The sequence below is a fragment of the Rhizobium zaerense genome, from assembly GCF_051810725.1.
In the GTDB taxonomy this organism is placed as follows: domain Bacteria; phylum Pseudomonadota; class Alphaproteobacteria; order Rhizobiales; family Rhizobiaceae; genus Rhizobium; species Rhizobium leguminosarum_I.
This window is the reverse complement of sequence record NZ_CM132690.1, coordinates 2,444,935-2,498,525: the sequence shown is the minus strand read 5'-3', so window position 1 is coordinate 2,498,525 and position 53,591 is coordinate 2,444,935. Positions and strand designations below refer to the sequence as shown.

Genomic DNA, 53,591 nt, shown 5'->3' with positions numbered 1-53,591 from the left:
AGAGAACGTGAACCCTCATCAAAGGCTTACCGACAGGATCGTTTCGAAAACACCGAGCGAGCCGCCAAGGAAACCATCGAGGCGGAGCAGCGGGCCCGCCGCGAAAAAACGAAGCGGCTGAAAGAGCTGCGCCTGGCGCAACAAAGCGGCCAGGGCCCCGCAACCAAGTAGATCTCACGCTCGCACCATCCGTCCAGCCGACGCCTTGATCGGACTCATCTCGTGCCGCCGCCCGCGCCCGTATCTTCCCGCGCGGCCAAAATTGTTTTTGAATTTCGGACCTTCGCCCATCTTGCAGAGCAAAGATCGCGAAATTATCTTTTTTCCACGAAAGCGATTCACGGCATCCAAAAAAGGCAGATTGCGATGTCAGACAAGCTGTTTAGCACACGTGACGAACCGCTCGCCTCCGAAGATCTGCACGTGTGCAGGCGTGTCCACGAAGCCCTCTGTAGCGGGCTAAAGATCGACAGAACAGGCAAGGAGGCCGACCGTCTTGGTGCCCTCATCATCGAGCTTTACCGCCAGGGTGTGCATGACGAAAGCCAGCTTCGGTTGCTGGCCGGCGGAAGGTGAGCCTGATAGAGCGCCTTCAGGTTCAAAAGAACTTTCACCAATCCCGTTCGCTCGCCAGTGCCTTAGCCATGGACCTGTTGACATCCCGCACCAGCGCCGTCCGGTGAGGCCAGCAGGCTGTCGGCGTAGGCGGTGAGTTCGAGCGGGCCGACATACATACGCAACGGCCGGCAACGAAGCCGGGGTCTGAAGCCCGCGGGCAGTTGCACGGCTGCAGTGCTGACACAGTGCCATGTCGCCAACGACAAACAGCATTGCCCCGTCGTCGGAGGGGCAATGAATTCGGCAAATCCCGAAGGTTCCTCAAAGAGGATTACGGGTTCGTTGTCGTCTCGGTGCTTGTGGCAGAGGTCTCGGTTTCGTCAACACTCTGGGCGGCTTCAGTGGTGTCCGCTGTGCCTTCCATTCCAGTCTCAGAGGTTTCCTCAGTCGCGACCGGGTCTGTCGTCGCGCTCCCGTCGGCCGTCTCGCCGATCGCTGTCTCGGTCTCTGCTGCCGGTGTTTCCGGCGTCGGGGCGGCCGCCGCCAAGGCGTCTCTCATCTGGTCGATCGTCCCGACAGCTGTTCCGACACCGAGCGTCTCCTGTGCCCAGCCTAAAGCCTCCGGCGTGACCGTGCCTGTTTTGGTTGCGGCGGCCAGCGCCGCAGTCAGGGCGGCATCGCCCAATAGCGGATCGTCGGCCGGTGGCGCCACTCCGTTGGTGAGTTCATATTGAGCGTACGCCGTGCTGAACGCGGCAATCGCGGCCATCCGAGGATCGGCCGTTTTCATGAGAGCGTGGAAGTTGCGCTTCAGCGAATTGAGACCGGCGAGCTCTGCTGCTGGCTTCTTTGCAGGTTTTGTCGCAGGCGCTTTGGCGATGGTCGTCTTTTTGGACGTGCCCTTCGTACTGACAGTCTGCTTAGCCGATTTCGTCTTGGCGGCCTTGCCCGTGCTTCCGGTCCGGCCGCTTTCTGTCTTCCCCCTCGAACTGGTGCCGCCCTTTCCGCCGCCGCTATTGCTGCTGCCGCCTCCATGACCTCCGCCGCTGTTTCCGCCGCCGTGGCCACCCACCGCCACCACCACCGTTGCCACCACCATTGCCGCCGCCGTTGCCGCCCTTGGCGAAAGCAGGAGACAAATCGGTGAAGATGATGTTGAGAGGTGCAATCGCCAAGCTCATCGAGAGACAGAGAACACAGAGAATTCTGGAGAGCCGCATGCTAATCCTTACGACATGCACAGGAGTGATGTTACATCTCGGTCATTGATGCGGCCCATCCATAAAGATCTAATTGACTATCTACTTTCAATTTGAACTTGTTGCTGAATTTCTCAAAATGAACCATTCCCCTTCCCCTGCGTTATGCCCTTGATAGATCCGTTTACCCATGGTGAGTGAAATGAACAGAATCGCCATCATTGCCCTGTCGATAGCTACGGCCTTCTCCGGAATGCCGGCCTCGGCAGGCCCGGCGTTCGTGCCGAGCCCGGTGCAATCGGCGCAGCTGGCGCCTCAAAGCGCCGACGCTCGCATCATGACCGTTGGCTGCAATAACTTCACCAACTGCCCGGGTCAGTTCGGCCATAATCGCATTTGGTATCGCAACCGCCACCACTATCGCGACGGGGACTACTATCGCCGACCGGGACTACTACCGCGACGACCGCTATGGCTGGAATCGGCGCTATAACCACCGGTATCACGACCACGACAACACCGGCGCAATCATCGGCGGTTTGGCGGCCGGCGCGCTCATCGGCGGCATCATCGCTTCCCAGCCGCGCACGAATGCCTATAGTTCGCACGCCGACTATTGCTATAGCCGCTACCGGTCATACCGCGCCTATGACAATACCTACCAGCCGAATTACGGCCCGCGCCGCCAGTGCCAGTAATCCGGCCCATCCATCGGAACAAGCCTCGCATGAAGATGCGGGGCTTTTTGATGCCGATGTGTCCCAAAACAACCTCGCCTGCTTTCCAACGGCCCTCAGCCGTGCTTGTCTTCCGGCTCCAGCCGCGCGGATCGAACCTGCCGAGTCGCCCCGCCGCCTGACAGAGCGCGGGTGATCGATATCTGCAGAGACAGCAAAGCCCGGCACCCGCATCGTCCTGCTTCCCCCTGATCTGGAAAACCTGTCAGGCTTCGAAGCGGCGCTCGCCGCCGGCTGGTCTCCCGATCCGCGCCGCGCCGGCGATGAAGCCTATGTTCACGGTGAGCTTCAGCGGCTGCGCCAGGACAGATCGAGGTTTCTCGACGATCTCATTCCTGATGGCAAGTGGCGCGCCGGATCCGGATCGCCGCCTCTCACCACCCGTCTGTTCTGGATCTGGGACGGCGAATTCTGCGGCAGCATCAGCCTGCGCTTTCAAGCTAGCACCGAAGAGCTGCCGCCCGAGGTGCCGGGCCGTGTGGGCTATTCCCTGGTGCCGTGGAAACAACGCAATGGCCGCGCGACGGCCGCCCTGAGCCTTCTGCTAACCGTTGCGGCGAAGGAAGGCCTCGACCGACTGGTCATCCTCTGCAACGAGCACAATGACGCCTCGCGGCGCGTGATCGAGCGCAATGGCGGCGAATTGTTCATGCGCGGCCCGCATCCCTCCGACAGGCCCGATCAGATCAAACTGTATTTCTGGCTGAAGCCCAGAGCCGCCGGCTGACGTGAAATGCGCGGCGCATTTTCAGACGGACGGAGCACAAGCCTTGCCTGCCTTTGCTCCGTCCGTCCCGTCAGCCTGGAGCGGACTGAGTGCTGGTCGCGGCGGCTTGTCGGGCGCCGGCGCCGGATTCTCTCAATTGGTTACCGCTGGTTTCGGCTTCTTCTCGGTCCATTGCGGCGGCGCGCCGTATTTGGCGGCCACAGTCCCCATCAGTCCGGGCGGCCGGCCGAAGGCGTCGCAGGCGGCGTATTTCGGTTTTCCGCCGAGCCAGGATTTCATCCGCTGCCCTGAGGGCAGCGAGATATCCACTCCATTCGGCTCTTTGCCTTTGATCAGCATGCGCGAAAACTCGCTGCTGAATTTCGCAGCCAGGCTATAGGCGTCACCGACTTCGGAAACGCGGGGGCTGTTCTGCAGCGAGTTTGCCCCGCGCGACCAGACGATCGCCGCCCGCTGCACGCCACCGCTATCGACGGCTTCCGCCTCGACCGCCAGTCCGCCGAGGCCGGCCGGCAGCCGCGGCACGGCGACCGGCAGCATGAAACCGGTGCCGACGGTCACGACGGTCGAAACACCAGCCATCGCCTTGTTGGTCGGCACGATGTCGGTGACGACCGAGCGGATTGTCAGGTCCGCCGGCTGACCGGCAGAGACCAGTTGATATTTGTCGCTGAGCGAAATGCAGAGCGCCCGGTCCAGCGCGTTCGCCACCATCACCCGGTCCGCGTCCGATTTAACGCGGATCGCGGCGCTGAAAGCGAAAGTCGTCGGCACGATGCTCACCGTCTTTGCCGGGCCAAGGCGCGCGCCATCGACATAGACGCGCGATTTCGACAGCTTGCCCTTCGGCGCGCCGAGATTGCCGTAGGAAGAAAGCGTGCCGGCCTCTTTCAGCGGCACCGAGCTGCACCCGGCCGCGGCCATGGCGAGCGCCACCGGCAGAGCGAGGGACAAGCCTCTCGACGCCAATTGGAAGGAAAATGGAAATGGATTGCTGCGCACGCTGTCTGGCCTCCGTCGTCGATAGCGCATAACCCCGAAAATCGAGATCGATTTTCGCGGAGGATTATGCGCAGGTTTAAAGCTCTAGAGCGTCCTGGCGCGTCCTGTCGGACGCGCGGCGCTCTAGGGTCGGGCGAAAGTGGCGGTCGAGAATTGCCGCAACATTACAGATCACTTCCCTGAGCCTTTACCGATCAGAACCAAGGCGGATGCTGCTCAAGCAGGCCTGCCCTGTGCGAGTTCGATCGTCACCCGCGTCCCGACAGCACTGCTCTCGATGCTGACCTCGCCGCCATGATTTGCGACGATCTGCTTGACGAGGCTGAGGCCGAGACCGGCGCCCTTGCTCTTCGGAGTGACTCGATAGAAGGGCTCGAAAACCAGCTCCCGATGCTCGGCCGGAATGCCCGGCCCTTCGTCGGCGACACTGATCTGCCCCACCCCGGAAACCGAGCCCGACACCGAAACCGTGATCATGCCCCTGTTGACGCAGTGATCGATGGCGTTGCGTACCAGGTTGCTGACCGCCCGCGGCAGAGCCGAAGGGCTGCCGCGGCGTTCAAGGCTCTCCACCTCACTTTGAAAGCAGATCTGGTAGCCGCCGGCAATGGCCAGCGGCGCAAGATCGGCGACCACCATCCGACCGATCTCGACGAGATCGACCGTTTCGTCGAGATCGGCCGCCTGGTGGTTCCGCTCGAAATCGAGCAATTGTTCGGCTGCCTCGGCCAGCCGCGCCACGTCGTCAAGCAGCCGCTGCCGCTCGCGCCCATCGGGCATGCCGTCGATGCGCGTCTGCATGATAGCGATCGGCGTCCGCAGCTCATGCGCCGCATCGATCAGGAAACGCTGGCGTTTCTTAAACTCGATCTCAAGCCGCTCAAGCGTTCCGTTAAAAGCAATCACCAATGGTGCGATTTCCGTGGGGATACCATCCACCGGCAATCGGGCTCCTTGCCGGCGGGGTTCGATTTCCGATGCCTTGCTCGCTATATCCTTCACGCCGGCCAAAGCGCGCGCTACGACGCGGGGGATCGTTAGAAAAACCCCGGGCAAAGCGATGGCCAAAAGTGGTGTGTAAATGAGGTAGGTTTTGCCGAGTATTGCCAGAAATGCGGAGCTTCTGCTGGCGTTTCCGCCGTACATCACTCTGTATTCGCCTTCTGCCGTGTCGACACGGTCGATGGAGGCGACCTCGGTCGTACCGGACGCCCCTCGTATGTCGGCGTCTTTGATGAGGTAGACGTACCGGGCTAGGTCCGCATAGGGCGCCGGTATTACGCCGTAGGAGGCCGTTTCTCCACTGGGTGTGGCGACGAAAAACCAGAGCCTGTTGTTCTCAGCCTTGAACGACCTGAGACGCGGGCTATCCGCGATAGCGATCCTATCCTGCGAGTCACGCGTAAGAGCTTCCTCGAGGGCTGCAGTCAGCTGAACCTGCATTCCTTCATTGGGCGAGAGGATGCTGGTGGCGTAAATGCAAAGACCGATGATCACCGTCGCAACAACAGCCACGAAAACGATACTGAGCTGCCAGCTGAGCGTCCACCAGAGTGAAAGGTTCGACCTGGTAGCTTGGCGCATCACTCCTCCTTCATGAGATAACCGACACCGCGGATATTGTGGATCGCGACGCCGGCGCCGGCATCGATCAGCCGCTTGCGCAGCCGCGAAATATGCGCGTCGAGCGCATTCGACTGGATTTCCTCTTCGTAGTTATAAACCGCCGCCTCCAGTGTCGAGCGCAGTACGGTCTTGTCTTTGCGCCTTGCGAGTGCCGCCAGCACCAGAAGTTCGCGCCGGGGGAGATCGAGCGGCACGGCATCGACGGTGACGCTGAGATGCAGCGGGTCGATCACCATCCGCCCGGCGGTGATCTTGAGTTCGGCCAATTCAGGCGATCGCCGCAGCACGGCCCTGAGCCGCGCCATCAGCTCCTCGACCAGGAACGGCTTTCCGAGATAGTCGTCGGCCCCGAGGTCGAGGCCCTCGATCCGCTCCTTCGGTTCGTTCAGCGCCGTCAGCACGATGATCGGCGTATCCTTCCCCGTCCGCCTGAGCTCGGGAATGAAGCTCAGCCCCTCCCCATCGGGCAGGCGCCGGTCGAGCAGGATCGCATCGTAGAGGTTCTGCCGCGTCAGCTCGACGGCGTCGGCCAGATGCACCGTGTGGTCGGTGACGATCCCATGTTTGCCGAGTGCGGACGACAGCGCCTCGGCCAACTCCCTCTCATCCTCTATCAACAGTATCCGCATCGCCTGTCCATTGTCTCGTTCTCCCCTCTGTCCGCCACAAGGGTTGCGGCAGCATTGCGGAGCTCGCAAGGCAGCCGGTCATGCTGCCGCAATCGTCGAGGTCCAGCACAAGGAATATTCTCGGTAGCTGGAGATCAAGATGATCCGACCTATCCTCCGTTTCCTGACGAGACACGTCCTCTCCGCTTTTATCCTCGCCGTACTGCTCGCAGCCCCGCTCGTCATTCTGCACACGCTTCACGAAAAGACGGCGTTCGAGAACGGCCTGCTGATGGAGGTTCGATGATGCAGCGGCGGACCTCAGGCGATCTTGCTGTCTGCCATGCAATAGGCCGAGAATGCCTGAAGATAAGCCTGCACTCTGGAACGGTTCTCTGCTGCCCCGACGGCCTTGAACACCTCGGCCGGCTCCAGCTTCATGAGAGGAAGCCTGAGGAAAATATTGCACGCAAACCGGTCGGTGACTGTCGCAAGGATAGTGCGAAGGCCTGCCAGCATGTCATCACCGCGATGCGATGCGTGCAGCAGGGCGATCGGTTTATGGACGATCTCATCTCCGGATACGAGCCAGTCGATCGCATTCTTGAGGCCGCCGGGGATGGATCGGACATATTCCGGGCTGGCAATGATCACCCCGTCGCTCTGAGCGATCAAATCGATGAAATCCCGCACCGCCTCCGGTAGATTCTCCCCCTCGAGATCAGGCGAGAATACCGGCAACCGCCCCACGCCGTCGAAGATCGAAATCTCGATCTCGCTTGGCGCAACGGCGCGGACAGCCTGCAGCATGGCGGTATTGGTGGAATTGCGCCGGGCGCTGCCGGATATTGCGAGAATCTTCATGATCCTAACAGGAATCGATTGATCATGGCTGTCAACGCAAAAGGCTAGGTTCGATTGAGTAACGCCAAAAAAGCGACTTTTGCTTGAACTGGCCGAGCCCCGCGTTAGCCTGGGTATTGCTGCCGAATCGGCTGGAATCACCCTCGAGGAAATACATATGACGGCTTTGATCGAGGCGCGGGGCGTCAGCAAACGCTTTCGGCAGCACAAGAGATTTCCGGGCCTGCTGGGCGCGCTGAAGACACTGGTGACCAACCAATATACGGAAGTTCTGGCCGTTTCCGACATTGGTTTCGACATCGCGGCGGGCGAAGCCGTGGGCTATCTCGGCCCCAATGGCGCCGGCAAATCGACGATGATCAAGATGATGACCGGCATCCTGGTGCCGAGCGCCGGCATGCTCTCGGTGCTCGGCCGAACGCCGCATCTGAAGCGCATGGACAATGCCCGCGAGATCGGTGTCGTTTTCGGCCAGCGCAGCCAGCTATGGTGGGACCTGCCGCTGATCGACAGTTTTACCCTGCACCAGCGCATCTACGACATATCAGTCGCGCGTTATGCGGATAATCTCAGGCGCTTCAGCGAGTTGCTCGACTTGACGCCCTTTCTCGACCGCGCGGTGCGCCAGCTCAGCCTCGGCCAGCGCATGCGCGCCGAGATCGTGATGTCACTGCTGCACGATCCCAAGATCCTCTTTCTCGACGAGCCGACCATCGGGCTTGATGTCGTCGCCAAGGATGCCGTGCGGCGTTTTCTCGCCGAGATCAACCGCGAGCGCGGCGTCACCATCATCCTCACCACTCATGACCTGCAGGACATCGAGACCATTTGCCCGCGGCTGATCATGGTCGACCATAGCAGGCTCATCTTCGACGGCGAATTGAAGAGCCTGCGCGCGGCATTGGGCTCGGCCCGGCGGCTGACACTCGAATTTGCCAGTGACCCTGGACCGCTGCCATTGCGCACCGCGGCTCTCGTCAGCGACGAGGGCCTGCGCAAGAACTATCTCATCGAGCGTGAAGACATCTCGCTGGTCGCAGTCTTGTCGGAGGTCGGCAGCGGGCGCGACCTTAAGGACGTGGCGCTGCACGAGCCCGACATCGAAGAGGTCATCCGCACTTTCTACCAGCGCCGCAACGCCGACCGGCATAGCAATGCCAAGGCCCGGGCATCATGAGCGCCTATTTCGCCTTCGCGCGCAGTTCCTTCCATTCGCAGCTCGCCTACCGCAATGAAGTATGGGCCAATATCTTCGGCAAACTCGTACAGGTCTTCGCGCGTGTCGCCATCTGGCAGGCGGCCTATGCCGGCATCGGCGGCATCGTGGTCGAGGGCGTTTCCCTGCAGCAGATGGTCACCTATGCCCTGCTCGGCGGCGCGGTGATGGGCGCCACCCGCCCCGAAAGGATCATCGGCGAGATCGGCAGGTCACTCAAGACCGGCGATATCGCGGTCTGGCTGCTCAAGCCCTTGTCCTTTCCGCTCTATCTCTTCGCCAACGAATGCGGCAGCTTCGGTTATCGCCTGATGACCCAGGTCATTCCGACCGTCGCCTTCACCGCGTTGTTTTACGGCATGCTGCCGCCGGCGAGCCTGTTCGATGGCCTGATGTTCGTCGCCTTCTGGGCGCTGTCCTTTGCGCTGCTGTTCCTGATGTCGGCGCTCTTCGGCCTCATCGCCTTCTGGCTGATGACGAGCTTCTCGCTGGACTGGATCCTGGGCGCTCTGCTGCAATTGTTCTCCGGCCTGCTGGTGCCCTTCTGGTTCTTCCCCGAACGTCTTGCCAGGATTGCCCGCCACCTGCCCTTCGCCTGGGTGGTCTATTACCCCAATGCCGTCTATCTCGGCAGGCTTTCCACGGCCGAAGTCTTGCTCCATCTCGGCCTGGGCCTTGCCTGGGCCGCGTTGTTCCTGGCCGGAGTCCTCTGGCTGTGGCGCCGCGCCTCCACCCGCATCACCGTGCAGGGAGGTTGATCATGCTCATGCACCACCTGCGCGTCCTTCCACTGCTGGTCCGGATGCATGTCCGCTCCAAAATGGAATATCGCGGCGCTTTCTGGCTCGACCGTCTTGCGCAGATCCTTTCCTATGGCAGCGTCTTCGCCACCATCGGCATCCTGCTTGCCCGCTTCGACACCCTCGGCGGCTGGACCTGGCCGGAGCTTGCGCTGCTGTTCAGCTTTCAGCTGCTCGCTTATTCGCTGGGTGCCGCGATGAGCTTCGTGCAATTGCGCGAGCTCGAAGAACTGGTGCGGCTCGGCACTTACGACACGCTGTTGGTCAAGCCTTTCAGCCCTTGGGCCTATCTGGTCTTTTCCGGCCTCAATATCGGCTATGCCGGCCACGTCATCCTCGCAGTGGCGCTGATGGCTTGGGCCGTTCTGTCCGTCGACTTGACCTGGTCGGTCTGGTCCGCGTCATTCTTCATTGCTGCGCTTATCAGCGCGACGCTGCTGACGGGTGCCCTCATCACCATGATCGGCGCCACGGCATTGATTTGGGTGCGGTCCAACCATCTGTTCTCGATCTTCTTCGGCTTCTGGGAATTGACGCGCTACCCGCTCAATATTTTTCCCGGCGGCATCCAGACCATCCTGATCACCGCGGTCCCGTTGGCCCTCACCAGCTCGGTCCCCGTCGGTGCCCTTCTCGGCAAGCCCATCCCGATCCTCGGGGACTGGGCTGGGCCCGTGGCTCTCATGGCCGGCCCGATCTGGGTGTTGATCGCAATCGCTCACTGGCGGTATGCCACCGGCAAATACCAGGGTGCCGGCGGCTGATCGGACCGACTTCCCTCGATATCAGGATGCCTGCGACAACGCTCTCGCGCGGACCTCGAGGAACGCCGCCGTCAACTTGGCGAGTACCGGTGAGGTGCATGTACCATTGGCGCCGCCGATCGGATCGACGATGTGGATCTGCCGGAGATCCTCCATGAATGCGTCCCACAGCGGCGGCCCGCCTTCTTCGAGAAGCTGCGCGCGAATGCTCAGCTCCTCGCTCACAGGCATATGTCGCCGCCCCCACGCACCGATCATGGCGAAGACGGGCACCAGCTGGATCGCCGGCTCCGCCAGGCTGTAGATCGCTTTCTGACTGTGGCTCGGATCGTCCCGCTTGCTGATGAACCCGAGCGAGAGCAGGCGCTTCAGCCTGGCGGCCAGAATGTTGGAGGCGATCCCCTCCTCCGAATGGGTCAGAAGATCGCGGAAATGGCGGCGGTTGCCAAACATGATGTCCCGGATGATGATGAGGCTCCACCGGTCGCCCAACACTTCCATCGTCAGGTTGATCGGGCAACCCGACCGCAGTTCGATATCCACGATATTCTCCTTGAGAACTGGTTGCAATATAGGATCACTTATGCAACAAGGCAACTAGTTTCAATTTGCAATCAGATGGAGGAGAGCAGCATGTCCAAGGTGCGTGTCGCAGCATTTTCCCTTTCCGTGGATGGTTTCGGCGCCGGGCTGGAGCAAAGCATGAACGATCCGCTGGGCAAGCGGGGAACGGAGATGTTCGAATGGTTTTTCCGTACCCGCACCTTCCGCACGATGACCGGAAAGGACGGCGGTTCTGAGGGCGTTGACGAGGATTATGCGGCCCGCGGCATGGCCAATTTCGGCGCCTTCATTCTCGGGCGCAACATGTTCGGCCCCATCCGCGGCAATTGGCCGGATGACGCCTGGAAAGGCTGGTGGGGACCGAACCCGCCCTATCACGCGCCGACCTATATCCTGACGCATTATCCCCGCAAACCGATCGCCATGGAGGACGGCACGACGTTTCACTTCATCACCGGCGGCATCGAAGAAGCGCTTGACAAGGCGAGGGCCGCGGCCGGCGACAAGGATGTGAAAATCGGCGGCGGTGTCAGCACCGTCCGTCAGTATCTGCAGGCCGGTCTGATCGACGAACTGCATTTCGCCATCTCGCCGGTCGTGCTCGGCAAGGGCGAGGCGATGTTTGAAGGCATCGACCTCCCGGCCCTCGGCTTCCGCGTCGCCGAGCATGTCGCGACCGAACACGCCACGCATATCGTGCTGGCCAAATAAACGAGCCCTTCGGGATCTTTCACGCTAAGTGATGCCGCAGGGTGCCTCCGGCAACCATAGGCATACGAGATCGCCATTGTGGAACCAGACGGGCAGTTCCAAAATGTAGGACGAGGCGGGTGTGCCGCCGGGAACGTTATGCCCGGTCCCGGCCGAACCCAAGCCGTTCGAGGTAGGCGCAAAACATGTCGGCCATGCCGTTGGCATAGGCGTCGATCTCGGCAAGGCTCCGCGGAGCCTCCGAGAACTGCTTGCCGACCGTGCCGAGCGTCGTGGTGATCAGCTCGCCGGCAAGCGCCCGGGTCGCCTCCGGCGCAGAAGGCAGTACTTCCTGCATGAACAGTTCGACGATGCGGTCTCCCGATGCCCTCGCCGCCTGCGCCTCCGGTGCATCGCGATAAAGGGGTGCTGCGTCATGGAGCGCCACGCGCATCGCCGCCTCCTCGCACTCCGAGCGGAGGAAGGCATGGACGAGGCGGCGCAGCCGTTCAAGCGGCGGCCTCTGCGCATCGGCAAGGATGCCGCCGAGCATGTCCGTCGTCTGCCGCCATTCGTCGCTCTGCAGCCGGAAGAGAATCGCCGCCTTGTTGGGGAAATATTGGTAGAGCGATCCGATGCTGACGCCGGCCCTTTCGGCCACCCGCGCCGTGGTGAAGCGCTGGGCGCCTTCCCGCGCCAAAACCTGAGCAGCGGCATCCAGGATCGCCGCCACGAGCTCGCTCGATCGGGCCTGCTTGGGCTGTTTTCGTGAGGAAATCCGGGCTCTTGGACGATCGGTCATGGCAGCGCTCCGCAATGCGAATAGCAGATGCGACGAATTACTCGTATTTTTCGTCCTACACAAGAACCTGTCATCAAGGAGATTTTACATGACGACACTGACCACCGCCCCGCTGGCACCCCTGCTCGACGGCCTATTCGAGGAGGCAGCCGCGGCAACGAGCCCTGCAATGTCGGGCCTGTCAGGCGATGAGCGAATGCGCCTGATCGGCAGCAAGACCGAATATCTCGAGCTTTACGGGCGCCTTAGAGATCTTTGGCTTCCCGTCTCCAGGGAGGCCGGCGTGCTGCTCTACATGCTGGCGCGAAGCAGCCGCGCACGAACGATCGTCGAATTCGGCACATCCTTCGGCATATCGACCCTCCATCTCGCCGCCGCGCTGCGCGACAATGGCGGCGGCCGGCTGATCACCAGCGAGTTCGAGCCGTCGAAGCTGGCCCGCGCCCGCGCCAACCTGGCGGCCGGCGGCCTCATCGATCTCGTCGAGATCCGCGAAGGCGATGCCCTTGAGACCCTGAGCACGGATCTCCCGGAAACGATCGACCTGCTGTTCCTCGATGGCGCCAAGGCGCTCTATCGCGATATCCTGGAACTGGTGGAAGACCGCCTGAGGCCTGGCGCTCTCATCGTCGCCGACAATGCCGACCTCTGCCCGGACTATCTCGCCCGCGTACGCTCGCCCGCGGCCGGCTACCTCTCGACACCATTCGAAGAGGATATCGAACTGTCGATGCGGACCTGATGACGCAAGGCCGTTGCCCGGCCGAGCGCGCGTGCCGGCCGGGCAACGGCCTGTTTCATCGGCACACCTTCATCGCTGTACAGCGCCGTAGCGCAGCCCGTCGACCAGCAGGGAAACCATACGCCGAGCATGTTCGGACCCTTGGGCGTAGGCGTGCATGCTGAGGCTTGCGGCCGCATTCAAAAGATCCTCGGCGGCGATATCGGTGCGGACCTCACCGGCGGCAGCGGCGGCGTCGAGAAGCGAGCGAAGGGCGGGCTGCAGCCGCTGCTGGAAGTAGGCGGGCAACGCATCGAAGGCTGGGTTGCCGGAATGCAGGGCCGCCGCAAGCCCGCGCTTGGCCGCGATGAAATCCACGAAACGCTGCATCCATCTGGCCAGCGCCTCGCCCGGCGCATGTTCGGCGGCAAGGATGGGCGCAGCGTCAGCGCAGGCATCGATTTCGCGGCGGAAGACGGCGACGACGAGGTCGGAACGCTCGGGAAAATGCCGGTAAACGGTGCCGATTCCGACACCGGCCTTCTCCGCGATCTCACGCACCGGGGCATCGACGCCGGAGGTCGCAAACACGGTCAATGCAGCCTGAAGCAGCCCGTCGAGATTGCGCTTGGCGTCGGCGCGCACGCGCCTGTTCGCCCTTTCCCCGGGCTTCACGCCGTCCTCCTGCTCCTTTCTCTCGTCGCTCATTATTCACTCGCTTGCAAAACGGAACATTGTTCCGTATAAAAACGGAATACGGTTCCGTTTATGCAAATTAACACAGCGCGACGGTGTTGGCCACATCGTTGCGCACGAAGTCCGCCTCCACAATAAAAGGAACAGACCATGCAATACCGCACGCTTGGAAGAACCGGCATCAAGGTCAGCCCCTATTGCCTCGGCGCCATGATGTTTGGCGCTGCCGGCAATCCCGACCACGAGGATCTGATCCGGATCATCCACAAGGCTCTCGATGCCGGCATCAACTTCATCGACACCGCCGATATCTACAGCCGCGGCGAATCCGAGGAGATCGTCGGCAAGGCACTCAAGGGCCGGCGCGACGACGTCGTGCTTGCCACCAAGGCGCATCTGCCGATGGGCGACGACCCAAACCGGCAGGGCAATTCGCGCCGCTGGTTGACGCGGGCGGTCGAGGATTCGCTCCGCCGCCTGCAGACCGACCATATCGATCTCTACCTGATCCACCGGCCGGCACCCGATACCGACATCGAGGAAACACTCTCGGCCCTCACCGACCTGATACGGGCGGGCAAGGTGCGTGCCGTGGGATCGTCGACCTTCCCCGTCTCGGAAATTATCGAGGCGCAATGGGTTTCCGAGCGCCGCGGGCTGGCACGTTTCCGCGCCGAGCAGCCGCCCTATTCGATCCTCAACCGCAGCATCGAACGCGAGGTTCTGCCCGCCTGCGAACGTTACGGAATGGGCGCGATGGTGTGGAGCCCGCTGGCGATGGGCATGCTCACCGGCAAATACCGAAAGGGCGCGCCGCAGCCCGATAGCGCCCGCGCCAAACGCTTCCCCAGGCAGATGAACGACGAGCGTCGGCTGGACGCGGTCGAACGGCTCATCCCGCTCGCCCAGCAGGCAGGGCTCTCGCTGGCGCACATGGCGATGGCCTTCACCATCGCCCATCCGGCCGTCACCTCGGCGATCATCGGCCCGCGCACGATGGAGCACTTCGACGATCTGCTTGCCGGCGCCGGGGTGAGCTTGACGGACGAAATCCTCGACCGGATCGACGCGATCGTCCCGCCCGGCACCGACACCGGCCCGTTGGAGGCGGCCTATAATCCGCCTGCTGTAACGCAGCCGAACCTGCGCCGCCGCCCGATAACGGAGCGCTTCGCCGCCTGACCGGCAGGGAGTGAGGCCCGGTCCTGCAAAGCAGGAGCGATCGATCCAGTGAATCGATCGCAGGGCCGAACGCCCTGAGCCATGCAAAGGACCAGCAGCGGCGCCTTCCCTACTTCGGGCAGCAAAAAGCGACCTTCACTTAAAGGCGCTTTTCAAAGAACGTGTCCGGGTATGGGTCGTCGTTGAAACGGTCGATCTCACTCCAACCCGTTCCGCGATAAAGCTGTGTTGCCTCGGGCAGCGCGCTATTCGTATCCAGGCGCAGGAGCTTGATGGATAGCTCGCGGGCGATGTTCTCGGCGGCCGTCATAAGGCGCGTTGCGAGCCCAAGGCCACGCGCAGACGGGGCGACCCAGAGCCTTTTGATCTCCGCAACCTTGCCACCATTGCCCTTCAGACCGACACAGCCGATCGGCAGGCCATCTGACATGGCCACCAGGAACGCACCGCGCGGGCGGACCATATCTTTGGCGTCGGGATCGCGAGAAAGCGATACATCGAAACCCTTCTCGAAGCGGCGTGCGAGTTCGCCGTAGTATTCGCGCAGACAATAGCTGGCGTCTTCGTGCCGCGGGTCTTTCTCCTCGAGCACGATCTGCTCACGCCTCAGCGAAGAAGCGACGATATCCATGGCGCGCAGCAGTTCGTCCGGGCGGCGATGGCGCGCCAGAAACAATTTCGCCTGCGCATCGGAAAGCTCCTCATAGGCCTGAAACTCGCAATGGCCGGTTTCGGTCAATCGGGCAACGCGGCGGCGCGCGTCCTGAGGGTTCGGTAGCGTCTCGATGAGACCTTCCTCTTCCAGACTGCGCAGCAGACGGCTCATCAAGCCGGAGTCGAGACCGAGATAATCGCGGATCACCGCAACATCCGTTTGTCCCCGGCCGATCGAATTGAGGACACGGGCAGCGCCCAGCGGACGGCCGCGTCCGAGGAAAGACGTATCGAGAGCGCCGACTTCGGAGGTGACGGCACGGTTGAAACGTCGGACACGAGAGACAGGATCGTAGGTCATATTGTCTGACTTTAGTCAGATAATTGATCCTGTCAATTCAAAGCACTCCAGAGGACGCGCAAATGAGCCGCGCACCCCGCCATCCTCCTTGCGCGCCACCATCGCCTCGCCTATGGGAACGACAACGTCCGCAAGGCCTTCCCGTGTTCCGTTTTACCCTTCACCTCCTGATCGCCCTCATCCTGACGCTGCTGACGCAGATCGACGGCATCGCCTATGTCGTGGCGCTGGCCGCCTCCCACGCCTGGGGCTTGCGGCGGTTTCTGGCAAAGCTTGCGATCTTCCTGCTTTGTTATGCCAGCGCCACTATTGCGGCGAGCTTCGCCGCGCCGATCTTCGGGCGAGTTCCCCTTTCCTGCATCGCCGGCGCGACGGACCGTCTCGTGGTCCGCTCCCCGATCTATTGCCTGCTGAACCGCAACTACGTCACCCCAGAAGTGCACGATCTGGCAAAGGCGCTTGCCGTCCACATGGACAGGGAATTCCCCGGAACCGTCACCGTCGCGCTGGATGCGAATTTCCCCTTCGTGAACGGCTTTCCGCTGCTCCCTCATCTGTCGCATGCGGATGGGAAGAAGCTCGACTTCGCCTACTATTACAAGGATCTGGACGGTGCCTTCCTGAATGGCGCCACCCGCTCCCCCATCGGCTATTTCGCCTTTGAGCAACCCGCCCGCGGCGACGAACTGCCATGCGAAGGGCGCAACGACTGGCTCACCACCCGCTGGAACTTCGATGCGCTGCAGCCTCTGTTTCCGGCCTATCGGATCGAGGAGCAGCGCACATCGGCGGCGATCGGCTGGTTGGCAAACGAAGGTGTGACGCGCTTCGGCCTGCAGAAGATCTTCATCGAGCCGCATCTGAAGAACGCGCTCGGCATCACCGACAGCCATATCCGCTTTCAAGGCTGCCGCGCCGCCCGCCACGACGACCATATTCATATCCAGGTCGAGTAATGGTCTGCCTCTAAGGAGCGTCGCCGTGCGATATAGATCGCCGTCGTCATGTTGCGTTCGACGCGTCCGCTGAAACGAGATGCGGCAATGGCTTCCAGGGCATCGAGCAGCGCGACGCGCTCGGACGGCGGCAGTATGGTCACGTTGGAATAGGTTGCGTAGAGCCGGCGGACGGCTGCCGGATCGAGCGTCAGCGTCCACGAGAGAAATTGCGGCTCGTCGGCAATGAAGCCGGTGGCGGCCAGTTCCCTAACACGCGCGTTAGCGTCCAGCCCGTGAGGCAGTCGCTCCGCATCGCCGCTCGACAGGCTCGACGGATGACTCGCGAACAGATGCACCGTTTCGTCGTGGAAGGCATCCGGCCGGCCCGCATCGCCGAAGACGTTCCACCACAGGGCGACGGCTCCGCCCGGCCGAAGCAGACCATGGATCTTCTCTAGCGAAGCTGTCGGGTCAAGCCAGTGAAACATCGTCGCGGCAGCGACCAGATCGAAGGAGGCCGGCTTGAGATCGACGGCCTCGAAGGCAGCCTCCACGATATCAAGACAGGGATTGTCGATCGAGACGCGAAGGTAATCCGCAAGCCGGCCATCGGGCTCGACGGCAACGAGGCTGCGCGGCCGGTGACCGAGCAGCGCCATCGTCGCCAGCCCCGAACCGGCGCCGATCTCCAATATATCGATGCCGGCCCTGAGACCGGCGCGCTCGCGCAGGGCCGTCCAGGTCGCTTGCGGATAAGCCGGTCGCGCGCGGTGATAATTGGCAGGATCATCGCCAAACGCTTCGCGGCCAAACAGCTGGTCAAGCTTTATCCTTTTCATCGTGGACTCCATTCGGCCGAGGCGCTGTGGCACCCGGCATCTCAAGAATGACCGATTTCGGCAAGGAGCCAATCACGAAATGCCTTGAGCTCGCGTTGGTGGCGACCGTCCAGAGGGGCAGTAAACGGCAATCGGTCCCGAACCCCGTCACCCCTCTCCTTCGGTCTTGGAAAGCAGCCTGGCCAGCTCTTCGAGCTCTCCGGTCGAAAGGTGCCGGAATTCCGCCGGCGGGCGATAATGCTCCCTCAAAAGCTCATCCTTGGTGGCTGCACCCTTCCGGGTCAGCCGTACCAGCTTCATGCGGCGGTCGTGTTCCGGCGTCACGCGTTCGGCAAGGCCCGCTCGCTCCAGCCGATCGACCAGCCACGTCGCAGTCGAGGCGTCGCATCCCCATTGACGGGCGAGCGCGCTGATCGGCTCCCCCTCGTCGTGCAAGGTGAACAGAGTCCTGGAATCGTTTGGCGTCAGCCCCCTCGCCTGAAGGCTTTCCACCCGCTGTGGCGCCGATTTCATCAAGAGATCGAACATCATCCGCCACGCCGAGGCGGCGGCTTTGGCATGGCGGTCGGAGGCAGAAGGCATCAAATATCCTCGCAACACACTTGAAAAATAGTTTTATTACTCAAATTATCGTACCGATCAAACCTTATTGGCGATTTCCCCCGGAAAGTCCATTGGGCGTCCACCTTGCCAAGGAGCTATGCCATGCGATCAGCTGTCGCGATCCTCTTCCTGATCGAAACCTGTCTTTATGCCATTGCCTCGCTCACCCATGCCGGGTTCGTCCTAGAAGGCCACGAACACCGGCAGGCGATGATTGCCGAAGCGGTGATATCAGCCGTCCTCCTTCTCGGCCTGATCTCGCTCGGCCTTGACCGATCGTGGAGCCGAACGGCTGCGATCTCGGCCCAGTCCTTCGCCCTCCTCGGCACTCTCATCGGCGCCTTCACCATCGCCGTCGGCGTCGGCCCGCAAACCACGCTCGATTACATCACCCATGCCGTGATGATCCTGCTCCTGGTCACTGGCCTCGTCTGGCTGGCAAGGAACAGGAACGCCTCTCCCCTGGGATAGGGATCATGCCCCGCTACGCCGAACTGATCTACAACGGCTTCTGGTTCGCGCCCGAGCGCGAAATGCTGGACCGGCGGGAACCGGGCGAAACGAGCCCGTTCGGATCTTAAGGGATAGGTCAATGCCCACATTGACGGCATCTTCCCTCGCGGCTGGCCGAAGCGGTCAAGGCATCCACGGGGATGCCCCGGATCCAATTTCAAACGATTTTAAAATAGCCACTCCGGAAGCTAATCGATTTTAATTTTATCGTTAAAATTTTCTTGTTGCAGCGCAAAAGAATTTAGACATTAATTTGTGCGGATGCTCAGTTTATTCGTTGGAGAACTCGCATGACTGTGACATTTCCGCTAACCGAAAAGCGCGACGCCGAAACATTGCTGAAACACTTGACGTCGCACAATCTCAGCGTTCCGGGAAACTGCGTCGTGTCGCTCAAGGCGCACGTCGCCCAGGTCTCATCCTCTCATACGACCGCGCTCGGCACCGCCCGTACCGCCTGGTAGGGATTGAATGTCCTGGCATCGCCGTCGACAATAGGATCGAAGTGATCCTGGCTGGATCGCCCATGCGGAGATGGATGAAGCCCGAGCGCGTCGACAGCCTATCTCGCGGCAGGCAGCCCCATGCCCACGAGCTTCAGGATATCCTCGACCTTCGCGTCGGGGTCGGCACCGGGTTCGACCTGGCCGTCTATCATCAGCAAGGCAAGGCCATGCGTCAGCGACCAGAGAAAGACCGCGGCGTTCGGCACCTCCTCGGGCGTCAGCCGCTTTTCCAGGTCGTCCTTCATCTGCCGATAGACCTGCATCCGCAGGGCGCGTATCGCCTCGTTTCCTTTGGAATAGGCCTGAAAGCCCTCCCCGAACATCAGCCGGTAGAGACCTGGATTCGCGCGGGCAAAGGCGACATAGGCGATGCCGCCGGCGAGCAGGTGGCGCCGAGGACCGGCTAGTGCCGCATCGATGCCTTCGCTGAGTTCGGCAAATCCTTGTTCGGCGAGTGCCGCCGCGATGGCGTCCAGGCTGTTGAAATAATGGTATGCCGCCGGAGCCGAGACTCCGGCGCGGCGGCCGATCTCCCGCATGCTCAGCGCCGCCGGGCCTCCCTCCTCCAGCAGCGCCCTCGCCACGGACAGCAGTGTGGGGCGCAAATTGCCGTGATGATAGCGGGGCGATCCGTCGTGCGTGGCCATGTCTCGATCTAATCTTTACAGTGTTAAAATCATGCTCTAGTCTTCCCGCGATGACAAGGTATCCGCCGCGTTTCGGGTGCCGGCAAGCTTCCCGCCGGCGCCAGCAGCAGATTTACAGAGAAAGAGGCCTTCATGCGAGCATCCGAACCAAGCCGCACCGCGATGGGCGCGGCAGCCTATCGAGCAGCACATCAGAGTGCGGATGGCGGCGCCATCTTCTTGGACCCCTATGCCCGCCGCATCCTCGGCGAGGCGGCCTGTGCCGAGGCCGATCTGAAAGCCCAGGACCCCGCCACGCGATCCTTTCGCCTTTTCATGGCGGCGCGAAGCCGATATGCGGAAGACTGCCTTGGCCTCTCCGTCGCAAGGGGCGTCAGGCAAGCCGTCATCCTCGGCGCCGGGCTCGACACCTTTGCACTGCGCAATCCCCATGCCGGCCTGAAAGTCTTCGAAGTCGATCATCCCGCCACGCAAAGCTGGAAGCAGATGCGGCTCAGCAAGACCGGACTGACGCAAAGCCTGCCGACATTCGTTCCTGTCGATTTCGAACATGAGGATTTGAAAACGCGTCTCGTCGATTCCGGCTTCGAGCCGGAGACTCCGTCCTTCTTCATCTGGCTTGGCGTCGTGCCATATCTCACGGAGGCGTCGGTCTTTGCCTTGCTACGCTTCGTCGCCGGCCTGCCGAGCACATCCATCGTCTTCGACTACAGCGAACCCCTCGAAAACTATTCGCCCGAACGCCGCGCCCGCGCCGCGGAAATGGGCGCGCGCACAGCCGCAGCCGGCGAGCCGTGGCTGACGCACTTCGATCCCGAGGATCTTGCGAACCGATTGCTGAGCCTGAGCTTCACGTCCCTGGAGGATATCGGCCCGACCGAAATGGCAAGACGCTTCTTCGGCCTGCCCCGGGATACGCCGGATCGCGGCGCCGGTCCCCACGTCATATTCGCCGGCACATAGGGAAATCCCCGAGACGTCGAGTTGCGGCAATCGAGCTGGCCTCAGCTATCGTAGACGACAGCAATCTTGTTTCCGGCGGGGTCGCGCACGTAAGCGGAATACCAGTTCGGCCCGTAGTGCGGACGTAGACCAGGCGCGCCTTCGTCCGTTCCGCCGTTCGTCATGGCAGCTTCGTAAAAAGCATCCACCTCGGCGCGGGACTTGGCCATGAATGCGACCATCGAGCCATTTCCGGCGCTCGCCGGTTCGCCGTTGAACGGTTCGCAAACCCATAGAACGAAACCGTCACCCTTCCCGCCTGCGGAATAAGCGCTCCATCCGGGAAATTCGCGATGTTTGCTCCAACCGATCGTTGCCAGGGTCGCATCATAAAAACCATTCGATTTGACAGAATCGAGTGCACCGACGGTTGCGTAGACGCTCATGATCTTCCCTTCTGCTCTCCAAGATCGGAAGAATTCATACCGCAAGCATGCGAACGCAACAAGAACAGTTGGCCGCATTTTCCGCAGAAGGTCAGCGACCAATCGCAACGGACGGTTATTGCCGTGTCTGCAAAAATTCCTATTCTGGGCAGCGCCGCTGGCGACAAAAACCTGAGGCTTCATGGCTATTTGCGAGAGGAAATTTGGATCACATCATGACGACTCTGAGCCGCCCCGATTTCAGCGACATCCACCGTGGCGACTGGGTGGATCGCCGGCTGCCCATCGCATGGCGGCCATATGCGCGGTTGGCGCGGCTGGATCGCCCGGTCAGAATATGGCTGACGCTCTTCCCGTGCTGGGCCGCCCTTATCCAGGCATCACACGGTCACCCGGATCTCAGGCAATTGGCAATCTTCTCTCTCGGCGCTCTTCTGATGAGAAGTGCCGGTTCGACGGTCAACGACATCGCCGATCGGAAGTTTGACGGCCATGTCGAGCGGACCCGCTTTCGACCTCTGGCAAGTGGAGAGATCGTCACGCGACAGGCCTTTATCTTCCTGACCGTTGAACTCGCACTGGCGGCTTCGCTTCTGTTTTTCCTGACGCCCCACACGCGCCTCATCGCGATATGTGTCCTGCCGCTTGTCTTCGTCTATCCACTCTGCAAGCGTTTCACCCACTGGCCCCAGGCCGTCCTGGGCGCGGCGTTCAACTGGGGGATGCTGATGGCATGGGCCGAGGCTACGGGACATATCCCGGTTGGCGCCGTGCTGATGTGGGCCGGGGCCATCGCCTGGCAGATCGGCTATGATACGATCTATGCCTATGTCGATCTGAAGGACGACGCCCGCCTTGGCCTGAAATCGACGGCAATCCTGTTCGGCCGGCACGGCCAGTCCTTGATCGGCCTGTTTTATGCCCTGGCGGTCGGCGCGTGGTCACTCGGGGGCTGGCTGTTGGAAATGTCGCCGCCTTATACGATCGGAATGCTGGTAATCGCCGTCCACCTCGCCCGGCAGACCCGGCGGATCGATCTTGCCCGCCCGGAGGTGAATTATCGCCTGTTCCTGGCGAATATCCTGACCGGGGTGTTGCTCGCCTGCACGGCTTTGTCAGGCACATGGTAGGCAGCTCGAGGACGTGACACCATGATCCATCTCAAACACGGCATATTCGCCGCGGCCATCATGCTGGCAGCAACGATGACATCCCTGCATCAGGCGCATGCGCAACCATGCGAGCAGGAAGGCTTCGAAGAGGCAAAATACGTCGTCTGCACGTTGGAGCCGGGCAAAGCAGACCTGCGATTGTTCTGGAAGAATGCCGATGGCGCGCCATACCGCGCTTTTTCAAGCCTAGCCGAGGCCGTTCGCGCCGAGGGGCGAACGCTGGCCTTGGCCGTCAACGCCGGGATGTACCGGGCCGATTTTTCGCCGATGGGACTTTATGTCGAGAACGGCAGGGAATTGCAGCCCGCCAATACGACAAAGGCCGAAAGCTCCGCCGGTCAGATGCCGAATTTCTACAAGAAGCCGAACGGCGTGTTCTTTCTGGGTGAGGCAGGTGCCGGGATACTCCCGAGCGATGAATTTCTGAAGCGTCGGCCCAAGGTGCGGTTCGCCACGCAATCCGGCCCGATGCTTGTCATCGCCAACAAGCTGAACCCGATCTTCATCGTCGGCTCGACGGACCGAACCCGCCGCAGCGGTGTCGGCGTCTGCGAGCATGGCACGGTTCGTTTCGCGATCAGCGAAGACGGGGTGAATTTCCACGATTTCGCACGGCTCTTCCGCGACCACCTGAAATGCCCCGATGCCTTGTTTCTCGATGGCGGACGCGGTGTCGGATTTTACAATCCCGAGATGGGCCGCAACGACCGGTCCTGGCACGGCGGCTACGGCCCCATTTTCGGGCTTGTCGAGTAGCGCACCGGGGCAGGGGCCCACGATCCCGTCAGCCGGCCTTTGCATTTGGCCGGACGTCGAGATCGACCATGACCCCGTAGTGATCGCTTGGCCATATTCCATCCACCGGCCGATCGAGGACGCATTCGGCCGACTGGATCTCTGCCCGACCCTTGGGATGCGCATCCCACGATCCGACCAGCACGTAGTCAAATCGTCGATGATAGTTTCTCTGTCCGATGATCCGTTCGGCGCCAGCCATGGCGTTCGGGTTGACGCCGGTCCAGGTCTTGCCGGTCCCGATACCGGCTATTTCCCAGGCATCGTAATAGCAGACGCTTCTTCCCTCGAGTGACTGTCGCCCGGTCAGGAACCGTATAGATGCGGCATCCGGTTCTGCATTGAGGTCGCCGGCAATCAAGGTCGGCAGGACCTGCCGATGCCTAGCGTCGAGATCGCTGATCGCAACTGCATGACGCTCGCGCGCAACCTCGGCAGCCGGGCGCCAGGCCGCAGTCGTCGCAATGAAGAGCAGGCTGCCAACATCCCCAAGATTCACGACAGCGGCAAGGGTCGCCCAGGGCACATCAGGCGCCTGTGGCATTCTTGGATCGAGCACCTCGACAACCCTATGCGGCCAGCGGGTCGCGATCGCCGTGCCGCCATATCTGTCGGAATAAGCCGGCTGGAGAGCCTGCACGTCCTGTTGGTGCGTAATGTGCATCTCGAGCCCGTCGACGATGGTATCGAGGCTCGCCTTCTCGCGCGTTTGAATGACCTCCTGCAATGCCAGAAGATCGGGCTTCAGACGGCGAAGCTCCTGATTGATAATCTGATGCCGCCGGCTGTCGCCCTCGACATTCCAGACATTGAACGTGATCACCCGCACGTGCATGGCTTTGGACCTGCTCACTTGGAATGCGAGTCAAAGCAGCGGAGGGCGGTTATGTTCCCTCCACTGCACAATTCTTGAAATCGGAATCGATTGAAGGATAAAATTATGCAGCAATTCAAAGCGCTACATCCAAGGGCTGCCCCCGACAGCGGCAAGCCGTCGTCTTCACAGCAAGACTAGCCCCTTCCCGCACGCGCCATTTCGGCGCGCATCCAGCTCGAGTCTCCCCAGGTCGAGAGCCAGATCATCAGGTCGGTCAGGGCGCCGACGACGGGCAGGAGCAGGGCGTGGCTGAGGCCCCGCCCTTTCTGGCTGCTTTCGGCAGTCCTGAGATGCGCCAGTTCCTGTTCCTGGATCGACCCGATGAGGGCGTGAAGCTCGGGATCGCGCTTTGCAAGGAAAGCCAACTGGTCTTCGAGATGGCGATGGACCGTGCTTTCGACTGCCTCGGTGCAAATCCAGATCATGTTGCGCCCGGCAAGCGCCGTCAGGAAGCCGAGCACAGAACCGCCGAGGCTCCAGAATGCCATGACACGACAGGGCTTGGCGCTCCTTGCAGGCATCGCCTCGCGAAAGAGGCGGCAATGGTCGATCTCGTCCCGACGCATCTCTTCAAGCGCCGGCACGATGTCGGGAAACAGCCGCCGAGCCACCAGGATCTGGGCACCATAGATCCTGATAGCGCCGAACTCGCCCGCATGGTTGACCTTCAGAATGCGACGGATGGTGACATCGGGGTCGCGCCTGCCCGACCTGCTCGACGAATTGATCATGACTACCCTGCCTCCGGTTCCCTTGCGGGCAATAGGCAGGACGGCCGCCATGGCCGTCAAGGGGTGCGGCGACGGAGAAGGTCCCGGTCTCCTACGCTTTGGGCGCCGGCCTGCTCAGTCTGCCGCGGCAAAATGGGCGATCTGATCGGCATGCGCCTTTGCGAAAGATGGGCGGGCCGTGGCGCGCGCGACATAATCACGGCAGGCGGGATATTCCGCCAACCCGTCGAACCGGTTGATGAGCCGCAGCACATCGGCCATGAGGATATCGGCGACGGGGAAGGTGCCCGCCAGCCATTCGCGCCCTGCCAGGACCGGCTCCATGTGCTTCAGCCGGTGGTCCTTGAGAAACGAGTCCATGAGCCCATATGCCGGCGCATCACCCGTGATGCCGGAGAAGATCAATATCGACCAGGGCAGGCTTGCCGCCTCGACGGAATTCAGCGCTGCAAACAGCCATTCCAAAACTTCGGCGCGACCGCGCCGGTCGGCGGGCATCAGCGCGTCGGTGCGATTGCCGAGATGCACCAGGATGGCGCCGCTCTCGAAGATCGAGATGTCGCCATCGGTCAGCCACGGCACCTGGCCGAAGGGCTGGTGCGCGAAATGCTCGGGCTTGCGACCGCGAAACGGCACGCTCTCGACGCGATAAGGCAGGCCGCTCTCTTCCAGCGCCCAACGCACACGCAGGTCACGCACATAACCCCTGGGAGGCTCGGGGACCCAGTCGAAGGTGGTGAGGGTAAGGTCGCCCATCCGGCATCTCCAATTTTTGTTTCACGGAAAAAGGACGGACGAACGACCCGCGTTCCGACATCACCGACAAATTCTTTCAGTCAGATGGTCAGGTCGCCGGCGAGGCCAGCAAGGGCTCATCGATGTCTTCGGGAATGAAACCGCCGGTCTGGCGTTTCCACAGGCGCGCGAACAAGCCGTCGCGTTCGACCAGCTCATCCGGCCTGCCCTCTTCCACGATGCGCCCGCGATCGAGTACGACGATCCGGTCCATCCTGGCGATGGTCGACAGGCGATGTGCAATGGCGATCACCGTCTTTCCCTCCATGACGAGGTTCAGCCTTTCCTGGATGGCGGCTTCGGATTCGCTGTCGAGGGCGGAGGTCGCTTCGTCGAGCACCAGGATCGGCGCGTCCTTCAGGAGAACGCGGGCAATGGCCACGCGCTGACGCTGGCCGCCGGAGAGCTTGATGCCGCGGTCGCCGACGAAGGCGTCATAGCCCCTGCGGCCTTCGCCGTCGGAAAGATCGGCGATGAAGGCATCGGCGCTTGCCATCTTCGCCACCGCTTCGATCTCGTCCTTCGTCGCTTCCGGCCGGCCGTAGCGGATATTATCGCCGACCGAACGGTGCAGCAGCGCGACGTCCTGCGCGATGACCCCAATGGCGCGGCGAAGGCTTGCCTGCGTGATCTCGCGGATGTCCTGCCTATCGATCAGGACCGCACCATCCTCTATGTCGTAAAAACGCAGCAGCAGGCTCACCAGCGTTGTCTTGCCGGCACCCGAGAGGCCGACGAGCCCCACCTTTTCGCCGGGCCGAACCGTCAGCGACAGGTCATCGATGACAGGCTTGCCCGACTTGTAGGCGAAGCGGAGGTTCTCGAAACGGATCTCCCCGCGGCTGACCGTCAGTTCAGTCGCATCCGGCCGGTCGGTGATGGTAGGCGGCGTTGTCATGACCGGCATCGCATCCTTGATCGTCCCGAGCGCGCGGAAGACCTGCTGTCCCATCTGCAGGAATGTGAAGGACCCTGCCGAGAGGCGTTGAAGGATGTAAACCGTTGCGGCGAAATCGCCCACGGTCAGGAATCGGTCAAACAGCCCCCAGAAGCTAATGCCGAGCATGACGAGCCAGAGCACCATGTTGAGGCTGATGACGACGAGTTCGGTTGTCCGGTAGATCCGCTGCTCGTGATGAAGCGTATCGACCCCGTCGGACATGATCTTTCTCAGCGCACCCGCCTCGCTATCTTCTGCTGCGAATTGCTTGACCATCTGGATGTTGCCGTAGATGTCCGTCAAAGCGCCGGAGATGAGGCTGTTCTGCTTTGCCGAGCGGCGCGCGCGCTCCGTGAAATCAGGAACGACCTTGATCGTAAAGAGCACGTTGAAGGCAACCCAGACGATGACCGGCAGCGCAAGCTGCCAGGAAAGCGCGAGCAGAAGAACAACGGAGCCGATGATCTGAAGCAGGAAGCGGGGTGCCGTCTGGAACGCGATAAGGATTTGTTGCTGAACGGCACTGGCGACCTGGCCGAGCCGGGATGCGACCTGGCCGGCGAAAAGATCATGGAAGAAGGCGAGGTCCTGCCGCTCGACAGCCTTGTGCCCCTGCCATTGAATCGCAACGGGCAGGCTGATGCCGATCGTATGCGAGTTGAGAATATTGGTGATGTAGAAAAGAACGGGCATCACGGGAAAAAGCAGAAAGGCGAGGACTGCCAGCAGCCCGAATTTACTGTCGACGAAGAGCTCCACGCCTTGTGTCGTCACTCCGTCGACAATCACCGAAAGACCCCAGATGATCGTAAGGTTGATGGCTTCGATGGCCATCGAGGTCAGCGCCATGGTAATGATGACGCCCCGAAACATCGCGATGAAGTGCAAAAGAACCGCGACAGGTCCCTTGGTGGGCATCGGCCGGTAGGGGATGTCGAGCGGCCGGATCAAGGTTTCGAAGGGACGGTAAATCGCATCTGAAATCGACATGGGCCACTCGGATCAAAATCGGGAGGAGGCGCGGACTTAGCTACGCTGGGTCGCAGAAAACCATCTTCACGCCGCAACCCCAATTAGAAATTTCAAAAAGGTATGCAAAACAGGAGGCATCGGTTCGGAAGCACGGAAAGCAGGCGGCGGCAAAAAGCGTCAATTGCGGTCATCGCGGGATTGGGGCAGGATGGGTCTCGATCAGGGAGCAGGATTGAATCGACGATTATGCTGACGGGCTCGTGTCATTGCGGCAAGGCGATGTGGACACTTAAAGGTGATCCCGGCTCGGTCACCGCCTGCAACTGCACGCTCTGCCGGCGCTACGGGACGCTATGGGCTTATGACTACGAAGGAGAGCGCATCGCTCTCACCGGTGAGACCGCTTCCTACACCCGCTCCGACAGGGACCAGCCGTCTCTCGAAATCTTGTTCTGCTCATCCTGCGCCTGTGTCTTGAGCTGGCGCGGCCTGCGGCTTGGAAAGGATGGCCGCCGGCGCATGGCTGTCAACATGCGGCTTGCGCCGCCGGATCTCGTTCAGCATCTGCCGATCGATCATTTCGACGGCCTGGACACGTTTGAAGACCTTCCATCCAAGGGGCGCTGCGTGCGCGATCTCTGGTTCTGAGCCGACTGCGAATAACGCCCCGGGGCCAGATGCGAGTCTGTTAAAAGAACGTTCTGCGCAAGGCCACCTCAGCCGCGCCGGGCCGCCTCGATCGCCGCAATGTCGATCTTCCTCATGGTCATCATCGCGTCAAAAGCACGCTTTGCCTGGCCACCGCCTGCCGAAAGGGCTTCGGAGAGGACGCGCGGCGTAATCTGCCAGGACACGCCCCACTTATCCTTACACCAGCCGCACTCGCTTTCCTGGCCACCATTGCCGACGATCGCGTTCCAATAGCGATCGGTTTCCTCCTGAGTGTCCGTTGCGATCTGAAAGGAGAAGGCTTCGTTGTGTTTGATCGCGGGACCGCCGTTCAGGCCGATGCAGGGAATACCCGCAACGGTGAATTCAACAACCAGGACGTCTCCCTGCTTGCCCTCAGGATAATCTCCCGGTGCACGAATGACAGCACGCACGGCGCTGTCGGGAAAAGTCGCGGCATAAAAACGGGCAGCCGCCTCAGCGTCTTTGTCGTACCATACGCAGATCGTGTTCTTTGCCATTGCGCGGTCCTTTCGCACTTCGTTTCGCATTTCCCGGTGAAATAAGAAGCAAACCGTCTTTCTCCAGCCCATGGAAGCGATTTCACCCGGACGATTGCGCGGCACTGCTAAAGGGTCGAGGGCCCTAGGCTGACCGCTGACACCATTCGGGTTCAATGGGAGGACTTCCGGACAAGCGCGTATGAGGCGATTGCGGAACCGCTGGTGCGGTTCCGCAAGTGCATATAGCGTCACCTGCATTCACTTTGCAGGGCATACCGCGAACGCGACGCAGCTCTAAAACCTATCCCGCCCGTCGCTGCGAGGGTCGCCGTCAACCCGATGCGGTTCGTAGAGGCCGCTCCGCGCCTTGCGCCGCCACCGCCGAGAAAGATCGCCGGGATTGTCGTCGATATCGGCAATCGATATCGCCGCCGTTCCATCCGCAGGGCATTGCGCTGCCCATCGGCCGCCGGGCGCGACTATCCCGGAAGACGCCGGATCAGCCTGACCGGGATGGGCAAGGATCGAGAAGCTGACCCAGTAGCTGTTGCTTGCCGCATGCCCTTGTGCCTCGGCAGCAAAGGACGGCTCGTTGGCCGGCGAGCCGCCTGTCGTCGAGAACAGCACACAGTGGACGTCGAGCCGCTCATATTCGCTGAAAATCTCCGGATAGTGGCATTCCATGCCAAGCGCACAGCCGAAACGGATGCCGTCGATCTCGAAGGTCACGGAATCGAACCCGGCGTGTACATGAAGGAGATCTTGGTGTTCGACAGCAGGCGCTCGTCGTAACGCGTTACCAGTTCGCCGCGGTCGGAGACGACATAGAGGCTGTTGTGCGGCCGGTGCGGTGCCGTCAGCGGATGCACCGAGCCGATGATCGTCCAGAGGCCGAGTTCGCGCGCCAGCTTGCGCGTTGCATCCAGTTCCTCACGCAACACGGCCCATTCGAACCGCCGCCAATCGGACGACCCGATCTCTCTCGGCCCAATTTCCGACATGATGCGCTTGTTCGGCGATGATGTCGTTCCTTCGGGAAAGTGGATGAGCCGCGTCCCCGCCTCTCGCGCCTGCCGCATCAGCAGGCGTATCTCCTGTCCGCTCTGGCGAAGCTTGTCGGCATCGCGGGGATCGTCTGCATGGGTGGTCTGGGCCACGGCCAGACGCAATCGTCTTGCCTCAGGCAGTGCATCGTTCGCCGACCTGGGCAGAACATGCATGCGGGCGGTGGTGTAGGATTCACCCGTCTTGGCGGCGCGCGCACGCACCCGCCGTTTGAAATTTCCATTCTCAGTCATTTCAGGGCCTCTCACGCTCCGGACATCGTTCCCCAGCAACAGGCCCGAAACATCAGGACCAAGGATCACGACCCGAGACGAAAGTCCCTTTGCCTCCGGTTGAAGACCCTGCTGGGGAAGGTCCTGGGAGGTTCGGCGCTAGGCCACGCCGACACAAAGATGCCGAGGCGACCGCGATTCGTCAATTCGGGGAATGGCCGGGATCGGCTGCCGAGCACCTACTTCAAGCGGGCTGACCTTGATCCACCCGCCACGGCGGATCGAGGCGGTTCGAACCGGCGAAATAAAGAATGATGCGGTTGCCGCCGGGGTCGAACAGCTTGGCCTCGCGCCAGAGCCAACTCTTGTCCTCCGGTCCGGTGACGAAACAAAGACCGGCTTCGCCGAGACTGCCAACCGTCTCGTCCAGCTTCTCGCACTCGAAATACACCGTAGTGCCGCCACCGCCGCCTTCGCCCTGATGCAGGGAGAAGGTGCTGTCCCCGTCCGGGCATGCGAAGCGCGCATAGCGAGGACGGGCGTCGACGACCGGACTGAGACCAAGAGCGCAGTAGAAGTTCCAGCCCGCATCGAGGTCAGGCATCGTCACAGTTACCTGGTTCAGGCGCATGATCTATCTCCTCGGCTGAGTTCGCCCAAACGGCGTGGCGGCTTGGCACCACGACATTCATAAAAACAAAGACCTGAAGCCGTCGCATGAATCAAATTCTAAGCGAACAGTTTTAGTGTCATCGATACAAAACTCGTGACAGACTATGCAAGCCACGCATACGCCGGCGCACCGATCGAGAGGGCCGAAGCCATGCACAAGTTTACCGTATCAATCACCCGGGAGATTGAGGCCGACACCGCCGAGGAGGCCGCCTTGCTCATGTACCAGGAACTATCAAGGGAACCGCCCCCCGACCGCTACTGGGTCGTCGACGAGACGAACGATGCCACGGAGGTGAAGCTGGACCGGGAAAAGGCCGACGAATTCGCCACCATCGATCACACCGCCGACCCCGGCAACTGGTAAGCGCCAGACGACCAGAGGGACCACAGGAAATACGGTTTTGCGCCGGGAGCGGAATGAGGTAGTTGCAGCTCGCCTTCTCCGGCGCGAATGCTGGATGCAAATAACCGTTCAGCCGGAAACATCGCGAGCCAAGGAAAGTCCGTGACCTCACCAATCAAAATAGCCGTCGCCGGCGCGAACGGCCGCATGGGTCGCGCCATCCTGCCACTGCTGGCAAGCGATTCGGGTTTTGCCTTTGTCGGCGGCATCGGCCGTGAGGGCTTCGCAGGCGCGGGGATGATCGACCGTTCGGCCGCGATCGGAGCGGCCGACGTGATCCTGGATTTCACGACGGGACATGCAGCCGGCGAACTTGCCGATTTGTGCGCTTCGGCCGGCGGGCCGGCCCTGGTGATCGGGGCGACGGGTTTCGAGCCGGATGAGCTCCAACGGATCGCAGAGGCCGCCCGCAGAATTCCGATCCTGCGCTCCGGCAACTTCTCCATCGGTGTCAACATGCTGGTCGGTCTCGTCGCCCAGGCCGCCCGCGCCCTTCCCGCACATGGCTGGGATATCGAAATCCTCGAGGCCCATCACAACAGGAAGATCGACGCGCCGTCCGGCACGGCGTTGATGCTCGGCGAAACCGCCGCCGAGGGCCGTGGAGTTTCCCTTGCATCCGTCGAGCGGCGCGGGCGCGACGGCATCACCGGCGAGCGCCCGCCCGGCGAAATCGGCTTCGCCGTGTTGCGCGCCGGCGGGCTGGTCGGAGAACACAGCGTCCTGTTTGCCGCCGCCGAGGAGGTCGTGACGCTCTCGCATTCGGCTCTCGATCGCGGCATGTTCGCCCGCGGCGCGCTTGCCGCCGCCCGCTGGATCGCAGGGCGCGCGCCCGGCGAATACGCCATGGCGGATGTGCTGGGTCTGGCGTGAATAAGGAAAACAGGCTCACAGCATATCGAGGATTGCCGAGGCGACGACGACTTCGGTTCCAGCCAGGCCGACGGAGCAAAACAAGGTCGTATCGCCAGGCGATCCTCGCCCCGCCACTTTCCCGGCCATGATATCGGCAAGGTCGGCCATGCGGTGCTCATTGCCGGAGCCGGCCAGGAAAAAGGGCGAAGCATAGGCGCGCGTCTGTTCGGGAGAGTCCGTTGCGATCACGGCTGCGGCATCGGCGATATCCAGGCCGAGTTCGTATCCCTCACGCGTTTTCGGGCCGACGGTGCTGACGTGCACGCCGGGCTTCAAATCCCTGGCATGAATGACGGGCATTCGGCTCGTCGTCGCACAGATGACGATGTCGGCATCATCGACGGCTTCAGAGGCGCTGCCGGCAGGCTCCACTTCAATACCCAACGTGTGCTGCATCTCAGCTGCAAAGGCGGCGCGATTCCTCTCGTCGCGGCTATAGACGCGGGCGCGGTTCAGTTTTCGAACGGCGGCCGCTGCGGCAAGCTGGGTTCGCGCTTGCGCTCCGCTTCCGAGGATCCCGACGATCCTGGCATCAGGCGCGCTGAGATGCCGGATGGCAAGACCGCCGATCGCACCGGTTCTGAGGTTGCCGAGACGCTCTCCGAGAATAATGCCCTTGAGCCTGGCGTTGTCGGCCGACCACACCGCGACGATCTGCGAATGCTCCGCCCCGTCGAACGTTTCATAGACCCGGAAGCCCGCGAGCGGTTTGTCGCCGAGGATGCCGCCGACGGTGAAGACGAGATCACCTCGATTGGGAAACGATACATGGTGCCGGGGCCGAGAGATCAGTCGATCGCCGGCTCTCGCGAGAAAAGCGGTCTCGAGCGCATCGATCGCGACCGCCATCACCGTGCTGCCGACCAGATCCTCGTCTTTCAGAATTTTCGTCACGGCCAAACCTCCAGCCCATGCCGGCATGCTGCAACCCCAACCCCGCTTGAGGTCAATAGGTCAGACGAACGGATATGGGCTGATATTCGGTGGGAGTTAACCGACCAGACGGCGAGCCATCATGACGTCGTCGATCTCCCTGCCCTCTTCCAGAACCCCGCCGGGAATCCGGCCGATCTCTGAGAAGCCTTGCCGCTGATAGAAGCGTATTGCCGCCGGGTTCTCCGCGCTGACGAAGAGTTCGAGCTGCAGGATGCCGATGTCGCGCGCATGGTCGGCCACCGCGCTGAGCAGCTTGCCCGCAAGGCCCGTTCCGCGCAGGCTCCTTCTGACGTAAACCATGATGATCGTCGCGCGATGGGCCATTTTGCTCGATCGCTGCCGAAGCATGCCCGTTATGCCAACGGGTTCGCCATCCTGAAAGGCGATGAAAACCGGCTCGTTCAGGCGATTGCGCCACTCCTCGAGAGAAAGAGCCGCCCAGTCTTCGTAGCGGCTTGCAAAGAGGGACGGTTCGGCGCGAAGCGCTTCCAGGCGGATACGCCGGAAGGCCTCCACTTCGTCTGCCTGGATGTGTCTGATCGTCGTGCCGCTTCCATCCATCGGGACCTCCTGCAAGATGAGAGGTACTCTCAATACAGATGGCCCAGCCGTCAACCGGTGTCAGCAAGTCTCGTCCTTCGGCCTATGCTTAGAGTTATGAGATCGACTAGAAATCCATCATCTCAAGCGCCGATCACTGCGCCGGACTACCCAGCCGGCCGCCCTTCCGGACGACCGGTTCATCGCTCGGGCCGACCACCGATTGATCGGTCGGCCTCGCAGCCGGTTCGCCGGTTGGCCCGACCATCGGTTCACGGGCTGGCCCGTCGACCGGTTGGCCAGTGGATCGGACGACCAAGGGATCGACTGGTTGGACGGCGGCAACTGGCTCATCAGTTGGTTCGGCCACCGATTGATCGGTTGGCTTGTCGATCTTGAACCGCACAACTTCGCCGATGGTGAAGACAAGAACTATCCCGACCAACGTGCATGTCAGCGCGTAGAGAAGGAAATATTTCAGTGCATATCCCTCGCTGTTTGGCAGCACCAACTTGACAATGGTGCAAATGATATTTCCGCATTATTGAACGATACTTGCGACGAAGGCAATCATTTTTCAACAAGAGCCCCAAATTTTGAAAAATGGACAGCACTGAATAATGTAGTTATTGTATATAGTTAGCAAGCCTCTCCCCGATGCTCAAATTGTCTTGAGGGTCTGGGCAAGGACGAGGAACAGCCAGGGGCAAAGACAGCGTCGGCGATATGGGCTAGCATGGCGCCAGCAGCCTGCTTTTTGAGGGCGGTCCTTTAGGATCGGCGGCGGCAGGGGGATCCGCATGTCGGCAATCGCATCTCTGTTTCAGGAGGCCGCCCGCCTTGCCGCCGCGTTCCGGCAGGCAGCGCCCGCCCGCCATATGCCCACCCATGACTACGCAGCCTCGCTTGCCTGTTTCGACGAGCCGCTGCCGGCGGCCGGTTCCGATATGCTTGATGTCATCAGGCGCCTCTCGGATGGCGCAGAACCTGGGCTGCATGCAACCACAGGGCCGCGCTTTTTCGGCTGGGTCATCGGCGGCTCCCATCCGGTCGGAGTCGCCGCCGATTTCCTCACCAGCGCCTGGGGCCAGAATGCCGGAAACCATGTCGTCGCACCGGCCGCGGCGGCTGTCGAGACCGTCGCGGCGAGATGGCTTCTCGATCTCCTGAAGCTGCCGGCGGAAAGCTCGGTCGGCTTCGTCACGGGAGCGACGGTGGCGAACTTCACCTGCCTTGCCGCCGCACGCGGCGAGGTGCTGCGCCAGGTGGGCTGGGATGCCGATGCAAAGGGCCTGTTCGGTGCGCCTGAGATTACCGTGCTCATCGGCGACGACGCCCACACCACCGTCTTCTCCGCGCTTCAGTTCCTTGGCCTCGGGCATGATCGCGTGCTGCGCCTGCCCACCGACGTGTTGGGCCGGATCGACCCGACGGCATTCCTGGGGGCGCTCGATTCCGTCGCCGGTCCCTTGATCGCCGTTCTTCAAGCTGGGCAAATCAATACCGGCGCTTTCGACGACTTTGGCAAGATCATCCCGCCGCTGAAGGCGAAAGGCGCCTGGGTGCATGTTGATGGCGCTTTTGGCCTCTGGGCGCAGGCTTCAGCGAAGACCAGCCACCTCAGCCGCGGCATCGAAGCGGCCGACAGCTGGGCGACCGACGGCCACAAGTGGCTGCAGACGCCCTATGATTGCGGCTATGCGATCGTCCGCAACGAGCTCGCCCATCGCCGCGCCATGACGATCGCCGCGAGCTATCTGCCGCTCGCCGGCCAAGGGGAACGCGATCCCTCACACTACGTGCCCGAGCTTTCGAGAAGGGCCCGCGGCTTTGCCACTTGGGCGATGCTGAAACATCTCGGCCGTGACGGCATCGCCACCCTCATCGACCAGTGCTGCGCCTCCGCGCGGCTGATCGCCGATCTCCTGTCGCAGCAACCGGGCATCGCCATTCTGAACGAAGTGGCGCTGAACCAGCTCGTCATCCGCTTCGGCGCCGACCTGCCCTCCGAAGAAGGCGACACATTGACCCGAAAGACGATCGAAAAGATCCAGGCGGACGGCATGATCTTCGCCAGCGGCGCCAAATGGCGCCGCCGCGACGTGCTCCGCCTCTCCGTCACCAATTTCCAAACGACGTCAGATGAGGCGCAACGCGCCGCAGAAAGCATCATCGCTGCGTTCAAGAGCGTCAGCCGGGGGTGACACACCAACTCCCTTGGTTCGCCCGGGCGCGGAATTGTGCTATCGCGGGCCTCGCTCACTCCAAGAGAGATCGAAACGTGAAAAACGTCCTGTTCGTCTGCAGTCAGAACAAGCTTCGCAGCCCGACGGCCGAACAGGTCTTCGCGAGCTGGCCTGATATCGAAGTCTCCTCGGCAGGCACCAACAAGGATACCGAAAACCCGCTGTCGACAGAACTGATCGAATGGGCCGATATCGTCTTCGTCATGGAGAAGGCACACCGTGCGAAAGTCCAGGGCAAGTACCGGTCAGCCCTCAAGGACAAGCGGTTGATCTGCCTTCATATTCCTGACGACTACGATTTCATGGACCCCGCGCTCGTGCAGCTGTTGAAGGCGAAGGTACCTCGGCATCTCTAGGTTCGACGGTCTCGATCCCGAGTCATCTTGGCGACGTCCTTCCCAATTTCGGCAACGAACCTTCCGTTTACGCTGCCCATTTCTTGACCTTATATTTCTGCCATCAGCGGCAAATGCCGGCAGAAAGGCAGGAACCGAGCGCGATGCCAAAAATGCCCTGAAGAAAGTCATCAGAGCACCTATTGTCGGCCGAGTCGTCCACTTCGACTACCGCAAACCACTGAGGTGGTGCCAACTGCCTTGATCAAACAGCCCGCCCCTTTATCATCGATTTCTCATGCCTCGCGATTAGAGAGAACGTGGCTTCTGATCATGTGAATCGAGATATTCAGCAATTTCACCCCGACGCGTCCCCGCCCATTGCCATGACCAAATACATTTGCAAGTAAATGATCATAAGCTTCCAGTAGAGAGAGCCACAATTCGTCACCACCCACCTCTTGCTTCAGCTCTTCACCTTTCTGAAGTGCCTCCCAATATTCCATGACAAGATAAACGATCTTAGGATCACGCTCTGCCAGTTCAACCAATTGCCGTAACATCGCGGCAGTTCCCTGTTCAAAGCGCGTTTCACCGGACGCTTTGTCGCGATACGGGAGATCGACCACAAGTTCGTCGTCGGGCGCAACCTCATAATGGGCCAATTTTTCTGGTGCGCATTCGGGCGGCACATATATTGCGAAGCAGTTGTCTTGATTGTCGTTGAGCTTGAGAAACGCGTCGCGCATAAAACTTGGCAGTTTCTCCAGTTCTTCGGGCGCGATTTCTTGCAGCCGGGCGAACCAGGCTCGGAAGTCTCGACTGTGCCATAAAGCTTTCAATTCGCTCTGCTGTTCATGTGAAAGAGCAGTCACAATCCTTTCCTCCATTTCTCCACGTGGCTCAAACTTGCATTACTCCGCGCCTGGGAAAAGAGCTATGTCGAGGCGCATCACCGCCTTCGCCGGCCGTGAGCGCTCGGAAGTGTAAAGGCCTCGCTTCCGTCCTTGACGCGGACGCGGCAATGGATGCTCAATCCGATGTTCTGTACCGGGCGATTAGCGTTCCCGAATGTCCAGGCAGGCAGCATTGCCTGCCTCCTTTTAGTCGCCCGTCTTCCCATTGCCAGAGGCTGCGGTTATAGCTCTCCGCCCATCCCGATCAAGCAAGGAGGAAAGCCATGAACGCCAATGATGTCGCCGCCCATTGGGAGAGCAATGCCGAGACCTGGACGATCTATAGCCGCGCCGGCTATGACAAATATCGCGACGCGCTGAACACCCCGGCCTTTCTTGACATGCTGCCGCCGGTGGCGGACCTTGCTGGGCTCGACCTTGGTTGCGGCGAAGGTTCCAATACCCGTGCCGTCGCCCGCCTCGGCGCCCGCATGACCGGTCTCGACATCGCCCCGACCTTCATTCGCTATGCCCGCGAGACCGAGACGCAAGCGCCGCTCGGCATCGACTACGTGCTCGGCGACGGCCAGAGCATCGATTTCCCGGAAGCGAGCTTCGACTTCGTCACCGCCTTCATGTCGATGATGGACATGGCCGACCAGCGCCAAGTGCTGAAGGGCATCCACCGCGTCCTGAAGCCGGGCGGCTTCCTGCAGTTTTCGATCCTGCATCCCTGTTTCGTGCCGCCGACGCGCCGCAATATTCGCAATGAAGCCGGCCAGCCTGTCGCGGTTGAGATCGCCGATTATTTCGACGAGCGCGACGGCCGGATTGAGCGCTGGATTTTCTCCTCCATACCGCAAGCGGAACGGGCGACGCTGACGCCGTTTGCCATTCCGCGTTTTCACCGGACGCTGTCGACCTGGGTGTCGATGATCGTCGAAGCGGGACTGACGATCGAAGCTTTCGGCGAGCCCATGGCGTCAGTCGAGGTGGCGCTCGCCGAGCCAATGGTTGCCGATACCCGCATCGCGCCGATCTTCCTCCACGTCAGGGCGCGCAAGGCCTGAAAACCCACTGGTCCGGGAAAGCCCGAAACATTAGCTGCAAAAACTGCCTGCCTCTTTTACAAAAGTTACCCCTTTAAAACCTCTCAGCCAACGATTCTGACAAGAGGTTTTCAAGGAGTGATACTTCGCCTTTTTCGGAAGCGATGCCTGCTCACGTTCCTTACGGCATCATCGTCGCACGGCGACGACCGAACTGGCGCGATATCTGGACAGCTGGACCCGGTTGGATTGGTTGCCGCCGAACAAGTAGACGTACTGCCGGCCCGGGTCGATGTGATCGAACAGGCTCACATGAAAGCGCCGGCCGGTGCGGATCACCACGACATCGCCTCGCCTGGCGGAGCGGACGCCGACCGGTTGGCCGAAACTCCTCCAGGACGCTGCCATGTTGGGGTTGGGCGGCGGCTGTCGCGAAGATCGCTTGGCGACAAAGGCTAGAAATGCGCCGCACCACGATACCCGGCGCGGATTGATGCCGAGGAAGGAGATGGAGCGTTCATGCATGCTTTTGTATCGGGATGCCGTGCCGAGCATGTCCGCCTCACAGGGCACGGCAAGGGCCGTGAGGACGATGACGAGAATAACCTTCATAGTTACCCACCATTGTTTGTATAATGTTGAAAATCCGAAATGTGGCGAAGAATAAAACAGGCGAGGCAACGTAGATGCGAATTATGGCGTGAATTAGAAACAACTAATACTGGCATTTTGGCGGCAGAAATTTGTCCGAAGCGAGGCGCGGAACGCCGCCTGTGAGCCTCACCTTGCGGCAGAAGGCGACGATCGAAAAACCCGCAAACATATGTTTTGCAAGCACGAAAGGCTGGAACTTCACCATCCGAACCAGTTTCATTCCGAGGAGATCGACCGCGCCCGCAAGTACTTGAACGACAAGACCATTCGTCCAGAGTCGACGGTTGGGCATGACCTTGGCTCGTCACCTATATGAGCTATATTTCAGGAGATCATTTGTAATACTTCGACGCGATGGGAAATACATTGCGCCTCGCTCCATTCACCAGCAAAGGCCGGTGGTCGCGCTCTGCCGGTTTCGAACATGCACGACCTTGGGATCGCCGACGGGCGGCGCAGCGTCTCAACCCTGCGGTTGCACCGGTTCGGGATGCCCTGTGACCGGCGCGGAAGCAGCGGCAAGCGCCTTGGTGACCAGGAGTGCGGCACCGATAACCGGGACAACCATCCAGTACGAAAACCGGATGCCGAAATGTTCGGCAACAAGGCCGAGCAGCGGCGGCCCTGCGAAAAACACGAGAAACGTCGTCTGCGCCAGCGCCGCTACGTTAACCGGTGCGGGGCGATCCGTGCGCCGGGCCGCAGCCGAGATGGCAAGCGGATAGACCGAAGAGCAGCCAATACCCGTCAGGCCGAAGCCTGCGAGCGCGACAACAGGGTGTGTCGCCGTCGCAACCATGACGAGACCGATGGCCGCGATCCCAAGGAGAGTGATTGCGACCGGCCGCGGATTGAAGCGGTCGATGACAGGGTCCATGCCGAGCCGCCCGATGGCGATGAACGAGGAGAAAATGGTCACGCTGAGCCCGCCGACGAAGGGTTCGACCGCAAATACGTCGCGCATATAGATCGCCGACCAATCGACGCTTGCGCCTTCGGCGAGAAGCGGAGCTGCGGCGACAAGGCAAAGGGGGAGCAGTTCGATCGTCGGAAAAGCGATGATCGGAGTATCTCCGAGGTGAGCGTCCTGCCGCCGCGGCGCATTCTCGATCCCGGAGAAAACGATCGACCCGGCAATCAAGACGGTCACGAGGGTGATGAAGCTATGCAGTTCGACGGAGACGGCAGCCTGCCGCAAGCCGGCGGCAACAAGGGCGGTGATGCAGAAGCCGAGGCTCCACATGCCGTGAGCCCGGCTCATGATGCGGTACCCAAGCAGCGCCTCGTGGCGATCGGTTTCGATATTGGCGTTGATCTCGAATGCTCCGGTGAAAACGCCGGCAATGAAGAACAATGGCACCGCCAGAAGAGCTGATGGCATCCAGGGGATCAGCGCCAAAAACAGCGACGCACCGAAGACGGTGACGAGGGCCATGGTGCGCGCACCGAACCTCTCGATGAAGCTCACCGAGAACGTCAAGCCGCAGAGAACCCCGGAGGACAGGACGGCGAGCAGAAGGCCAAGCTCCCCTTCGGTCAGGCTGAACTTGAGCTGAAGGTCGGGCAGCCGCGAAACAAACGCCCCCAGGGAAAGGGCCACGGCAAACTGAATGAAGAAAATGCGATGGTGCGGCTTCATCTCGGGGACTCTGCTCCGATTGGGGCGGGATTGAAGCCCAGGCATCCGACGGCATAGCTAAACAGTCCGACGAAATGGCGACTGGCTCGGACACCCGCGATCTCAGGATTATCGACCACCATTACTGACAGCCTCTGTCAGCAATGGTTCAGCCGCCGATAATTTCACAGTGGTTGGCAGCCGCTCACGACTATGTCCGCTTATTGGCGCCATCAGCGATCATCATTCGGCGCTACCGAGCAGCAATTCTCGCTCCCTGCATCACCGGGACTGCACTGAACAACATCGCTGATCACATCTGCGGAATGGAACGAAGCGCTTGCTTTGGCGGGCTACGCACTCAGTTCATTGAGTGGAAGGTCTCAAAAATCAGCGCCCTCAGCCAGCGATGCACGGGATCTGCGTCCATGCGGGGGTGCCACGCCTGCACGATGTTGAAACCCGACACGGGCACGGGCAGGTCAAAGGTTTCGATATGGCTTATCGCGGCGGACTTGCAATAAGACTTCGGAATCGAGCCGATCAAATCGGATGCCGCCGCAACGGCTATCACCGCGGGAAAGCTTGGCACGATCAGTCTGACATCACGGACATGGCCCAATTCGGCGAGCGCCCTGTCGATCGGACCGGCAAAATCCGCTTGCGTCGAGAAGAGCACGTGGCCCCAGGCAGCATAACGCTCCGCCGTTATCCGATCTGCATCGAAGATCGGGTGTCCTAGCCTTGCGAGACCGACATATCGATCCTCGAAAAGGGTTTGGCAACGCAATTCCCCGCTGTCTCGCGGGAGGACACCGATGTCCAAATCTATGGCTGCGTCCCTCAAAGCCTGAACATCCTTGTCCGATCTCGGCGCAAAGCGAAGCCTTATCCCCGGCGCAGCGCTCGTCACGGCGGCGCTGAGACCCGCGGCGTAGAGAAGCACGAATGCCTCATTGGCACGGATCGTGAAATGGCGGCGCACCTCCCGGATCTCCACGGTCGACGGCGGACTAAGCACGGCTTGCACGGCTTCTTTCAACAAATGTACCTCGGCGCCAATCGCCAGGGCATGGGGCGTCGCAACCATGCCGCGCCCGGCCGGCACAAGGATCGGATCACCCAGCGCAGTCCTCAGCCGTGACAGCGTCCGGCTCATGGCGGACGTGCTGAGGCCAAGCCGACGAGCGGCAGCCGATACACTTTGCTCGCGCAGCAACGCATCCAGTGCCACCAAGAGGTTGAGATCGAGATCGGACATGGCTGAATTCTATTCAGGTATGGCGCAATACGCAACAGTCAATTGATTTTGTTGCGTCTGGCGCGTGCAATCAGCAAAGCCTAAGTAGTCGACCATCCACCAAACATCGAGGAGTTCTCATGTCCCTCACCTATGCCGCACCAGTTTCTCAAGACGGCCTGACGTCGCCTCGACGGTACCTGGCTATTGCCATGTTGCTTCTGACGCTTGTTCTTGTCGTTTTGGACGGAGCCATTGCCAATGTCGCCTTACCTTCGATCGCGGTCTCGCTGCACGCCGAGGCGGGTAGCACCGTATGGGTCGTCTCGGCCTATCAGCTGGCCGTGCTCGTCGCCATTCTTCCATGTGGTGCGCTGGGTGAAATCTACGGCGCGCGGCGGGTCTTCTTGATCGGCGTCGCGCTGTTCACCGCGGCTTCCGCGGCCTGCGCCTTTGCGGGCGACCTTCCCTTGCTGATCCTTGCTCGTTTCGCGCAGGGCTTGGGAGGTGGCGCGATCATGGCGCTTGCCATGATGAACCTGCGCTCGGCCGTGCCGCAACATATGCTCGGTCCGATCATCGGCATCAATGCCATGGTCATCGCCATTTCTTCCGCTGCCGGCCCCGGCATTGCCGGCGCCATTCTTTCCGTCACCACCTGGCCTTGGCTGTTTGCAGTCAATATACCACTCGGCGCCATCGTTCTGCTCGGCGGCGGTCAGCTCGGGCAAATTCAGGGCGCGAAGCGAAAGCTGAACGCCAAGGCGATGCTGGCCAACACGCTGATGTTCATCCTTTTCTTCTGCGGCGCCGACCGGATAGCGATCGCGCCGATAAGCGGTGCCGTCCTCATTACCGCCTCGCTGGCCTGCCTTTTCGTCCTGCTGCGCCTTGAACGGGACAGTGACGCACCAATCGTTCCCACGGACCTGCTGGCGGAACCGGCATTCCGCGTGGCGGTCATCGCCTCGGTATCCTGCTTCTGCGGCCAGATGCTGAGCTACATCGCGCTGCCCTTTTACCTTCAACGCACGCTGCACATGACGCCGGTTCTGGCCGGTCTATACATGATGCCCTGGCCTGCCGCGACCGCGATCATCGCGCCCATTTCCGGACGTTTGGCAAACCGCGTCAAGACGGCATGGCTTTGCGCCATCGGCGGTGCGCTGCTCGCCCTGGGCCTCCTGGTGGTCGGAATCACCCCGCCCGACCCGAGAGGTATCTCGTTTCTCGTCGGCACTGTGATCGCCGGCCTCGGTTTCGGACTGTTCCAAACGCCGAACAACCGAATTCTCCTTCTGTCGGCGCCGAAAGCCAGAAGCGGCGCCGCCGGCGCCATGCAAGGCACCGCGCGGCTCCTCGGCCAAACCCTGGGCGGGATCTGCATGTCGATCATCTTCGCAACATTGCCGTTGTCGAGCGCGCTCGAATTTGCGATCGTCACTGCAGGCGGCTGCGCGGCAATAGCGAGCCTGGTCAGCCTGAGCCGGGCTCGCTATGAAGTCGCGAGACAGCCTGGAGCGACTTGAACAGGCGGCTCGTGGTCGTTCGGGTGAAAGAAGGCGCTGCCGCACACTGCCACATCAAACTTGTATCAATGGGGAGCGCGACAGGTGGTCGAATTTGCCCGCTCCCCGAATTGAACACGCCACGCTAGGCCGGCTGAAGGAGGATGTGTCGCTTCCTGCCGACTGACAGCCGGATCACGCCGTCCTGGACGTCGGAGTCGCCAAGCCGCGTTGTCTCGTCTTTCACGCTGCCGCCGTTCACCCGCACCCCGCCGCCGACGATCAATCGACGTGCTTCGCTTTTCGACCTGGCGAGCCCGGCAACGACCATAGCGTCGACCAACGGAAAATCACCGCGAAGGCTATCCGGGAGATTGATTGTCGGAAGACCCGTCGGCACCTCGCCTGCTTCGAAGGTGCGCCGGGAGGTTTCGAAGCTTGCGCTGCCGCATCTGCCCCGTGGCACAGGCTCGTGATCTGGTCGGCAAGGATCTTTTTCCCTTCGTTGATCTCGGAATCCCGAAGCACTTCGAGGCGTGCAATTTCACTTAAGGGCAACTCAGTGAACAGCCTGAGAAAACGACCCACGTCGACATCTGCCGCATTTCTCCAGAATTGCCAGAACTCATAAGGCGACAACCGATCGGCGTTCAGCCAAACCGCGCCCGAAACGCTCTTGCCCATCTTCGCACCCGACGACGTCGTCAGCAGCGGGGCAGTCAATCCAAACAGCGCTCGCCCGCCAATCCGCCGTCCAAATTCGACGCCGCTGACGATATTGCCCCACTGGTCGGAGCCACCCAGTTGAAGCAGGCAGCCGCGGCTTTCCGCGAGGACATGGAAGTCGTAAGCCTGCATGACCATGTAGTTGAATTCCAGCAATGACAGCGATTGCTCTCGTTCCAACCGTTGGCGCACGCTCTCCGATGTGAGCATCCGATTGACTGAAAAATGCGGTCCGATATCGCGCAGGAAATCGAGATAGTTGAGCCCGCCCAACCAGTCGGCATTATTGACCATGACGGCATCGGTCGGGCCGTCCCCGAACGCGAGGAAGCGCTCGAAGACCCTCCGGATGCCGATCGAGTTTTTCATGATCTGCTCTTGGCTGAGAAAAGGACGCGACGTGTCGCGGAAACTCGGATCGCCCAGGCGGCTTGTCGCACCGCCGAGCAAAGCGATGGGTTTGTTACCCGTCTTCTGGAACCACCGCAGCATCATGATCGGAATGAGATGGCCGACATGCAAGCTGTCGGCGGTGAGATCGAAGCCGCTATAGGCCGTGCCGGCTCCTGAACAAAGCCAGCTGTCGAGCGCTTCCAAGTCGGTGCATTGATGCAGGAAGCCGCGCTCGCTCAGAGTGCGAAGAAAGTCGGATCTGGGTCCGGTGGGCTGAGAGGATGGTGTCACGAGGGTCTCCATTTGAGCCGATGAGGCCGGAGACCATCTGTTGACACACGTGCCGCCGACCGTGCGGCGTCTCAAGTGTCAGGAATATGACCTTGCGCCGCTCTATGGGAGCAGCGTGTAATAGAAGCTCGATAGGTTCAGGGTGCAGGTCATGCATCCATATTTACCATGCGACAGCGCAATCACAAGGGGATATGAATTGACGAGGCTGAACGGATCGCGACGACGCCCTCCCATCCCCGCATCCGCCTCCGCCCCTGGCAAAAAAAATCGCACCCGTATCAATTTGCTTGCCGTTCTGCAATGCGGCATATGTTTGTGCTCATAGGCAAGTCGGATGAGCGGGGTACGATGACGTCGACGCATATGGATAAGACGGGGGATGGCGTCGGCCGGAAGGGCTTTGTCGGGCTGGTCATCGGCGCGGTCGGCGTTGTCTATGGCGATATCGGCACCAGCCCGCTCTATGCCTTCCGCGAGGCGCTGAGGCCCTTTGCCGCCGATGGCGTGCATGAGGCAGAGGTCGTCGGCCTGATTTCGCTGATGGTCTGGACACTGACGATCATCGTGACCTTCAAATATGTGCTCTTCCTTCTCAGGGCAGACAATGACGGCGAAGGCGGCACGCTTTCACTTCTCGCCCTCCTGATGAAGAAAATGGGACGAAACGTGCCGCTGCTCTTCTTCGCCGGCCTGATCGGCGCCGCCCTCTTCATCGGCGATGCGATGATCACGCCTGCTTTATCGGTCATGTCGGCGCTCGAAGGCCTGAAATTGATCACGCCCGCCTTTGCCGGATACGTCCCGCCTCTGTCGGCGGCGATCATGATCGTTCTCTTTGCCGTCCAATCAAGGGGAACGGCCGCCGTCTCAATGTTTTTCGGGCCGATAACGGTGTTGTGGTTTCTGGCCATGGCGGCGGGCGGCCTGCTCCATATCGGTGACGATTGGCGGATTCTGGGCGCGCTCAATCCGGTGAATGCATTCCTGTTCCTCACTCATGCCGGCCTTGTCGGCCTCATCGTGCTCGGCGCCGTCTTTCTGACGGTGACGGGTGCGGAGGCGCTCTATGCCGATCTCGGGCATTTCGGGCGCCGCCCGATCCAGATGGCATGGTTCGTTCTGGTCTTTCCGGCACTGCTCTTGAACTATCTCGGCCAGGGCGCACTGGTTCTCGCCCATCCGGAAGCCGCCATCAATCCATTCTTTCTGATGTATCCTGACTGGGCCTTGCTGCCGATAGTTCTCCTGGCGACGATGGCGACGATCATCGCCAGCCAGGCTGTGATAACAGGCGCATTTTCGCTGGCCCGCCAAGCCGTTCACCTCGGCTTCCTGCCGAGGCTGAGGATCAAGTTCACCTCTGAGACCAACACCGGCCAGATCTATGTGCCGAGCGTCAATCTTCTCCTTCTGATCGGCGTGCTGATGCTGATCTTTTCCTTCGGCGATTCCGAGTCGCTGGCGACGGCCTACGGTATCTCGGTGACCGGCGCCATGGTGATCACGACGATGCTGGCCTTCCAGTTTCTCCGGGCCGCCTGGGGATACTCCCTTGTCCTTGCCGCAGTCGCACTGCTGCCGCTATTCGTCATCGAAGTGGTATTCCTGGCGGCCAATCTGTTGAAAATTCACGATGGCGGCTGGGTTCCGGTCGCCCTTGCCCTGGCAATCATGATCCTGATGTGGACATGGACCCGAGGCCAAGCCTATCTGAAGAGACTGCGGGCCAACAACGAGATCCCGCTCGATTCCTTCATCAGGTCGATCGAGCGAAGGTCGGACCATTCGCCGGTCACCGTTCCGGGAACGGCTGTCTTCCTGACCAGCGTTCCGGACCGGACACCGAATGTTCTGCTCCACAATCTCAAGCACAACCACGTGCTCCACGAACAGAATGTTATTCTGACCGTCTGGACCGAGGACGAACCTTATGTTTCCGATATCAGACGCGTCAAGATCAGCCAGCTCTCGCCGCGCTTTGTGCGCCTCGACATCACCTTTGGCTTCATGGACGACCCCGATGTCACCAGGGCATTGGCTCTCTGCCGCGAGGGCGGCTTCAAGTTCGAGATCATGAGAACCTCCTTTTATCTCGGCCGCCGGAACCTCGTCAGGACGCCGAACACCGGGCTGCCCGGCTGGCAGGAGCGCATATTCATGGCGCTGGAGGGCTTGGCGATCGATCCCTCCGATTATTTCAATCTGCCATCCAACCGCGTCGTCGAACTCGGCGAACAGATCGCCATTTAGGGCAGGACGCCGCGCGGCCTCGTCGTCCGGACCGCGCTTGTGTCAGCCTCGATATCGCAATGCGTTGAAAATGATGTCGAAGGCGCGAGGCGCTGAACCTCACGCCTTGGCCGAGATCGCACTCAGCTCCTCGAGATCGAGATCCCGTTCCAGCTCCAGCAGCGTCTCATCGTCGATCTCGCCGGCGCGATGGAGGCGTATGAGTTCCCGACGCCCGCTGGCAACCGCTTCGAGAACGACGTCGAAATGCGCATGGAGCGCCGGTATGTATTGCTCGGTTTTCTCGGCGTAGTCGATGATCGACGTGGCGCGGCGCTGGTAGCGCTCCAGCAATTGCGGGTGGATGAGTTTTCCTTCCGCGTCATAGGCCAGGCTCTGGACGATGCCGAACTGCGCCTGCGCCATGGCGGCTTCGGCCTGGCTCATCGTCAGGCGCGCATGTTCCGACTCCGGCTCCACCAGTCGCGCCCAGGCAATCACCCGCCCCAATGTCGTACCCTGGATGAGCACGGTGCCGAGAATGACCGCGAAGGAGATGGCGAGGATGAAGTCGCGGCCCGCGAACTCCTCGGGCAAGCTCAGCGCCAAAGCGAGCGTCACCACGCCGCGCACGCCCGCCCAACTGAGCACGACAGCGCCGCCGACGCCAAGCGGTTGGGCCCGTGCGAAGCCCAGGGAAGCACAGAACCTGACGACGAAATCGCAGGCAAAGACCCAGGCAACCCGCGCCAGAACGAGTGCGACGAGGATCGCCAGCATCGGTAGCCCCATCGTCGCGATGACGGTGGTAAAGCCGCCGCCGCGTTCGACGACATCGCGAAGCGACAGCCCGATCAGGATGAAGACCGCCGCTTCCATCAGGAAGATCATTACCGTCCAGAACGAGACGCCGCGCACGCGCATTGCGGCTGATAGCACGGTGTGCTGATGCCAGCTCATGATGAGGCCCGCGGTCACGGTGGCGATGACGCCCGAAACATGCAGCTGTTCTCCGGCGAGATAGGCAATCCAGCAAAGCAGCACCGAGGCCGCGATGACGAGATATTCGTCGCCGAGGCGCCGGACAAGCTTGAACCACGCCGTTCCCACCACGATGCCGATGATGGCGCCGCCGAGCGCCAGCACGAGGAAACTGCCGGCCGCCTCCGTCGCGCTGAAGGCTCCGATTGCGGCAGCGGCAACGGCAAAACGGAAGAGCACCAGGCCGCTCGCATCATTGAGCAGGCTCTCGCCTTCCAGCAGAATCTGAAGCCGCCGCGGCAGCCTGACGCGCTGCAGCACGGCACGCGCCGCAACTGCATCCGGCGGCGCAACGATCGCGCCGAGGGCTGCGCAAGCTGCCCAGGGAATCGATGGAAAGATGAGATGGGCGACGACGGCGATGACCGCGCAGGTGAAGAACACCGCGCCGACGGCAAGCGAGGCGATGCCGATCACATGCCGCCGCAACCGCGCCGCCGCAATGGACCAGGCCCCGTCCATCAACAACGGCGGCAGGAAGATGACGAGCACCAGCTCCGGATCGACTGATATCGCCGGCAACCCCGGTACAAAGGCCAGCAAGGCGCCCCCAATCAGCAGCGCGACGGACGGCGGCAGTCCGAGCCGGTGGGCAACATAGTGCAGCGCGATGATCGCCAGAAACATCGCGATGACGAGCTCGAATAAGTGGGTTGGTTCCATATGCCTCTGCCCTGGCTCAGCAACGAATTTCGGATTCCTTCTGCATAATTCAAATCTGGAGTCGTTTCAAAGAATTGTACAACAATTCAAAGCGTTACCCTGCATTTTCGCGACGAACCCCAGTGCACAGCTTAGAGCAACTCTTCCGTGTGCGAGCATGGGAAGAATACGCCTTCTCGTCAATGCGCGGGACGGAATCTCCGCTTCTGGACCGCAGCCCTACTCTCGGCAGACATCTGACGCCGATGATCGCGTTGCCATCGATCATTGCCTGGATTTAATTGGAGTTTGCTGCGCATCCTCCTTAAATCCTGCGTCTTGAGGCAAAGGAAGACAGATGAAAAGGCGGACCCTTGTGCTTGGAAGTGCGGCCACTGTCGCATCATCCGTGGCTGCGGCAATCTGGCCACGGCGGCATATCGCTGTTGCCGCCAGGACATTCGAATGGAGGGGAACCGATTTCGTAAGCGGCGGCACAAAGTCGATCGCCCTGGAAAAGCTGCCCAAGCCGCTCTTCCGCAGCCGTCCGAACTGCATCGTCACCGTCGCCCAGACCCTTGGCCCTTGCCATGTCAACAATATTCCTACCCGTCAGGACGTCTCGGAAGGAAAGACCGGGCTGCCTTTGCGGCTCGCCGTCCGCATCGTCCATGCCGCCGATTGCCGGCCGGTCGAAAATGCGGATATCGAAATCTGGCATACCGATCACCGCGGCATCTATTCCGGCCGTGAGGCTGCGGAGATGTGCACGTTCGGCGATGCCGAGGCAATCAGCGGGCTCGCCTTCCGCGGCCGCCAGCTGACGGATGCCAAGGGGCAGGCAAGCTTTTTGACGGCCTATCCCGGATGGTACAAGGGCCGCACGCCGCATGTTCATTGCCGTATCCTCGTCGACGGCAAGGAGCTTCTCGTCAGCCAGATCTATTTCGACGATGCGCTGAGCGACATCATCTATGGCGAGCATCCTGACTATCTCGGGCGCCCTGCCCGCGATACGCGCAACGACGAGGACGGCATCATCCCGGAGGATGCCGCCGACCACATCTTCGATTTCGAGAAGCTCGACAGCGGCGTGCTGTCCGCCACCATCACCATCGGTCTCTCTGCCTGAGCTCCGCACCCTCGACCACGACTACCTCTTCGGCGGTGGAACCCGACATGCGGAAGGCGTCAAGGTCGGCATGTCGGTCGGGGACTATATGCCCGCATACCATTCATAACCGCGATCCTCCCAGAAACCGCCATTGCCGCCGTAGAGCTGGCCGAGATCGGCGACGGCTTCGATGCCGGTCAGGTATTTTGCCTGCTTGTAGCCGAGCTGACGCTCGACCCGGAGCCTGAGCGGCGCGCCGTGGGCGACTTCGAGATCGCGGCCGTTCATGCTGTGGGCAAGGATCGTTTGAGGGTGGAACGCATCGACGAAATCGATGCTTTCGTAATACCAGCCGCTGCCGTCGAGCGTCTTTTCGTATTCGTCGGCGCAGTGGAAGACGATGTAGCGGGCTTCGGGTTTCAGGCCCGCCGCCTGCAGCAGCGCACCGAGCGGCACGCCGGTCCATTTGCCGATCGCGCTCCAGCCCTCGACGCAATCATGCCTGGTGATCTGCGTGCGGGCCGGCAGGGCTTTCAGCTCCGCCAGCGACAGCTGCATCGGCCTGTCGACCAGCCCGCCGATCTCGAGCTTCCAGCTCGAAAACCGCTGGTTCATCCAGTCGATATACCGGGCATTGTCCGGCATGCTCGTGCCATTGGCGCGGAAGGTCGGCGAGATATCGGCTTCCGTGAATTCGCGGGCGAGCGCGTCGTCGCCAAGCAAGAAGCGCTGCGTCTTCATGCTGAAGCCTTCGGCGATCTTCAGAACCGATTTCGTCCGATCGCTCTCGACGAGGGCATCGCAGCCGGCGAGCCCCAGCGCCGATGCCGTCATCGTCGCGCCGATCAGGAAGCGACGCCTTGTAATGATGCGGCTCATGACTTTCCTCCCTGCCCGATGTCGTAATAGCCTGTGATCATCGAACGCAGATTGTTGAACACGCCCGAGACCAGCACCATCGCCACATGCACGGCGACGAAGGCGACGAGCGAGAAAGCGGTCAGGAAATGCAGCGTGCGGGCCGATTGCCGGCCGCCGAACAGATCGAGCAGCCAGGGCGCGACCGCATTGAAGCCCGGCGACATGGTAAGGCCTGTCCCGATCATCAGTGGCAGCAGCACGAAGATCACGGCGACATAGGCGAGTTTCTGCAGCGTATTATAATGGCGTGCCTCGGCCCCCTTGGGAAAGCGCAGCCGGGCATGACTGACGATCTCATGGCCGAGATGCGAAGGCTTCAGTTCTTCGACCGCCGGCAGCAGATCGCGTCGGAAATGCCGGCTGACAAAACCGTAGGCAAGATAGATGAAGCCGTTGATGACGAACAGCCAGGCAAAGAAGAAATGCCAGCGCCGGCCCGATGCCAGATCCTGATAGCTCGGCAAGGTCAGCCAGTTCGGAAAACCGCGCACTGCAGCCTCGCCGTCGACATTCGAAACCCCGAGAACGCCCGTCGTGTCGAAGCTCAATCCACCCACGCGCGTCACCCCTTCAGCGCATCGCCTTCCTGCTCCGCCTCCATGGAAATGAAGGATGGATCGTCATCAGCGCCGTACTGCCCCCAATAGAGCGCCGGGTGGGCATTGAATATCTGCAGGCCGCTGAACAGCAGCACCGTCATGCACAGCACGTTCACCCAATGCGACAGGCGCACCAGCAGGCCATGGCGGTAGAAGAGCGTAGATCCGCTCGCCGTGCCGGCATCGGTCGTGGCCATTATAGTTCCTCCAAATCGACATGAAAGGCCTGACAAAAGAAGACGCGGCCGCCGGCGATAAAGTTTCAGCGGCCGCGGCTAAACTTACTTCATCGCGTCGCAGGCCTTCATCATCGTGTCCTTCTTCATCATGTCCTTCTCCATGCCGGCATTGTGCATGCAGTCGGCCTTGGTGCTGCCGGTAGCCATTGCGTCCTTCGACATTGCATCCTTGGACATGGCGTCCTTCGACATCGCGTCGGTCTTCATGCTGTCTTTCTTCATGGCATCGCTGCTCTGGGCGCTGGCGGCGCCGGCAAGCGACAAGCCGATGACGAAGCTGCAGGCGGCAAGGCTGGAAAGGATCTTGGTCATGAGGGTCTCCTCGGATCGATTGACATGTCCGCCGGCACCCGCCGACGACTCACAGTCCTGAATTCGATCTCCTTGCGAAGACGGTTACAGCCTCACGCTTATGTGATAGCGCTACAGCGCCGCGCGTCTTTTGGAGACGCGCAAAGGACGCTGTACACTTTGAATTGCCGCCGAAAGATTTTTGAACCCGCCTGTAACCAAAACGTCATCCACCCGAATGATATTGCAGACGACATGACGAGCACCCATTCGGAACAAGCACTGAAGATGCTGATGCTTCTTTCCCTCGATGGGGACGAGATAGCCTATCGGCGTCTGCTCGTGACATTGCGAACCCTGCTCGTCGGTTATTACGGCGGGCGGATCGGCACTTCCGCAAAGTCCGACACGGAAGATCTCGTGCAGGAGACGTTGCTGGCGCTGCATTCGCGCCGGGCGACCTATGACAGGGAGCGGCCGTTCACCGCGTGGTTCTTCTCGATCGCCCGCTACAAGCTGATCGACCACCACCGAAAGCATGGCGGCCGGTACAAGGCGGAAATAGAACTGGACGAAGAGATCGTAGACGATTTCAGGGAGGATGCGATTGCAGCGCGCATGGATGTCGAACGGCTGTTGAACGGCCTGCCGCAGCACCAGCAGGAGTTGATCCGGCAGGTCAAGCTCGAGGGGCAGTCGGTGGCCGACACGGCAAGCCGCACCGGACAGTCGGAATCGGCGGTCAAGGTCGGCGTTCACAGGGGCATCAAGGCGCTGGCGGCAAGATTGCGAGGTGGAATGTGAGAGAAACTGAGGACGTGATCGACAGCCTTGTCCGGGATCTGAAGCCGGTGCCGAGACATGCGCTCGAACGCCGCTTCGCGCTCGCCATCCTGCCGGCCTTAGCAGTCTCGCTGCTGCTGATGCTGATCGTCGTCGGCCTTCGCACCGATATGGCGCAGGCTCTGATGCTGCCGGTCTTCTGGATCAAGTCCGCTTACAATGCCCTGCTCGCAATCGCCGCCTTCGCAGCCGTTTACCGCCTGTCCCGGCCGGATGGCTCGGAAGGCCGCTTTTTCGGAATTGCCGCGGCCATCATACTCGCTCTCGCCGCCATGGCAGTCATCCAGCTCGCTTTGTCGCCGGCCGCAAGTTACCCCGTGCTGGTGCTCGGCTCCTCCGCCCTGCATTGCCCGCTGCTGATCTTTGCCTTTGCCATACCGATCCTGATTGCAAATGCCTGGGTTCTCCGTGGCGGCGCGCCGAGCAACCTCGGCATCACAGGCTTCATCGCCGGCATTGCCGCCGGCGCATCCGGCGCCTGGGTCTATTCCTGGTTTTGCACGGAAAACGGCCTGCCCTTCGTCACCCTCTGGTATTCGCTCGGCATCCTCTTGACCGGTGCAATCGGCGCCCTCTTTGGGCCTCGCCTCCTGCGCTGGTAGCACCGGCCGTAGGATTGCTGTGCCGATTGTCCCGTAATGCCGAGCTCGGTCGAAGACGCGCAGCACCGCGACGCTAATCCTTCATCCGGCATGAAACCAGATGCAGCATTCCTGCGTACTACTCTGGGGATGGGTCTTGCGTACCCCCTGAATGGGAAAAGACAGGCGGCGAGGAATGACGGCATGGTCAGGAAAGAAGGCGTAGCCCATATCACCCGGCAAGCCGCGGAACAGGGGCTGGCCAGGCTGATGATGAGGCTGCCTGCGACGCGGGCGACGATCAGAACAGCCGCGGCGAGCCAGCCCCATTTTTACGAATTATGCGGCGCCTACGGCGAAGCCTGCGCCGTCCTCGATCGCATGCGCCGGGATAGATCGGCCGATCCCGCAATCATCACCGAATACGAGATCATCTGCGCGGAAATCGAAGTCGACGTCATCAGGATCCTGCTCGGCGATCAATGAGACTTCGCAAGTGCTGGGCGGACTGCCGCCGCGATGATGCAACGCCATTTGCTGTCGGCATCCCTATCAGCTCAGCAAGTCATTCACATGGATGGAGACGCTCAGCGTATCCGTGTCAAAATGCAGCGAAGTCCCATCGGAGATCTTGTAGTGGAAGGTGTCGCTCACGTCTCCGCTGAGCCCGGCGAGCTTCGCCGCATCGGCCGTATAGGTGTAATCGCCGTCACTGTCGACATGGATG

The 53,591-nt window shown here is 61.2% G+C and carries 59 protein-coding genes and 4 pseudogenes (2 of these 63 only partly in view); 29 read left to right on the top strand and 34 right to left on the bottom strand.

The features are described from left to right. Nucleotides 1-171, top strand: partial view of a hypothetical protein gene (locus ACS4RR_RS12065; RefSeq protein ID WP_260111049.1) — the 3' portion only. The gene continues 66 nt to the left of window position 1, outside the view; 171 of the gene's 237 nt are visible here — the last part of the coding sequence; its start codon lies off the left edge, out of view; its stop codon occupies nt 169-171. A 195-nt stretch (nt 172-366) separates the two neighbouring features. Beyond that, nucleotides 367-576, top strand: coding sequence for a hypothetical protein (locus ACS4RR_RS12060; protein ID WP_222384277.1), 210 nt, complete (start codon nt 367-369; stop codon nt 574-576). Nucleotides 577-889: 313 nt separating this feature from the next. Here the strand turns inward: ACS4RR_RS12060 and ACS4RR_RS12055 are convergent, their stop codons facing one another. Continuing rightward, nucleotides 890-1,657 carry a hypothetical protein gene (locus ACS4RR_RS12055; RefSeq protein ID WP_456188826.1) on the bottom strand — a complete coding sequence of 256 codons (768 nt, stop codon included), beginning with the start codon at nt 1,655-1,657 and terminating at the stop codon, nt 890-892. 302 nt (nt 1,658-1,959) lie between these two features. Here ACS4RR_RS12055 and ACS4RR_RS12050 point away from each other — a divergent pair. Both ACS4RR_RS12050 and ACS4RR_RS12045 read left to right on the top strand, forming a co-directional pair. Then, nucleotides 1,960-2,455 (top strand): annotated as a pseudogene (locus tag ACS4RR_RS12050) (BA14K family protein). Nucleotides 2,456-2,633: 178 nt separating this feature from the next. Then, nucleotides 2,634-3,221, top strand: coding sequence for a GNAT family N-acetyltransferase (locus ACS4RR_RS12045; RefSeq protein ID WP_222384276.1), 588 nt, complete (start codon nt 2,634-2,636; stop codon nt 3,219-3,221). Between the two features lie 132 nt (nt 3,222-3,353). Here ACS4RR_RS12045 and ACS4RR_RS12040 read toward each other — a convergent pair whose 3' ends face one another. The 3 genes from ACS4RR_RS12040 to ACS4RR_RS12030 form a co-directional block, all read right to left on the bottom strand. Then, complete coding sequence (locus ACS4RR_RS12040; RefSeq protein ID WP_222384127.1) at nt 3,354-4,253, bottom strand: DUF3313 domain-containing protein; 900 nt, start codon at nt 4,251-4,253, stop codon at nt 3,354-3,356. 186 nt (nt 4,254-4,439) lie between these two features. Beyond that, nucleotides 4,440-5,807, bottom strand: coding sequence for a sensor histidine kinase (locus ACS4RR_RS12035; RefSeq protein ID WP_222384126.1), 1,368 nt, complete (start codon nt 5,805-5,807; stop codon nt 4,440-4,442). Beyond that, nucleotides 5,807-6,478 carry a response regulator transcription factor gene (locus ACS4RR_RS12030; protein ID WP_017964789.1) on the bottom strand — a complete coding sequence of 224 codons (672 nt, stop codon included), beginning with the start codon at nt 6,476-6,478 and terminating at the stop codon, nt 5,807-5,809. The genes ACS4RR_RS12035 and ACS4RR_RS12030 overlap by 1 nt, the downstream gene beginning before the upstream one ends. 139 nt (nt 6,479-6,617) lie before the next feature. On the opposite strand from ACS4RR_RS12030, the gene ACS4RR_RS12025 reads away from it, so the two are divergent. Beyond that, complete coding sequence (locus ACS4RR_RS12025) at nt 6,618-6,764, top strand: hypothetical protein (RefSeq protein ID WP_168724812.1); 147 nt, start codon at nt 6,618-6,620, stop codon at nt 6,762-6,764. A 14-nt stretch (nt 6,765-6,778) separates the two neighbouring features. Here the strand turns inward: ACS4RR_RS12025 and ACS4RR_RS12020 are convergent, their stop codons facing one another. Continuing rightward, on the bottom strand, nt 6,779-7,321 hold the full coding sequence (locus ACS4RR_RS12020) for an NADPH-dependent FMN reductase (protein WP_017964791.1): 543 nt from the start codon (nt 7,319-7,321) through the stop codon (nt 6,779-6,781). Nucleotides 7,322-7,478: 157 nt separating this feature from the next. Here ACS4RR_RS12020 and ACS4RR_RS12015 point away from each other — a divergent pair, with 157 nt between their 5' ends. The 3 genes from ACS4RR_RS12015 to ACS4RR_RS12005 are packed head-to-tail and all read left to right on the top strand — an operon-like array spanning nt 7,479 to nt 10,101. Beyond that, complete coding sequence (locus tag ACS4RR_RS12015) at nt 7,479-8,498, top strand: ABC transporter ATP-binding protein (protein WP_222384125.1); 1,020 nt, start codon at nt 7,479-7,481, stop codon at nt 8,496-8,498. After that, nucleotides 8,495-9,295: an ABC transporter permease gene (locus ACS4RR_RS12010; protein WP_456188825.1), complete on the top strand. Its 801-nt coding sequence runs from the start codon at nt 8,495-8,497 to the stop codon at nt 9,293-9,295. Before ACS4RR_RS12015 ends, ACS4RR_RS12010 begins: the two co-directional genes overlap by 4 nt. A gap of 2 nt (nt 9,296-9,297) precedes the next feature. After that, nucleotides 9,298-10,101 (top strand): ABC transporter permease, encoded by an 804-nt coding sequence (locus tag ACS4RR_RS12005; protein WP_222384123.1) that lies wholly within the window; start codon nt 9,298-9,300, stop codon nt 10,099-10,101. A 21-nt stretch (nt 10,102-10,122) separates the two neighbouring features. Here the strand turns inward: ACS4RR_RS12005 and ACS4RR_RS12000 are convergent, their stop codons facing one another. Beyond that, nucleotides 10,123-10,644 (bottom strand): winged helix-turn-helix transcriptional regulator, encoded by a 522-nt coding sequence (locus tag ACS4RR_RS12000; RefSeq protein ID WP_222384122.1) that lies wholly within the window; start codon nt 10,642-10,644, stop codon nt 10,123-10,125. A gap of 90 nt (nt 10,645-10,734) precedes the next feature. Between ACS4RR_RS12000 and ACS4RR_RS11995 the strand changes: the two genes are divergently transcribed. Then, entirely contained in the window at nt 10,735-11,376 is a 642-nt protein-coding gene (locus ACS4RR_RS11995) for a dihydrofolate reductase family protein (RefSeq protein WP_222384121.1), read from the top strand. Nucleotides 11,377-11,512: 136 nt separating this feature from the next. Here the strand turns inward: ACS4RR_RS11995 and ACS4RR_RS11990 are convergent, their stop codons facing one another. Next, a complete protein-coding gene (locus tag ACS4RR_RS11990) occupies nt 11,513-12,157 on the bottom strand; it encodes a TetR/AcrR family transcriptional regulator (RefSeq protein WP_222384120.1) in 645 nt (214 codons plus the stop codon). An 88-nt stretch (nt 12,158-12,245) separates the two neighbouring features. Between ACS4RR_RS11990 and ACS4RR_RS11985 the strand changes: the two genes are divergently transcribed. Beyond that, nucleotides 12,246-12,899: an O-methyltransferase gene (locus ACS4RR_RS11985; RefSeq protein WP_170255165.1), complete on the top strand. Its 654-nt coding sequence runs from the start codon at nt 12,246-12,248 to the stop codon at nt 12,897-12,899. A 69-nt stretch (nt 12,900-12,968) separates the two neighbouring features. Here ACS4RR_RS11985 and ACS4RR_RS11980 read toward each other — a convergent pair whose 3' ends face one another. Then, nucleotides 12,969-13,586: a TetR/AcrR family transcriptional regulator gene (locus ACS4RR_RS11980; RefSeq protein WP_260108907.1), complete on the bottom strand. Its 618-nt coding sequence runs from the start codon at nt 13,584-13,586 to the stop codon at nt 12,969-12,971. Between the two features lie 138 nt (nt 13,587-13,724). On the opposite strand from ACS4RR_RS11980, the gene ACS4RR_RS11975 reads away from it, so the two are divergent. Beyond that, nucleotides 13,725-14,756 carry an aldo/keto reductase gene (locus tag ACS4RR_RS11975; RefSeq protein ID WP_456188822.1) on the top strand — a complete coding sequence of 344 codons (1,032 nt, stop codon included), beginning with the start codon at nt 13,725-13,727 and terminating at the stop codon, nt 14,754-14,756. A gap of 139 nt (nt 14,757-14,895) precedes the next feature. Here the strand turns inward: ACS4RR_RS11975 and ACS4RR_RS11970 are convergent, their stop codons facing one another. After that, nucleotides 14,896-15,771, bottom strand: a complete 876-nt coding sequence (locus ACS4RR_RS11970) for a bifunctional helix-turn-helix transcriptional regulator/GNAT family N-acetyltransferase (RefSeq protein ID WP_222384118.1) — start codon at nt 15,769-15,771, stop codon at nt 14,896-14,898. A 62-nt stretch (nt 15,772-15,833) separates the two neighbouring features. On the opposite strand from ACS4RR_RS11970, the gene ACS4RR_RS11965 reads away from it, so the two are divergent. Then, a complete protein-coding gene (locus tag ACS4RR_RS11965) occupies nt 15,834-16,727 on the top strand; it encodes a hypothetical protein (protein ID WP_456188820.1) in 894 nt (297 codons plus the stop codon). Here the strand turns inward: ACS4RR_RS11965 and ACS4RR_RS11960 are convergent. Then, nucleotides 16,709-17,560, bottom strand: a complete 852-nt coding sequence (locus tag ACS4RR_RS11960) for a class I SAM-dependent methyltransferase (protein ID WP_222384275.1) — start codon at nt 17,558-17,560, stop codon at nt 16,709-16,711. The two genes, ACS4RR_RS11965 and ACS4RR_RS11960, sit on opposite strands and share 19 nt — an antisense overlap. A gap of 135 nt (nt 17,561-17,695) precedes the next feature. Further along, nucleotides 17,696-18,130, bottom strand: coding sequence for a MarR family winged helix-turn-helix transcriptional regulator (locus tag ACS4RR_RS11955; RefSeq protein WP_222384117.1), 435 nt, complete (start codon nt 18,128-18,130; stop codon nt 17,696-17,698). Nucleotides 18,131-18,253: 123 nt separating this feature from the next. Between ACS4RR_RS11955 and ACS4RR_RS11950 the strand changes: the two genes are divergently transcribed. Then, nucleotides 18,254-18,622 carry a hypothetical protein gene (locus ACS4RR_RS11950; RefSeq protein ID WP_222384116.1) on the top strand — a complete coding sequence of 123 codons (369 nt, stop codon included), beginning with the start codon at nt 18,254-18,256 and terminating at the stop codon, nt 18,620-18,622. 332 nt (nt 18,623-18,954) lie between these two features. Next, nucleotides 18,955-19,128 (top strand): hypothetical protein, encoded by a 174-nt coding sequence (locus ACS4RR_RS11945; RefSeq protein ID WP_003540843.1) that lies wholly within the window; start codon nt 18,955-18,957, stop codon nt 19,126-19,128. A gap of 98 nt (nt 19,129-19,226) precedes the next feature. On the opposite strand, the gene ACS4RR_RS11940 is transcribed toward ACS4RR_RS11945, so the two are convergent. Then, nucleotides 19,227-19,817, bottom strand: coding sequence for a TetR/AcrR family transcriptional regulator (locus tag ACS4RR_RS11940; protein WP_222294761.1), 591 nt, complete (start codon nt 19,815-19,817; stop codon nt 19,227-19,229). Nucleotides 19,818-19,949: 132 nt separating this feature from the next. Between ACS4RR_RS11940 and ACS4RR_RS11935 the strand changes: the two genes are divergently transcribed. Further along, nucleotides 19,950-20,780, top strand: a complete 831-nt coding sequence (locus ACS4RR_RS11935; RefSeq protein ID WP_222384115.1) for a class I SAM-dependent methyltransferase — start codon at nt 19,950-19,952, stop codon at nt 20,778-20,780. 41 nt (nt 20,781-20,821) lie between these two features. On the opposite strand, the gene ACS4RR_RS11930 is transcribed toward ACS4RR_RS11935, so the two are convergent. Next, entirely contained in the window at nt 20,822-21,205 is a 384-nt protein-coding gene (locus tag ACS4RR_RS11930; RefSeq protein WP_222384274.1) for a VOC family protein, read from the bottom strand. Between the two features lie 215 nt (nt 21,206-21,420). Here ACS4RR_RS11930 and ubiA point away from each other — a divergent pair, with 215 nt between their 5' ends. Together ubiA and ACS4RR_RS11920 are read left to right on the top strand one after the other, a co-directional pair. Continuing rightward, on the top strand, nt 21,421-22,335 hold the full coding sequence (gene ubiA / locus ACS4RR_RS11925) for a 4-hydroxybenzoate octaprenyltransferase (RefSeq protein ID WP_222384114.1): 915 nt from the start codon (nt 21,421-21,423) through the stop codon (nt 22,333-22,335). A gap of 21 nt (nt 22,336-22,356) precedes the next feature. Continuing rightward, on the top strand, nt 22,357-23,133 hold the full coding sequence (locus tag ACS4RR_RS11920; RefSeq protein WP_222384113.1) for a phosphodiester glycosidase family protein: 777 nt from the start codon (nt 22,357-22,359) through the stop codon (nt 23,131-23,133). Nucleotides 23,134-23,161: 28 nt separating this feature from the next. Here ACS4RR_RS11920 and ACS4RR_RS11915 read toward each other — a convergent pair whose 3' ends face one another. From ACS4RR_RS11915 to ACS4RR_RS11900, 4 genes are all read right to left on the bottom strand, one after another. Further along, nucleotides 23,162-24,025 (bottom strand): endonuclease/exonuclease/phosphatase family protein, encoded by an 864-nt coding sequence (locus tag ACS4RR_RS11915; RefSeq protein ID WP_260296455.1) that lies wholly within the window; start codon nt 24,023-24,025, stop codon nt 23,162-23,164. Between the two features lie 158 nt (nt 24,026-24,183). Continuing rightward, a complete protein-coding gene (locus tag ACS4RR_RS11910) occupies nt 24,184-24,780 on the bottom strand; it encodes a demethoxyubiquinone hydroxylase family protein (RefSeq protein ID WP_017964815.1) in 597 nt (198 codons plus the stop codon). A 114-nt stretch (nt 24,781-24,894) separates the two neighbouring features. Further along, the gene (locus ACS4RR_RS11905) at nt 24,895-25,536 is read right to left on the bottom strand and encodes a glutathione S-transferase family protein (protein WP_456188818.1); all 642 of its coding nucleotides are present in this window, start codon (nt 25,534-25,536) and stop codon (nt 24,895-24,897) included. An 88-nt stretch (nt 25,537-25,624) separates the two neighbouring features. Beyond that, nucleotides 25,625-27,505 carry an ABC transporter ATP-binding protein gene (locus ACS4RR_RS11900; protein ID WP_456188817.1) on the bottom strand — a complete coding sequence of 627 codons (1,881 nt, stop codon included), beginning with the start codon at nt 27,503-27,505 and terminating at the stop codon, nt 25,625-25,627. A 228-nt stretch (nt 27,506-27,733) separates the two neighbouring features. Between ACS4RR_RS11900 and ACS4RR_RS11895 the strand changes: the two genes are divergently transcribed. Further along, nucleotides 27,734-28,135, top strand: coding sequence for a GFA family protein (locus ACS4RR_RS11895; RefSeq protein ID WP_170280815.1), 402 nt, complete (start codon nt 27,734-27,736; stop codon nt 28,133-28,135). A gap of 68 nt (nt 28,136-28,203) precedes the next feature. On the opposite strand, the gene ACS4RR_RS11890 is transcribed toward ACS4RR_RS11895, so the two are convergent. From ACS4RR_RS11890 to ACS4RR_RS11880, 3 genes and pseudogenes are all read right to left on the bottom strand, one after another. Continuing rightward, nucleotides 28,204-28,677 (bottom strand): VOC family protein, encoded by a 474-nt coding sequence (locus ACS4RR_RS11890; protein ID WP_170276640.1) that lies wholly within the window; start codon nt 28,675-28,677, stop codon nt 28,204-28,206. 276 nt (nt 28,678-28,953) lie between these two features. Continuing rightward, a pseudogene (locus tag ACS4RR_RS11885) lies at nt 28,954-29,957 on the bottom strand (carbon-nitrogen hydrolase family protein). Between the two features lie 223 nt (nt 29,958-30,180). After that, nucleotides 30,181-30,567 carry a VOC family protein gene (locus tag ACS4RR_RS11880; RefSeq protein ID WP_456188816.1) on the bottom strand — a complete coding sequence of 129 codons (387 nt, stop codon included), beginning with the start codon at nt 30,565-30,567 and terminating at the stop codon, nt 30,181-30,183. 192 nt (nt 30,568-30,759) lie between these two features. On the opposite strand from ACS4RR_RS11880, the gene ACS4RR_RS11875 reads away from it, so the two are divergent. Beyond that, nucleotides 30,760-30,975 carry a hypothetical protein gene (locus tag ACS4RR_RS11875; RefSeq protein ID WP_170262398.1) on the top strand — a complete coding sequence of 72 codons (216 nt, stop codon included), beginning with the start codon at nt 30,760-30,762 and terminating at the stop codon, nt 30,973-30,975. Between the two features lie 87 nt (nt 30,976-31,062). Then, nucleotides 31,063-31,887, top strand: a complete 825-nt coding sequence (dapB, locus tag ACS4RR_RS11870; protein ID WP_456190116.1) for a 4-hydroxy-tetrahydrodipicolinate reductase — start codon at nt 31,063-31,065, stop codon at nt 31,885-31,887. Nucleotides 31,888-31,902: 15 nt separating this feature from the next. Here dapB and ACS4RR_RS11865 read toward each other — a convergent pair whose 3' ends face one another. The 3 genes from ACS4RR_RS11865 to ACS4RR_RS11855 all read right to left on the bottom strand — a co-directional run bounded on the left by ACS4RR_RS11865 (nt 31,903) and on the right by ACS4RR_RS11855 (nt 33,916). Then, nucleotides 31,903-32,823 carry an ornithine cyclodeaminase family protein gene (locus ACS4RR_RS11865; protein ID WP_456190115.1) on the bottom strand — a complete coding sequence of 307 codons (921 nt, stop codon included), beginning with the start codon at nt 32,821-32,823 and terminating at the stop codon, nt 31,903-31,905. A 96-nt stretch (nt 32,824-32,919) separates the two neighbouring features. Next, a complete protein-coding gene (locus ACS4RR_RS11860) occupies nt 32,920-33,426 on the bottom strand; it encodes a GNAT family N-acetyltransferase (RefSeq protein ID WP_456190114.1) in 507 nt (168 codons plus the stop codon). A 133-nt stretch (nt 33,427-33,559) separates the two neighbouring features. After that, nucleotides 33,560-33,916, bottom strand: coding sequence for a PT domain-containing protein (locus ACS4RR_RS11855; protein ID WP_246726657.1), 357 nt, complete (start codon nt 33,914-33,916; stop codon nt 33,560-33,562). Between the two features lie 289 nt (nt 33,917-34,205). Between ACS4RR_RS11855 and ACS4RR_RS11850 the strand changes: the two genes are divergently transcribed. Continuing rightward, complete coding sequence (locus ACS4RR_RS11850; RefSeq protein ID WP_456190113.1) at nt 34,206-35,609, top strand: pyridoxal phosphate-dependent decarboxylase family protein; 1,404 nt, start codon at nt 34,206-34,208, stop codon at nt 35,607-35,609. Between the two features lie 77 nt (nt 35,610-35,686). Next, nucleotides 35,687-36,007 (top strand): low molecular weight protein tyrosine phosphatase family protein, encoded by a 321-nt coding sequence (locus ACS4RR_RS11845; protein WP_456190112.1) that lies wholly within the window; start codon nt 35,687-35,689, stop codon nt 36,005-36,007. 275 nt (nt 36,008-36,282) lie between these two features. Here the strand turns inward: ACS4RR_RS11845 and ACS4RR_RS11840 are convergent, their stop codons facing one another. Further along, on the bottom strand, nt 36,283-36,861 hold the full coding sequence (locus ACS4RR_RS11840) for a hypothetical protein (protein ID WP_245268360.1): 579 nt from the start codon (nt 36,859-36,861) through the stop codon (nt 36,283-36,285). Between the two features lie 305 nt (nt 36,862-37,166). On the opposite strand from ACS4RR_RS11840, the gene ACS4RR_RS11835 reads away from it, so the two are divergent. Next, nucleotides 37,167-37,952: a class I SAM-dependent methyltransferase gene (locus tag ACS4RR_RS11835; RefSeq protein WP_017964828.1), complete on the top strand. Its 786-nt coding sequence runs from the start codon at nt 37,167-37,169 to the stop codon at nt 37,950-37,952. A 168-nt stretch (nt 37,953-38,120) separates the two neighbouring features. Here the strand turns inward: ACS4RR_RS11835 and ACS4RR_RS11830 are convergent, their stop codons facing one another. From ACS4RR_RS11830 to ACS4RR_RS11815, 4 genes are all read right to left on the bottom strand, one after another. Then, a complete protein-coding gene (locus ACS4RR_RS11830; RefSeq protein WP_017964829.1) occupies nt 38,121-38,543 on the bottom strand; it encodes a TIGR02594 family protein in 423 nt (140 codons plus the stop codon). Nucleotides 38,544-38,646: 103 nt separating this feature from the next. Beyond that, nucleotides 38,647-38,877, bottom strand: a complete 231-nt coding sequence (locus ACS4RR_RS11825; protein WP_456190111.1) for a hypothetical protein — start codon at nt 38,875-38,877, stop codon at nt 38,647-38,649. Nucleotides 38,878-39,048: 171 nt separating this feature from the next. Further along, nucleotides 39,049-40,224 carry an MFS transporter gene (locus ACS4RR_RS11820; protein ID WP_170280807.1) on the bottom strand — a complete coding sequence of 392 codons (1,176 nt, stop codon included), beginning with the start codon at nt 40,222-40,224 and terminating at the stop codon, nt 39,049-39,051. Nucleotides 40,225-40,564: 340 nt separating this feature from the next. After that, nucleotides 40,565-41,464: a LysR family transcriptional regulator gene (locus ACS4RR_RS11815; protein WP_017964831.1), complete on the bottom strand. Its 900-nt coding sequence runs from the start codon at nt 41,462-41,464 to the stop codon at nt 40,565-40,567. 191 nt (nt 41,465-41,655) lie between these two features. Here ACS4RR_RS11815 and ACS4RR_RS11810 point away from each other — a divergent pair, with 191 nt between their 5' ends. After that, nucleotides 41,656-42,972: an MFS transporter gene (locus ACS4RR_RS11810; RefSeq protein WP_456190110.1), complete on the top strand. Its 1,317-nt coding sequence runs from the start codon at nt 41,656-41,658 to the stop codon at nt 42,970-42,972. A 124-nt stretch (nt 42,973-43,096) separates the two neighbouring features. On the opposite strand, the pseudogene tyrS reads toward ACS4RR_RS11810, so the two are convergent. After that, nucleotides 43,097-44,373, bottom strand: a pseudogene (tyrS, locus tag ACS4RR_RS11805) (tyrosine--tRNA ligase). 339 nt (nt 44,374-44,712) lie between these two features. On the opposite strand from tyrS, the gene ACS4RR_RS11800 reads away from it, so the two are divergent. Then, a complete protein-coding gene (locus tag ACS4RR_RS11800) occupies nt 44,713-46,614 on the top strand; it encodes a potassium transporter Kup (RefSeq protein ID WP_456190142.1) in 1,902 nt (633 codons plus the stop codon). A 99-nt stretch (nt 46,615-46,713) separates the two neighbouring features. On the opposite strand, the gene ACS4RR_RS11795 is transcribed toward ACS4RR_RS11800, so the two are convergent. After that, a complete protein-coding gene (locus ACS4RR_RS11795; protein WP_456190109.1) occupies nt 46,714-48,297 on the bottom strand; it encodes a Na+/H+ antiporter in 1,584 nt (527 codons plus the stop codon). 337 nt (nt 48,298-48,634) lie between these two features. Between ACS4RR_RS11795 and ACS4RR_RS11790 the strand changes: the two genes are divergently transcribed. Next, nucleotides 48,635-49,408 (top strand): dioxygenase family protein, encoded by a 774-nt coding sequence (locus tag ACS4RR_RS11790; RefSeq protein WP_260108929.1) that lies wholly within the window; start codon nt 48,635-48,637, stop codon nt 49,406-49,408. 84 nt (nt 49,409-49,492) lie between these two features. Here ACS4RR_RS11790 and ACS4RR_RS11785 read toward each other — a convergent pair whose 3' ends face one another. From ACS4RR_RS11785 to ACS4RR_RS11775, 3 genes and pseudogenes are all read right to left on the bottom strand, one after another. Then, entirely contained in the window at nt 49,493-50,269 is a 777-nt protein-coding gene (locus tag ACS4RR_RS11785; protein WP_456190108.1) for a molybdopterin-binding protein, read from the bottom strand. Next, nucleotides 50,266-51,107, bottom strand: a pseudogene (locus tag ACS4RR_RS11780) (cytochrome b/b6 domain-containing protein). Before ACS4RR_RS11780 ends, ACS4RR_RS11785 begins: the two are co-directional and overlap by 4 nt. A gap of 84 nt (nt 51,108-51,191) precedes the next feature. After that, complete coding sequence (locus tag ACS4RR_RS11775; protein ID WP_017964840.1) at nt 51,192-51,461, bottom strand: pentapeptide MXKDX repeat protein; 270 nt, start codon at nt 51,459-51,461, stop codon at nt 51,192-51,194. A gap of 234 nt (nt 51,462-51,695) precedes the next feature. Between ACS4RR_RS11775 and ACS4RR_RS11770 the strand changes: the two genes are divergently transcribed. The 3 genes from ACS4RR_RS11770 to ACS4RR_RS11760 all read left to right on the top strand — a co-directional run bounded on the left by ACS4RR_RS11770 (nt 51,696) and on the right by ACS4RR_RS11760 (nt 53,350). Then, nucleotides 51,696-52,244, top strand: a complete 549-nt coding sequence (locus ACS4RR_RS11770; RefSeq protein WP_017964841.1) for a sigma-70 family RNA polymerase sigma factor — start codon at nt 51,696-51,698, stop codon at nt 52,242-52,244. Continuing rightward, nucleotides 52,241-52,885: an NrsF family protein gene (locus tag ACS4RR_RS11765; protein ID WP_260108934.1), complete on the top strand. Its 645-nt coding sequence runs from the start codon at nt 52,241-52,243 to the stop codon at nt 52,883-52,885. Before ACS4RR_RS11770 ends, ACS4RR_RS11765 begins: the two co-directional genes overlap by 4 nt. 183 nt (nt 52,886-53,068) lie before the next feature. Beyond that, nucleotides 53,069-53,350, top strand: coding sequence for a nodulation protein (locus tag ACS4RR_RS11760; protein ID WP_130785932.1), 282 nt, complete (start codon nt 53,069-53,071; stop codon nt 53,348-53,350). A 66-nt stretch (nt 53,351-53,416) separates the two neighbouring features. Here ACS4RR_RS11760 and ACS4RR_RS11755 read toward each other — a convergent pair whose 3' ends face one another. Next, nucleotides 53,417-53,591 carry the end of a right-handed parallel beta-helix repeat-containing protein gene (locus ACS4RR_RS11755; RefSeq protein WP_260108935.1) on the bottom strand. It continues 1,319 nt past the right edge of the window, so only the last 175 of its 1,494 coding nucleotides appear in the window; its start codon lies off the right edge, out of view; the stop codon is at nt 53,417-53,419.

Excerpts from the sequence above, each read along its gene's own strand:
- ACS4RR_RS11905 (WP_456188818.1), bottom strand. The coding sequence starts at position 25,536 with ATGGGCGACCTTACCCTCACCACCTTCGACTGGGTCCCCGAGCCTCCC.
- ACS4RR_RS12015 (WP_222384125.1), top strand. The coding sequence starts at position 7,479 with ATGACGGCTTTGATCGAGGCGCGGGGCGTCAGCAAACGCTTTCGGCAG.
- ACS4RR_RS11860 (WP_456190114.1), bottom strand. The coding sequence starts at position 33,426 with ATGGATGGAAGCGGCACGACGATCAGACACATCCAGGCAGACGAAGTG.
- ACS4RR_RS12005 (WP_222384123.1), top strand. The coding sequence starts at position 9,298 with ATGCTCATGCACCACCTGCGCGTCCTTCCACTGCTGGTCCGGATGCAT.
- ACS4RR_RS11815 (WP_017964831.1), bottom strand. The coding sequence starts at position 41,464 with ATGTCCGATCTCGATCTCAACCTCTTGGTGGCACTGGATGCGTTGCTG.
- ACS4RR_RS11835 (WP_017964828.1), top strand. The coding sequence starts at position 37,167 with ATGAACGCCAATGATGTCGCCGCCCATTGGGAGAGCAATGCCGAGACC.
- ACS4RR_RS11795 (WP_456190109.1), bottom strand. The coding sequence starts at position 48,297 with ATGGAACCAACCCACTTATTCGAGCTCGTCATCGCGATGTTTCTGGCG.
- ACS4RR_RS12030 (WP_017964789.1), bottom strand. The coding sequence starts at position 6,478 with ATGCGGATACTGTTGATAGAGGATGAGAGGGAGTTGGCCGAGGCGCTG.
- ACS4RR_RS11790 (WP_260108929.1), top strand. The coding sequence starts at position 48,635 with ATGAAAAGGCGGACCCTTGTGCTTGGAAGTGCGGCCACTGTCGCATCA.
- ACS4RR_RS11760 (WP_130785932.1), top strand. The coding sequence starts at position 53,069 with ATGGTCAGGAAAGAAGGCGTAGCCCATATCACCCGGCAAGCCGCGGAA.
- ACS4RR_RS11995 (WP_222384121.1), top strand. The coding sequence starts at position 10,735 with ATGTCCAAGGTGCGTGTCGCAGCATTTTCCCTTTCCGTGGATGGTTTC.
- ACS4RR_RS11935 (WP_222384115.1), top strand. The coding sequence starts at position 19,950 with ATGCGAGCATCCGAACCAAGCCGCACCGCGATGGGCGCGGCAGCCTAT.
- ACS4RR_RS12055 (WP_456188826.1), bottom strand. The coding sequence starts at position 1,657 with ATGGTGGTGGCAACGGTGGTGGTGGCGGTGGGTGGCCACGGCGGCGGA.
- ACS4RR_RS11850 (WP_456190113.1), top strand. The coding sequence starts at position 34,206 with ATGTCGGCAATCGCATCTCTGTTTCAGGAGGCCGCCCGCCTTGCCGCC.
- ubiA (WP_222384114.1), top strand. The coding sequence starts at position 21,421 with ATGACGACTCTGAGCCGCCCCGATTTCAGCGACATCCACCGTGGCGAC.
- ACS4RR_RS11875 (WP_170262398.1), top strand. The coding sequence starts at position 30,760 with ATGCACAAGTTTACCGTATCAATCACCCGGGAGATTGAGGCCGACACC.
- ACS4RR_RS11955 (WP_222384117.1), bottom strand. The coding sequence starts at position 18,130 with ATGCCTTCTGCCTCCGACCGCCATGCCAAAGCCGCCGCCTCGGCGTGG.
- ACS4RR_RS11800 (WP_456190142.1), top strand. The coding sequence starts at position 44,713 with ATGACGTCGACGCATATGGATAAGACGGGGGATGGCGTCGGCCGGAAG.
- dapB (WP_456190116.1), top strand. The coding sequence starts at position 31,063 with ATGCTGGATGCAAATAACCGTTCAGCCGGAAACATCGCGAGCCAAGGA.
- ACS4RR_RS11960 (WP_222384275.1), bottom strand. The coding sequence starts at position 17,560 with ATGGAGTCCACGATGAAAAGGATAAAGCTTGACCAGCTGTTTGGCCGC.
- ACS4RR_RS11965 (WP_456188820.1), top strand. The coding sequence starts at position 15,834 with ATGAGCCGCGCACCCCGCCATCCTCCTTGCGCGCCACCATCGCCTCGC.
- ACS4RR_RS11930 (WP_222384274.1), bottom strand. The coding sequence starts at position 21,205 with ATGAGCGTCTACGCAACCGTCGGTGCACTCGATTCTGTCAAATCGAAT.
- ACS4RR_RS11980 (WP_260108907.1), bottom strand. The coding sequence starts at position 13,586 with ATGAGCGACGAGAGAAAGGAGCAGGAGGACGGCGTGAAGCCCGGGGAA.
- ACS4RR_RS12025 (WP_168724812.1), top strand. The coding sequence starts at position 6,618 with ATGATCCGACCTATCCTCCGTTTCCTGACGAGACACGTCCTCTCCGCT.
- ACS4RR_RS11895 (WP_170280815.1), top strand. The coding sequence starts at position 27,734 with ATGCTGACGGGCTCGTGTCATTGCGGCAAGGCGATGTGGACACTTAAA.
- ACS4RR_RS12040 (WP_222384127.1), bottom strand. The coding sequence starts at position 4,253 with ATGCGCTATCGACGACGGAGGCCAGACAGCGTGCGCAGCAATCCATTT.
- ACS4RR_RS11920 (WP_222384113.1), top strand. The coding sequence starts at position 22,357 with ATGATCCATCTCAAACACGGCATATTCGCCGCGGCCATCATGCTGGCA.
- ACS4RR_RS11985 (WP_170255165.1), top strand. The coding sequence starts at position 12,246 with ATGACGACACTGACCACCGCCCCGCTGGCACCCCTGCTCGACGGCCTA.
- ACS4RR_RS11775 (WP_017964840.1), bottom strand. The coding sequence starts at position 51,461 with ATGACCAAGATCCTTTCCAGCCTTGCCGCCTGCAGCTTCGTCATCGGC.
- ACS4RR_RS11770 (WP_017964841.1), top strand. The coding sequence starts at position 51,696 with ATGACGAGCACCCATTCGGAACAAGCACTGAAGATGCTGATGCTTCTT.
- ACS4RR_RS11910 (WP_017964815.1), bottom strand. The coding sequence starts at position 24,780 with ATGATCAATTCGTCGAGCAGGTCGGGCAGGCGCGACCCCGATGTCACC.
- ACS4RR_RS11825 (WP_456190111.1), bottom strand. The coding sequence starts at position 38,877 with ATGCCCAACCGTCGACTCTGGACGAATGGTCTTGTCGTTCAAGTACTT.
- ACS4RR_RS11945 (WP_003540843.1), top strand. The coding sequence starts at position 18,955 with ATGACTGTGACATTTCCGCTAACCGAAAAGCGCGACGCCGAAACATTG.
- ACS4RR_RS11900 (WP_456188817.1), bottom strand. The coding sequence starts at position 27,505 with ATGTCGATTTCAGATGCGATTTACCGTCCCTTCGAAACCTTGATCCGG.
- ACS4RR_RS12035 (WP_222384126.1), bottom strand. The coding sequence starts at position 5,807 with ATGCGCCAAGCTACCAGGTCGAACCTTTCACTCTGGTGGACGCTCAGC.
- ACS4RR_RS11830 (WP_017964829.1), bottom strand. The coding sequence starts at position 38,543 with ATGAAGGTTATTCTCGTCATCGTCCTCACGGCCCTTGCCGTGCCCTGT.
- ACS4RR_RS11950 (WP_222384116.1), top strand. The coding sequence starts at position 18,254 with ATGCGATCAGCTGTCGCGATCCTCTTCCTGATCGAAACCTGTCTTTAT.
- ACS4RR_RS12010 (WP_456188825.1), top strand. The coding sequence starts at position 8,495 with ATGAGCGCCTATTTCGCCTTCGCGCGCAGTTCCTTCCATTCGCAGCTC.
- ACS4RR_RS11940 (WP_222294761.1), bottom strand. The coding sequence starts at position 19,817 with ATGGCCACGCACGACGGATCGCCCCGCTATCATCACGGCAATTTGCGC.
- ACS4RR_RS12060 (WP_222384277.1), top strand. The coding sequence starts at position 367 with ATGTCAGACAAGCTGTTTAGCACACGTGACGAACCGCTCGCCTCCGAA.
- ACS4RR_RS11970 (WP_222384118.1), bottom strand. The coding sequence starts at position 15,771 with ATGACCTACGATCCTGTCTCTCGTGTCCGACGTTTCAACCGTGCCGTC.
- ACS4RR_RS11990 (WP_222384120.1), bottom strand. The coding sequence starts at position 12,157 with ATGACCGATCGTCCAAGAGCCCGGATTTCCTCACGAAAACAGCCCAAG.
- ACS4RR_RS11820 (WP_170280807.1), bottom strand. The coding sequence starts at position 40,224 with ATGAAGCCGCACCATCGCATTTTCTTCATTCAGTTTGCCGTGGCCCTT.
- ACS4RR_RS11880 (WP_456188816.1), bottom strand. The coding sequence starts at position 30,567 with ATGCGCCTGAACCAGGTAACTGTGACGATGCCTGACCTCGATGCGGGC.
- ACS4RR_RS11810 (WP_456190110.1), top strand. The coding sequence starts at position 41,656 with ATGTTGCTTCTGACGCTTGTTCTTGTCGTTTTGGACGGAGCCATTGCC.
- ACS4RR_RS12020 (WP_017964791.1), bottom strand. The coding sequence starts at position 7,321 with ATGAAGATTCTCGCAATATCCGGCAGCGCCCGGCGCAATTCCACCAAT.
- ACS4RR_RS11975 (WP_456188822.1), top strand. The coding sequence starts at position 13,725 with ATGCAATACCGCACGCTTGGAAGAACCGGCATCAAGGTCAGCCCCTAT.
- ACS4RR_RS11890 (WP_170276640.1), bottom strand. The coding sequence starts at position 28,677 with ATGGCAAAGAACACGATCTGCGTATGGTACGACAAAGACGCTGAGGCG.
- ACS4RR_RS11785 (WP_456190108.1), bottom strand. The coding sequence starts at position 50,269 with ATGAGCCGCATCATTACAAGGCGTCGCTTCCTGATCGGCGCGACGATG.